The sequence below is a fragment of the Ectothiorhodospira sp. 9100 genome, assembly GCF_022227565.1.
GTDB classification, from domain to species: domain Bacteria; phylum Pseudomonadota; class Gammaproteobacteria; order Ectothiorhodospirales; family Ectothiorhodospiraceae; genus Ectothiorhodospira; species Ectothiorhodospira marina.
In genome coordinates, this window is record NZ_JAJNAN010000027.1 from 1 (window position 1) to 40722 (window position 40722).

Sequence of the window (40722 nt, forward strand, 5' to 3'; positions counted from 1 at the left end):
GACCACTAACACCCCATGCTCAGCACCTACCGCAAAGCCATCGCCCTGCTCACCCCCCCGCGAACGCCGCCGGTGCGGTCGCAGCAACGAATCGTCCACGCCCACTCGATGACGGCCATGCTATTCAACTGCACCCAAGTAGCATGAACACGGTCGTATTGATGTCTCGCAAAGCCTTCAACCGCGTATGGCGCAGCCGATTCGCGCGCAACGTGGCGGTGGTTGCCTCCGGTACGGCTGGAGCCCAGGCCATCACCATGGCCTTCGCTCCGCTCATCACACGCATCTACGGCCCGGAAGCATTCGGCCTGCTGGGCACCTTCACGGCCATCGTCGCGGTGGTCACGCCACTGGCCGCTCTGGCCTATCCCATTGCCATCGTCCTGCCCAGGGAGGACCGTGATGCCCTTGGGCTGGTAAGGCTCTGCATTATCCTGTCGTTTGCAATGGCCCTGCTGGCTACCGGACTACTCTGGCTGGGGGGGGATTGGCTCATTGCCATCCTGAACGCAGAATCAGTCGCCGGGTTTCTGTTCTTAATTCCCCTGGCCATGCTGTTTTCTGCCTGGTTGCAGATTGTTCAGCAGTGGTTGATCCGCAAAAAGGAATTTGGCGTGATTGCCCGCACCGCGGTTGCACAGTCCCTCATTCTGAATAGCGCCAAATCAGGTATCGGCTGGCTTAACCCGGTAGGTGCCATGCTGATCGTTATCGCTACAGCTGGCCATTTATTGTACGCCGCAATGCTGTTCATCGGTGCCCGTAGTCAGTACCCGCGCAGCTCGGACAAGCTTCAGGAAGGGGCAGCGGTTTCTCTTAAGGAACTAGCTCGTCGCCACCATGATTTTCCCCTCTATCGTGCGCCACAGAACTTCATCAACGCCGCTTCTCAAAGCCTGCCCATCCTGATGCTTGCGGTATTCTTCGGGCCAGCTGCGGCAGGGTTTTATACACTGGGACAAATGGTCATGGGCATGCCGAGCACGCTCATCGGAAAGGCTGTGACTGACGTCTTTTATCCACGGATTACGGAAGCTGCGCACAAAGGCGAAGACCTTATACAGCATATTATCCGGGCAACCGCCGCACTGTTCGCTATCGGTATCGTGCCCTTCGGTCTTGTCATTCTGTTCGGCCCTTGGCTTTTCAGTTTTGCGTTCGGTACGGAATGGGCGATAGCCGGGGAATATGCACGTTGGCTTGCGCTTTGGTTATTGGCTGCGTTCATGAACCGGCCATGCGTTGCGACCATGCCAGTGTTATCTCTCCAGCGCGGCTTCCTGCTTTACGAGATTTTTAGTGTGATTGGACGGACCTCGGCCATACTGCTGGGCTTTATGCTATTTCATAGTGATTTAATTGCTATAGCACTGTTTTCTGCCGTTGGTTTTGTTTTGAACTTGGTGTTGATCAGTTGGGTGCTGAATATTGCTCATAGTCGTGATGAAAAAAAACTAGCGATGAATATGGATCAATTTATTAATGACTAAATTAGATGATGATGTGGACGAGCTTAGAAAAGACCTTCGAAAGCGAGCACTCCCCTTCGGCTGGTTCGAAAGGCTTGGCTCTGGGTCAGTACGATTTACAACTGATCACTCTGGTAGCGTCCCCCTCTATTATGCGCAGGTGGAAAATAAGGTACTTGCCGGCAACACACCATTAGAAGTAGTGAGGCAGATGAAGGGATCGACATTCGACCCTGTATCGGTTGCTGATTTTATATTAAATGGAACCGTTTGCTACCCTTATACGCTGTTCAAAGATGTCTATGTTGTACCCCCTGGCGCTGTTACAGTGATTAAGGCTGATTCAATTTGCTCCAAGCGTTTTTATTTGCCAGAAGAACTTAGGGATAGCGCCAGTGTTCAGCAATGGGGTGCGAGATTGCATGAGGAAGTCGAGCGTGCTTTATTGATCGGCTTGAAAGGTAAAAGAGAAATTAAAGTTCTATTCTCAGGTGGTGAGGATTCACGTGCAGTGGTAAGTCTCATCCCAAGAAGCATCGACTGTGAGTTAATAACTTTTGCCGACAACTATAACCGTGAGGTTCGCCTTGCAGAGCGCGCCGCGAAAGCTTTAAAGCGACCTTTTAGATTTATTCAAAGGCCTGAAGGTTTCTATAGAAAAGATATAAGGGGGCGCACACTATCCATTGGCGGTAGCTTTGATGTAGCACACACGCATGTCTATGGTGAGCTGGCCAGCAATCTTGGAAATGCGGATGCTATCGTAGGCGGCTTTACTTCTGACAGCTTATTTAAAAGCCTTCTGGTTCAGGGGATTCGAAAAAGCGTTAAACGGTTAGGTCCGGAAAGAATCGAAAGTAAGTTCGTGCCAACCCCTGTTGGTATAGCCAACCCCCTTAATCATAGCTGGCTAGCCGAAGATGTAGCGAAAGAAGTTAATGAAAGGCGCTGGGCGCATCATAAAAAAATTGAAGAATTTAGGCCTTACTCTGCTAGTAATTGGCACTGGTTATGGCCGCTGGGTTGTCACCAGGGGCATTATGCTCACTACTTAGCAATAAAGAATTTAAGATGCTCCGTTGTTGAGCCGTTTCTTGCTCCCCAAGTATATAGCTTAGCCGCCTTAATGCCGGATGAGTTTCGCGCAGATCGTAAAGCGTTCCGCGAGGCATTTGCTAGATCTATGGGCTTGGCTGGTTGGTTACCAACGAGTTCCGGAAGAATACCTCGACTGGGAGGTTATACCGGGCATTGGCTCGAGTTCACTACCGTAAGTTCGCGCATGGCAAGAGATAGGTTATCAAATTTTCTTGCTAGCATTCTCGGGAGACCAAAAACTGCGCAAGGAGCATGGAATTCAGATCATGGTTCATTTCGGTACGATTTCTGCCAGCAAATCACAGCTCTCCAAGTAGAGCAATTACGGCAACTTTTGGGCAAAGTCCTAGCTCCGGTGGAAGCATCAACATTCCTTGAGCCTGGGGGTGGCAGGGCCCCTGATTGGGTGCGACATAGGCTGCTTCAAGTAGCTTACCTGATGGATGAGTAATGAAATGAATAAAAAACAGGTTGACAAGTCACATTACGAATTTAGCAGGTATGTCCACAAGCCCCGCTGGGCTAGCATGTGGCACCAGTTAGATGAAGTGATCAAGCTCAATCCAGGAAGTGTTTTGGAAGTCGGTCCCGGCCCGGGCTTATTCAAGGCCATGGCGCAAGCGATGAACGTCCACGTCGAAACCCTGGATCTGGATCCAGAGTTAAACCCGGACCATGTGGCTTCCGTATTCGAGATGCCGTTTGACGACGGACAATTTGATGTCGTTTGCGCCTTTCAGATGCTTGAGCACCTGCCGTTTGAAAAAAGTCTGGGGGCCTTCAAGGAAATGGCAAGAGTGGCCAGCAATAGCGTAGCTATATCCTTGCCTGATGCTGCTACGCGTTGGCCGTTTTCTGTCCACATACCAAAGATTGGTTCAGTTAAGTTTTCCGTACCCAGGCCACGGTTGCGCCCCTTGGTACATGAGTTCAACGGTGAGCATTACTGGGAAATCAGTAAGGCTGGTTACCCCCTGTCAAGAATAATCTCGGAATTTACGGAAAACGCACCTGTCGAGTTAACAAAGACTTTCAGGGTTCCCGAATATCCGTATCATCGCTTCCTGATATTCAAAGCCTGAATGGGAAAGCGGTCTGTCACTGGTATGCTAAAGTTCCCGGTTTTCCCTCACGCTGCGAGCTCCAATAGCCGCGCGATCAGGGAATTTTGTGGGTTTTTGGGCGAATCCAGGCAACGGATACCAAAACCCTGATCGAGGCGAATATCTCCCTGCATGGCGCCGAGGCGGACGGCTGGGAATCCGGGCCCGTTGAAAAACTCACTCGTAGTCACCCCAGGATCCGTTACCAGGAAACCGGCAACGTGGTGGAACCCATGGATCGCCCGCTCATCGAGACTGCCGTCAAGGCCCTGAACATCCGTGGGGTGTACCTGCGTGGCAGCCATATCCGCTGCAAGGAAGGCGTGCTCCCACCTTATTTTGATGGGGATCTGAATCTCACGCCCCAGTTTCGCGGCAAGCAGGATGGCAGGATCGACATCCTGAGCCTCGTGGACAATACCAGTGTGTCGGAATCGGCCCCCCTGTGGGTGAGGAGACCGTGTACCTGGAGATCACGGCGGATTTCAGCGCCGAATACGACATCCGCGACAGCATTTGAAGATGAAACGCTGCGGCCCGCGATTGAGGAATTTGCCCGCTACAACGTGGGCTATCACATCTGGCCAAGGCCCTGCTCCCGCAGCGCTTCGCCGGCAAGGCCAGCTCCCCAGGTCAGCTCCAAACACGCTTCCCCGCAGCTGAAACCCCATGCATCTTGACCACCTAAGCCTCGAACACTTCCGCGCCTGCGACCAGTTGGAGCTGGAACTGGGGAAGCGGCTCACCGTGCTGCTGGGTAACAACGGTAGCGGTAAAACCTCCGTGCTGGATGGTATCGCCATCGGCTTGGGGGCCATCCTCACGCATCTCCCAGGGGTGTCGGGCATCACCTTCAAAAGGGCTGGCGACATCCGCCAGCGGGGCGACGCTCTGGCAGCCTACACTCGAGTGGCGCTGGGCACGCCTTCGGGCGTGAAGTGGGATCGAATTCAACGGCGTGACAAGAGCAAGGCCACGGCAACCGCCACACCCATGGCCAATGGCCTCAAGGCACTGGAAGCCTACCTGGACCGCACCGTCATCGACCCCATGAATGCCGGCCATAATTATGAGCTGCCCATAATGGCCTACTACGGTGTGAGCCGCGCAGTGCTCGAGGTACCACTTCGGCGCAAGGGTTTCCCAAAAAGCCATACACGAATGGAGGCATTGAATGGCACGCTGGATGCTCAGAGCAGCTTCAAGTCAGCATTCATCTGGTTTTATAACAAGGAAAACGAAGAACACCGTCTTCAAAAGGAGAAGCGCAGTTTTGATGTCAGCTTGAAGGAACTGGACGCCGTTCGTCGCGCCATTGGGCTGGTCTTTCCCGACATCAGTAATCCTCACATCGAACTCAACCCCCTGCGGCTGGCTGTAACCCATCACGAAGAAACGTTGGATCTCATGCAACTCAGCGATGGTTACAAGACCCTGCTGGGCCTCGTGATCGATTTGAGCATGCGCATGGGCCTGGCAAACCCGCATCTTAGCGACCCCTTGAGTGCCGAGGCCGTGGTGATGATCGACGAAGTCGAGCTTCACCTGCATCCCTCATGGCAACACCGCGTACTCGCTGATCTACTACGCACCTTTCCCAATGCCCAGTTCATCCTGACCACGCATACCCCCTTTATCGTGGAGGCACTGAACAATCACCTCAAGCGCCAACAACTGGGCAACGAGCCAACGGGTGACAAGGACATTGATCGCCTACTGCCGCTCAATGGCGATGACGTGCGTGCTTACCTACTGGAAAACGGCATCAAAAAGTCCCTGATTGATGAAGCAAGCGGTCTAATGGATGACACCTTGCTGATGCACTTCAATGACATCAACCTGCTCTACGACCGAATGCGTGATATCGAATGGAATCGACGGAATGATCAACACGGGCCCGTATAGTCACTGTGAGTGCAAGCGGATGGGCAACATCTATCGGGTATGCCAATCCGAGTTGATGCTCGAAGAGAGGGGTAAAAAGATCTGCCTCACTCCGCGTGGGAGCGAGGAAGCCAAGGCACTGGTGCTCGACGGCTGCATGTTCACAGACAACGACACCAAGTGCGACGCAATGTATCTTTTCAAGGGAAGCAACAAGAAAGTCATGGCGCTGGTAGAGTTGAAGGGAACAGGCGACCTTGCCCATGCTTTTGTCCAACTCGCCTACACCCGCAATCATCGGCCCGAGTACATCGATTTGAAGAGCCTTCTCGACGAATCAGGCCCCGGCTGCTGTGTCGGGTAGCGGGGCGCCGGTAACGTCGCCTCGCTACCCGACACATATGGGCGAGAGTGCATACCATAGTGGGCTACTCGGCGCATGCGGATCAGCACAACCTGCTCGACTTCATCTAGGGCACCCCCACCCCGCCCCCGGGAAATCCGCTTGGTCCATGGCGAAACGGATACCTGGACAAATCTATTTTCAGTGTTGCCAGCCTTTGTGCTCAAGGAGAAGCTTTTGCATCACTCAATCGAGGTAAAGACGGCCCGCAGCATTGCCGAATTAATTGGCGTGGTCGAAACTTTCGAGTTAACACAAAAGGGCAACCCCGTCTACTTTCGGGGCGAAAATCAGGACCATAAAGTTGGTGCGCTCAGGCCAAGTATTTATCGCACACCGCAGCGCCTTTGCGAGGAGTACAAAACCTACCGCGAAATGCAGCGCTTCAACGACCACGAATTCACTGCAGACAAGACCGCCTTCGATAAACTCAGTCGAATGCAGCACTATAGTATGCCCACTCGGCTAATCGATCTCAGCGAAGACATCTTGAGTGCACTGTATTTCGCGCTTGATGGTAGAAAGAATAACAATCAAGCAGCGGTCTACCTCATTGAGATCGACCAAAGCCAGGTCAAGTATTATGACTCAGATGCTGTCAGCGTTGTTGCCAACTTGGTCAAATCACCACTTAGCGATGGCTGCACGCCGCGTAAGTCCAAACAAGCAATACACGAGGATGCTAACAAGTACAGGACGCACCGCGAAGCCTTTAATGGAACGGAAAGTGCGGGTTATCTATTGCATGACATCAAGGAGGAGAAAAGCTATTTCAGCCACAAGATCGACCCCATTCATCTATTTTCCATCCTATTCGTCAAGCCCAAGTTGACCAATAACAGACTCCATGGACAAAAAGGCGCTTACCTGCTGTTTGGCCTTAACGAACAGGATATCAACAACTCGATTCCGATATTCGTAGAAGATACTCCAGATCATCTTTCCTTGAATTCGACTATTCACAGTGAACAATTTCCCATTCGGAAAATCACCAAAGTCCTAATCAGTTGCGAGATCCGCATGGAACATCTGGAGAAACTCGGCATCACAACGCCCTACATTTATCCAGAACTGGATCACGTCTCTCACTATCTTTCAAAAACATTGGAGCAGTGATGCGCCTTTCGAACTTGCTTGATAATGGACCCGGTGCCTCTCAGCCTGCAACGTCGAGCGGCTTTGGTGAATACCTCTGTGGGAAGTGTCCCTCTGTGCAAGCCCTACCCTCTTGAGAGCGGTCCTTTGTGGGAGTAGGCCAACTCCCACGGGGGCTGCAAAGAACCGGTATCCCATCGAAGACAGCTCCCTGAGGCGCCCAGGTAAATGACGCTCAACCCGCTTTTTCCCGGTTCGCATTGAAGCAACGCTGGACTGCTTGAATGAGCCGATGGTCCGCGAACGAGAGCCAAAGGCATCGCGTGATCCAGAACTGGCGAAAGATCGAGGAGTCACAGACATGACCGATTTTCTGGACCGTTGGGCCGCCGAAAGCCCGGAAAACGCCCGGCTCGTCGCCCAGGAACGCCTCATTACCCAGGTTACCGAGGCGCTGTGGCAGGAAATGGAAGAGGCTGGAGTCAACAAGGCCGACCTGGCGGCGCGCATGGGCACGACCCGGGGCTACGTTTCGCAGATCCTGAGTGGGTCGCGCAACATGACCCTGCGCACCCTGTCGGACATCTGCTTTGCCCTGCGCAAGGAGGCGGATATCTCCCTGCATGGCGCCGAGGCGGACGGCTGGGAATCCGGGCCCGTTGAAAAACTCACTCGTAGTCACCCGAGGATCCGTTACCAGGAAACCGGCAACGTGGTGGAACCCATGGATCACTGGAAGACCGCGGCCTGAGCCATGGATCGCGCGCTCATCGAGACCGCCGTCAAGGCCCTGGGCATCCGTGGGGTGTACCTGCGTGGCAGCCATATCCGCTGCAAGGAAGGCGTGCTCCCACCTTATTTTGATGGGGATCTGAATCTCACGCCCCAGTTTCGCGGCAAGCCGGATGGCAGGATCGACATCCTGAGCCTCATGGAGCAGCCGGAGGGGGAGCCACACCGGGTTGTCCTGTGCCACTTCCAGGCCGGTGTCCGCCTCGTGGACAATGCCAGTGTGTCGGAAGCGGCCCCCGTGGATGAGGAGGCCGTGTACCTGGAGATCACGGCGGATTTCAGCGCCGAGTACGACATCCGTGACGGCATTGAAGACGAAACACTCCGCCCTGCGCTTGAGGAATTTGCCCGCCACAACCTGGGCCATCACATCTGGCCTTACTGGCGGGAATACGTACAGGGCACTTGTGCCCGTATGGGTATCCCTCCCATCCCCATCCCCATGTATCTGCTCAAGGACCGCGACACCGGCGAGACATCGGAACCCTGAGTCGGTGTCGTTCAGTCAGCAACGTCGATCGGCATTGGCGAATCCTTCTGTGGGAGTGGGCCCTTGTGTGGAGCTGGCCCCCGTGGGAGCGGGCCTCGCCCGCGAAAGCGGCGGGCACCCAGGCATGGCCATGGCGCTGCTGCCGCAGCGCATCGCCGGCAAGGCCAGCTCCCACAAGGCCCACGGTGGCGGATGGCCGGTCGGGGAGCGGGCCATCGAGTGGTGAAATCCAGGGCTTGCAACAGGAGTGCACATGACCGATCAAGACATCGACAGGCCCACGAACCACGACAGCCCCTGGAAGGAGGCCCTGGAGCACTACTTCCAGGAATTCACGCAGTTGCTGTTCCCGGCAATCCACGCTGAGGTGGACTGGTCCCGGGGTTACAACCCCATGGACAAGGAACTGCAGCAGATCACGGCGGATGCCAACAGTGGTCGACGCCATGCGGACAAGCTGATCCGGGTGTATGCCCGGGATGGCAGTGAGACCTGGGTGCTGATCCACGTGGAAGTCCAGGGCGAGCCGGAGGAAGGATTTGCCCAGCGGATGTACACTTACCAGTACCGCTTGCGGGATCGCTACGGGGTGGATGTGGTGAGTCTGGCGGTGCTGGCGGACACCCGCGAGAGCTTTCGGCCGTCAGCCTTCCACTACGAGCGCTGGGGGTGCAAGCTATCCTTCACGTTCCCCATGGCCAAGTTGATCGATTGGGAAGCCCGCTGGGCGGATCTGGAGGCCAGCGATAACGTCTTTGCCCTGGTGGTGATGGCGCAGATCAAGGCCAAGCGCATCAAGGATGGTGCCACGCGCAAGGACATCAAGATCGCCCTGATTCGGCTGCTGTACGAACGGGGCTATGGCCGCGAGCAGATCGTGCAGTTGTTCAGGATCATCGACTGGATGATCCAGTTACCCAGAGAGCTGGAACCGGGTTTTGTGCAGGCGGTCTTTGCCCTACAGGAGGAGAAGAAGATGCCTTACGTGAATACCATTGAGCGTGTTGAGCGTGAGAAAGCGCTTCAGCAGGGGCTCCAGCAAGGGCTTGAGCAAGGTCTTGAACAAGGTCTTGAACAAGGTCTTGAGCAAGGGCTTGAACAGGGGGTTGGTCAGGGTCGCCAGCTGGAAGCCCGGCGTATTTTGCATCGGCAGCTGAGCAAGCGCTTTGGGGAGTTGCCCGATTGGGTTTCAGAGCAGTTGGAGGCAGCGGATGTCGATCAACTGGAAGCCTGGTCTGAAGAGATTCTCGTTGCTGAAAGCCTGGATACGCTGTTCAGGCACTGATCCTGTCTTTCCTCAGGAAAAAAACAGACACCTTTTCGTTACTTGTGGGAGCGGGCCTCGCCCGCGAAGGCGGCGGGCACGTTCAACCATTTCTCAAGGACTCACCATGGCCATGCACCAACGCTGGACTCTGCATGTCGAGCAATTTGCCAGGTTCCAGCAGGCCGATATCGAACTGCGACCACTCACACTATTCGTGGGGGAGAACAACAGCGGCAAGAGCTACATGGCCACGCTACTATGGGGCGTTCTGGCTCTGGGACGAACCCTGTTCCCGTCCAGCGCACCCGCCACCAAGACCTACAAGGCTTGCCAGATACGCCTGTCACACCTGTTGGGGGCGGCGCTGAACGAGGCCCACCACGAAAACCGGCAACCGGAGATCTCACTCACCGGCGAAGACCAACAATACTTCATCGACTGGTTCAATGAGTTGCTGCAACAGCATCGCAACAAACTCGCGATGCGGCTGTTCGGGAATGACGCCATTACCATCGGGCGATTGAGCCTGCGGCACTACCAGCGCCACAAGCCATTGCGGATCAAGCTCGAAACCCTGAACCCCTCAGCACGCATCAGTGCCAGAGGCGAGCACAGCGTACAGCTGCCCCTTTGGGAGCAGGACACACTGCCCAAGGGCCAGGATCAATACCGCGCCCTATGCATGATCACCTGGAAACTGGTGGCAGGCGACATCAGCGTGCCATTGTTTGGTCCGCGCAGCACATCACGGCGTAGCGATGGGGAGCCACTGTTTCTGCCGGCCTCCCGTACCGGCTTCATGCTGACCTATCGATCACTGGTCGGCGATGCCCTTAGCCTGTTTGATCCCGGCCTTTCGGAGGAGGACGGATCCACCGCAAGCGAGTTCACACTGCCGATCGTGCGCTTCCTGCAGGCATTGGCTGAACCCGGCAACCCAAAGGGCGCCAGACACGCAAAACTGGCCCACTGGCTGGAGCGGGAACTGCTCAAGGGGCAAGTGAAACAGAGCACCCACGGGGCTCTCCCCACCTACCACTACCTGCCGGAAGGGCAAGGCAACCGGCGCCTGCCCATGTATCTCACATCGTCGCTGGTGGCAGAACTCACCCCCATCGTGCACTTCCTCAAGCACAAGCCTGGCTATCGCTCCCTCATCATCGAGGAGCCAGAAGCCCACCTTCATCCCAAAGCCCAGCGCCTGATGGCGAGAGCCCTGGTCAGGCTGGTGAACGCAGGACTGCCGGTGATGGCCACCACCCATGGCGACACGCTCTTCCAGCAACTGAACAATCTCGCCGCCCTGCACACCCACCCGCAGCGCAGCGCCCTGATGCAACAACTGGGCTATGAGAAAGCAGAGCTGCTCAAACCCGATGACGTGGCTGCCTATCAGTTCCGCCGTGAGGGCACTGCCACCCATGTGAACCCACTGGAGCAAACCGAGCTGGGTATGGTTGTGTCTACCTTCAATGAGCCGCTATCCGAACTGTTTGATGAAGTAATGCGCCTGCAGGATACGGCCTTCAAGGATGAAAGCAATGGAACCAACAGCAAGGCTTGAACAGCGCCTCACATGGATAGAGCCGGACCACTTTGAACGTGGCCAAACGGTACATGTCATCGAAAAAAGTCAGGATGGAGCGGGCACAGCAACCTTTCTGTCGCCGGCCAAAAATCAACTCCTCCGTTTCAATCTGAGCGAAGTCAATCGACTCCGGTTCATCAAGCAGCGCCGCGTGGCCGATGGCGTTCTAGTGGAACTGAGTAATGATGGCCTGCCTCTCAGACTACACTTGATTGAACTCAAAAGTGGGTTGACCTTGAGCGATTGGAACAAGGTCAAGCAGCAGCTCCTCGGCGCGCTGCACAACGCTCACGCCCTTATGGGGCTCTTGGGTCTCCCCATGCCGGACCAGATAGAGTGTCACACCTGCTACCGGAGGGACCGCATCAGCCCACAAGACAGCGCGCATCCAGTACTCTTCAAGCCGGGCGTTGGAACACGAATAGAAGATCACCCGGCATACGACTGGATCAATGGCTACTGCGAATTGAGCAGTGACTTTCCAAGATTACCTCATCATCGACATCAGCGAGATGAGCAGGGTAATGCGGAAATTGCGCTTTGAACAGCGCTCCGGACAAGGCGAAATACCATTCCCCCCATACCTCACATCACCCACCACGGCGGCGCCACCGGGCTGTCGCAGCGCATCGCCGGCAAGGCCAGCTCCCACGATGGTGGATGGCAGGTCAGGTGGCAGGCTCTTTAGCCTGGAACAACACCGCCGATGGATTACCCCGGTTTATGGGTTGCACCGGCCCTGGGCAAGCAGGCGTTTGATCACCCCGCCAACGTGGTGGCCAAGCTGGCCCGCGGCTATCTGGAAGGGGAAGATGGCCAGGGATTTGCCACAAGATTACGCCGCATGGTGGAGGGGCTGGAAGCCCATGTGAAGCCGGATGTCGTATTGATAGACAGCCGCGCCGGATTGCACGAAACGGTGGCTGCCAACCTGCTGCATTTGAGTGCCGAGGTGTTCCTGTTCGCCGTGGATTTGCCGGCCACCTGGGAGGGTTACCGATATTTGCTATCCCACCTGGCGCAGCTGGCCCAGCCAGGAGATGAGTCGGCGCCACGGGCACCTGACTGGCGGGAGCGTTTTCACATGGTACAGGCACGCTCCAGCATGCGTGAGGAGGATAAGCGTCGTTTTGCATCCCGAGCCTTTCATGTATGGATCGATACGCTCTACGACGAACTATCACCGGACGAACCGTCGGATGAACCGGTGGGCGCCACACCGGCCTTTACCTTTGATGAGTTCGATACCGATGCGCCGCACTGGCCGTTATCCGTTCTCAGAAGCGATCACTTCGAGGCGCTCGATCCCATGGTGGAACTGGCCAGTATCGGCGAGAACGCCATACGGGAATCCTTCGGTGAACTCTTTGAAGGGTTAAGCCGTTGCCTTGCCATGCTTGAGGAAGGCACGTCATGACCCACCACCAATCCTTGTTTCAGGCACTCTCTCCGGCCTTTGAGGCCATTCCGGAAGAAGTGGCCCACCACGGCACGGCACCACCGGAGCCCGCCACTGTGTACGTGGTGCCAGGCCATGAGAGCGCATTGAACCCGGATACTGCGGTGGTGGTGGGCGACAGAGGCACCGGCAAGAGTTTCTGGAGCTCGGCACTCAATAGCGAAGCCACCCGGCTGGTCATTGGCCAGCAGCTAAAACGCCTGCGCCTGGAAAACACCCGGGTGGGCTGGGGCTACTCATCGGAAACCAGCAACCGCAACCACCCTTCACGGCGGGTTTTGCAGTGGTTGCTGGAGCGGCACTCCAATCCTGAAGATATCTGGCGCACGGCAATCCTGCACCGGCTGCTGGAAAACTCCGGTAACGCGTTCTTTCAGGGCGCCGAAGACTGGCCGGCGCGCATACAGCGCGTGGCAGACAATCCGGAAATGGGAGAACGCCTGTTTGCGTCGTTCAACGACGACCTGGAAGCCCGAGGGGAGCGGTATCTACTGGTGTTCGATGCCCTTGACCGCCTGGGGAGTGATTGGGCTCAGATCCGCACCTTATTGCGTGGCTTGCTGCGTGTGGGCCTGGATTTACGGGAATATCGCGCCATCCGCACCAAGTTCTTCCTGCGCCAGGACATGTGGGAAGACTCATCCCTATGGGCCTTTCCCGATGCATCCAAACTGACCCATGGCCGCGTGTTATTGCAGTGGCACCGGGCCGATCTGTATGCCCTGCTATGGCATCACCTGGCCAATCATGCGGGGGCCGGCCCGGCATTCCGTGAGTGGGTTGAGCGCGAATACGCCGACGCATTTGCCCGGATCACCACCCACGGCACCACCGTTTACGTGGTGCCCGAGTCCCTACGCACCCAGGAAACCCACCAGGCCACCTTGCTGCAGGTGATCGCCAGCCGGTTCATGGGCCCGAACCGTCGCCGTGGCAACACCTTCACCTGGCTGCCCACCCATCTGGCCGATGCCAAGGGCCAGGTCAGCCCCCGAAGTTTCCTGGTGGCACTGAAACAGGCCCATGCCGTCACCCAGCGGCACTACCCGCAAGCCGATGTGCTTCTGCACTACGAAGGCATCAAAAAAGGCGTTCAGGAAGCATCCCGTCTGCGCCTGAGAGAATTGCAGGAGGACTACCCATGGATCCAGCAGGTGCTGGAGCCCCTGCGAGGCATGACCGTGCCCGCCCATGCGGACGAACTGCACGACCGCTGGCGCGACAGCGGCGTGGTCAACAACCTGCTGCAAGCCGCTGCAGACAACAGCCAAAGCCAGGAAGACAGCGAAAGGCCCTACCTGCCACCCCATGGCCTTGAACAGCAGGCACAAGAGGAAACGCTCACCCAGGTGCTGATCGGCATCGGCGTGATCAACCGCACCGCAGACGCACGCCTGAACATGCCGGACCTGTTCCGCGTGGCTGCGGGCATTGGTCGGCGCGGTGGGGTGCGGCCGATACGATGAGCAGTGCGCCCATGCCTCACATCACCCCCCCACGGCGGCATGACCGGCAGCTGCAACCGGATCCGGAGCCTACTTCAGGACAGCTGGCGCACCCCCGGCCGCGCATCCCGCTGAGCCAGGCATGGCCGGCACCCCGTAGCAGGTTCTTTGTGGGAGCGGGCCTCGCCCGCGAAGGCGGCGGGCACCCAGGTATGCCCAGGGCGCTGCTGTCGCAGCGCATCGCCGGCAAGGCCAGCTCCCACGGTGCCAGGCCAGCTCCCCAGGTCAGTTCCAAACACGTTCTCCCGCAGCTGAAACCCCATGCATCTTGACCACTTAAGCCTCGAACACTTCCGCGCCTGCGACCTGTTGGAGCTGGAACTGGGGAAGCGACCCACCGTGCTGCTGGGCAACTGCGAAAAGGGGTCTGTCACCTTTTCCCCTTTTCCCCTTTTCCATGCGATCATTTAAAGCCGAGTAACGCGGCTCGGGTTTAAGCAGCCAACAGAATCAAATACACGTGTTAAAGTCTTTCTGACGTTCGTGGCCGAGAAGGGCAAGATACCGATGCTGAGCAAACTCTATTTTCACCAATACCGCTGCCTTCAGAATTTTGAAGTAATTCTCAAAGAAGAACAATCAGCTTTATTGCTAGGCAGAAACGGTGCGGGCAAATCCAGCTTCTTTGATGCGGTAGAAGTCTTGCAGCAGATCGGGCGTGGCGTAACGCTGCTGAAAGATTTGGTCAGCGAAAGCGACTTCGCCTTCGGGGAGACCCATAAACCCATCCATCTGGAGATTACCGCGACACTTGAAAAGCAAGTCTACGAATATATCCTGGAGGTGGAACTGCCCGAGCATTTCAGCCAGCCCCGCATCCGCCAGGAATCATTGAAAGTAAATGGCAAAACCCATTTTTCCCGTGAAGAAGGAAGAACATACCTAGGGAAAAGTGCAGAGTTTACCCTGGATTGGCACCACGTGGGCTTGCCTCTCATCTCTACTCGAAATAACGATGAACCGATTGCCCGTTTTCGCGAGTGGTTGGCGCGAATCATTGTGTTAGCCCCAGTGCCCGGCGATTTCAGGCGAGCCAGCAAGCAAGAAACGCCTTACCTGGAACGCAATGCGAGCAATACCTTGGACTGGGTTCGCCACCAACTGGCTGTTTATCCCGCACTGTATTCCAAAATCGAAGACTTCATAAAGCTGCGCATGCCAGACTTTGCCAACTTCAAATTTGAAAGCACCGGAAAAAATGAAAAGGAATTAGTTTTCAAGTTCAGCGGGGAGAACTCCAAAAGTCTGGAACTGAATTTTCATCAGTTATCGGATGGCGAAAAAATATACTTCCTGACCGCAACAGTCCTGGCCGCCATTATCAATGAAGAATCCATTCTGTGCCTGTGGGATGAGCCTGACAACTACATTTCTCTTCCTGAGCTAAGCCACTTTATAATGGCCTGCAGGAAAGCCTTCGAGAACAGCACCGTTGAGTCGCAATTGGTCATTTCCAGCCACAATCCCCGAGCCATCAACGAATACTCGGAGCACAATACTTTCCTCATAACCCGGCAATCGCACCTGCACCCTTCCCGACTGGAACGCGCAGCAGATAAAGAATACTTGAGCGCGACCTTCATTGATGCCTATGAGAATGGAGAGCTCGATTAATGGCGGTGAACCGATACAGAAAGCATTTGGTTATTTATCTTGAAGACAAGCCATACCGGGGCATTGTGAATGGCCTGAAAACCATACCTTCAGTGAATGACTGCGTAATTGATGCTAGGCCACCCAGTGGCGGCTGGGGAAGAGTATTTGCGGATCTTGAGGATAACCTGAACCTGCTGAATAACCGCCCCGCAATGCATGCCCTGTTACTGATGGATTTCGACAACGATTTTATTTCAAGAAAGAAAAAATTTGATGAAATATTAAAGGGCCAGTCCTGCAGGGAACGCGTTTTTCTTTTGGGTATCGATGAGAAGGAAAGCGAAGACCTCAAGGCAACACTTCAAGAAAGCAACAACGAAGCGGTAGGCAAGCGCCTCGTGGGTACCTGCCCAGATGAAACATCCGTTGATTGGCAAAACCCGCACCTAAGGTGTAATAAACACGAGATTGCTCGAATGCGCAATGCCGGGGTATTGGCATGGCTGTTCTCTTGAGCTTGCTACCCCACATGCCTCACATCACCCACCACGGCGGCGCCACCGGCGTGACCGGCAGCTGCCACCGCCTGCAACTGGACCCCGACCGGGCCCTGCTGGTCGACTGCGGCCTTTTCCAGGGCCACGACGCCCAAGGCGACAACAGCCTGGAACAACACCGCGTGACCTTCCCGGTGGCCGACATCCTCGCCCTGGTGGTCACCCACGTACACATCGACCACATCGGCCGACTGCCCCACCTGCTGGCCGCCGGCTACACCGGGCCCATCCTTTGCTCCATCCCCTCGGCCCGCCTGCTGCCCTTGGTGATCGAAGACGCCCTCAAGGTCGGCTTCACCCGCGATGCCCAACTCATCGAACGCTTCCTCGCCGAAGTGGACAGCCGCCTCGTCCCCCTGGACTACCGCACCTGGCACACCCTCATCCAGGACGACCGACACCACCTGCGCATCCGCCTGCAACGCGCCGGACACATCCTCGGCTCCGCCTACGTGGAAGTGGACATCCAGACCCCGAACAACTACACCCGCGTCGTCTTCTCCGGCGACCTGGGCGCCCCCAACAGCCCCCTACTCCCGGCCCCCGAGCCACCCGAGCGCGCCGACATTCTCGTACTGGAAAGCACCTACGGCAACCGCCAGCACGAAGACCGCAGCACCCGCCAGCAGTGCCTGCGAGCCGCCATCGACCACGCCCTGCAAAACGGCGGCACCGTGATCATCCCCGCCTTCAGCATCGGCCGCACCCAGGAACTGCTCTACGAACTGGAAGACATCCTCCACCACCAGACATACCAGCGACAAATGCGGGAGCAGCCCCCACCCACAAAAAACGAAAGCTCCCCGTGGGAGCGGGCCTCGCCCGCGAAAGGCGGCGGCCCCTTCCCCGTCATCGTCGACTCCCCCCTCGCCGCCCGCTTCACCCAGGCCTACCGCGACCTCAAACCCTACTGGGACGCCGAAGCCCACCAGCGCCTCCACGCCGGCCGCCACCCCCTGGCCTTCGACAACCTTTATACTGTGGACAGCCACGAAGACCACCTGAAAACCGTAGACCACCTGGCCCGCACCCACCGCCCAGCCGTGGTGATCGCCGCCAGCGGCATGGCCGCCGGAGGCCGAGTGGTCAACTACCTCAAACGCATGCTCGGCGACGACCGCCACGATGTCCTGTTCATCGGCTACCAGGCCGCCGGCACCCCCGGCCACGCCATCCAGAAATATGGGCCACGCAGCGGATGGGTGGAACTGGAAGGAGAGCGCGTGACCATACGGGCGGGAGTGCATACCATAGGCGGTTACTCGGCGCATGCGGATCAGAACGATTTGCTGGACTTTATCCAGGGCATCCCTACCTCGCCCAAGGAAATCCGCCTGGTCCATGGCGAAGCGGATGCCCGGGCCTCGCTCAAAGCCCGGGTTGAGCGCTGGGCGGCAGAACAGGACTGCAAGGTCCAGGTCATCCAAAGCCCACCCGAGCACAAGGCAGGATGATAATCGTTATCCGTCCTTTTCAATACCGGGACAGATCTATTTTCAATACTGGCGTATACCGAAGTCAAAGTAATATGCGAATTGATCATACAAAATGAAAGTACTTCACATCATAGGTGGTGATTTAACAAAAGGCGCATTCCTTGGTGCGTATTGGTTGCATACGGGGCTGCAAAATCATGACATTGAATCCAGTATATTAGGTTTTATTCCTGGAAATCAGCTTTCTGATAACATCAGGAGCTATTCGGAGGGTTGGATTGGAAAAAGTTCCGACTGGTTTCTGATGAGGCAAGATGCCATATGGAAAAAAATCTTTAGGAGAGGGTCGTCAAAATCATTTCATGTCGGCTTTTTTGGTCGTGATATATCGCGTCACTGGTCTTATCAGAATGCAGATATTGTGCATCTGCATTGGATGTCTAATGGTGTTGTGAATTGGAGGAATCTCGATTCTATTGAAAAACCGGTGGTGTTAACGTTGAGAGATATGTGGGCATTTACAGGGGGCTGTCATTACTCGCTGGACTGCAGTAGATATCAATCGGGTTGTGGGCTTTGCCCACAAATAGATAGTACCACTCTTAAAGATTTGTCATATTGGTCTGCTCGAATAAAAAAAAAGCATCTAGGGCGTGGTATCAATGCGGTAGTGGGAATAAGCAGTTGGATTGCCGATTGCTCAAAAAAAAGCCAGATCCTCTCTGGCGTGGAAACACGCGTAATACCTAACGGAATCGATACTGACGAGTTTTGGCCTGAAAAACCTAGGTGCGCTAGAACTACCTTAGGAATTGCGAATGATAGCAATATTATTCTCGTTGGCGCTTCTAATGTTAACAGTTTCTATAAAGGTTGGTCGCAATTTATAGAGTGTTTGCAATACGTGAAAAGCCCAAACGTATTGGTGGTCACCTTTGGCAAGCCCCCTGACACCATACCCGCGCATGTGTGCCTTCCCTTCAAGCATCTTGGGTATATTGAAGACAGGCATTCTTTGCGCCTCGCATATAGCGCTGCCGATGTTTTTGTCGCTCCATCCATCCAAGAAGCGTTCGGTAAGACTCTTGTCGAGTCTATGGCTTGTGGTACACCGGTAGTTGGTTTTGATGCTACCGGCCCTGCCGATATTGTTGAGCATATGGTGACTGGGTACAAAAGTAAGCCTTTTGAGGCAAAAGGCTTGGCAGAAGGGATCGATTGGGTTTTAGAGAGAAGGCATGATAAGGAAATGGCGTCTTCATGTGTTTCTCGAGCCAAGAATCTTTTTTCTAACGAAGCTGTGGCAAAGAAATATATTGAATTATATCGCGATTTATTAAGGGGGTAGTTGTGCCAGTAAAAGGTATCGCAAAAAGAATAATAAATTTATCAGGGTTTAACTTGACGCGTATAGCAGCAAATAGCAACTCTTCATACCAACGTATGATTGCCTTAAATCACTTTGATGTAGATCTTATTTTTGATGTCGGAGCGAATGCTGGTCAGTATGCTTTGGAAATGCGTTCTATCGGATATAAAGGTAAAATAGTTAGTTTCGAACCCTTGACAGATGCTCACTCACGTCTTTTAGGGAACGCATCAAAAGATCGACTTTGGGACGTACATGAACGAACTGCTATTGGGGATAAGGAAGGTAAAGTCGAGATTAACTCTTCACAAAACTCTGTCTCCTCTTCTATCCTCCACATGCTCGAATCACATAAAGAGGCCGCATCCACCTCGGGCTATATTGGCAAAGAAACCGTTGATCTGAATACACTTGATAGCATTGGCCGTAAATATATAAAACCTAATAGCCGCTACTATATCAAGATAGACACCCAGGGGTTCGAATCACAAGTTCTTGATGGCGCCAAGGACATACTTCGAGATGCAGTTGGCGTTCAATTGGAGCTTTCCCTTGCCCCACTTTATGAAGGGCAAACCTTGTGGCGAGATCTTATTGATCGCCTGGAACGTGAAGGTTTTACATTGTGGGCGCTTCAACAAGGTTTCACAAATAAAGAAAATGGGCGAACATTGCAAACCGACGGTATATTCTTTCGTGAGGCTTGATTTTCGATGAAAAAAGCACTCATCACCGGCATCACCGGCCAGGACGGCTCCTACCTCGCCGAATTCCTGCTGGAAAAGGGCTACGAAGTCCACGGCATCAAACGCCGCGCTTCCTCCTTCAACACACAGCGCATCGACCACGTCTACCAGGACCCTCATGTGGAGCACCAACGCTTCGTGCTCCATTATGGCGACCTTTCGGACAGCTCCAACCTAACCCGGATACTCCAGGAGGTTCAGCCCCACGAGGTCTACAACCTGGCGGCGCAGAGCCATGTGGCGGTGAGTTTCGAGTCCCCCGAGTACACCGCCGATGTGGACGCCCTTGGCACCCTCCGGTTGCTGGAGGCCATCCGCCTGCTGGGCATGGAAAAGAAGGTGCGCTTCTACCAGGCCAGCACCTCGGAACTCTACGGACTCGTGCAGGAAACACCGCAAAGCGAGACCACCCCCTTCTATCCGCGGAGTCCTTATGCCGTGGCCAAGCTCTATTCCTACTGGATCACCGTGAACTACCGCGAGGCGTATGGCATGTACGCTTGCAACGGCATCCTCTTCAATCACGAATCCCCCCGGCGGGGCGAGACCTTCGTCACCCGCAAGATCACCCGTGGCCTGGCGAACATCGCCCAGGGGCTGGAGTCGTGCCTCTTCCTCGGCAACCTGAATGCCCTGCGGGACTGGGGCCATGCCCGCGACTACGTGCGCATGCAGTGGATGATGCTCCAGCAAGATCATCCCGAAGACTTCGTCATTGCCACCGGCCGACAGGTGTCGGTACGCGACTTCCTCACGATGAGCGCGGCAGCGCTGGGCATTCACCTGAGTTACGAGGGTGAAGGCATCAATGAAATCGCCGTGGTGGAGTCGGTCACCGATCAAGAGGCCGCGCCCGCCGTGAAGCCGAGTGACGTCATTGCCCGTGTCGACTCACGCTACTTCCGCCCGGCCGAAGTAGAAACGCTCCTTGGCGATCCGACGAAGGCGCGCGAAAAGCTCGGCTGGGTTCCCGAAACCACCCTGGAAACCCTGTGTGCCGAGATGATCGCTGAAGACCTCAATGCCGCCCGACGCAGCGCCCTACTGAAAACCCATGGCCTGGAAATCCCCGTAGCGGTGGAGAACCATCATGGCTGACCCGCAACCCAGAATCTTCGTAGCAGGCCATCGCGGCATGGTGGGCCGAGCGATCATTCGTCGGCTGGAGGCGCTGGGGCATACCGCGATCATCATCCGCACCCGCGATGAACTGGATCTCCTGGACCAGCAGGCCGTGCACGCCTTCTTCCAGGAGCAGCGCATCGACCAAGTCTACCTCGCCGCTGCCAAAGTGGGCGGTATCCACGCCAACAACACCTACCCGGCCGACTTCATCCACGACAACCTGGTCATCGAGAGCAACGCCATCCACGCCGCCTTCCAGGCCGGGGTGGAGAGGCTGCTCTTCCTCGGCTCGTCGTGCATCTACCCCCGCGACGCGGCACAGCCCATGGCCGAGGAGGCGCTGCTGACCGGCCCTCTGGAGCCGACCAACGAGCCCTACGCCATCGCCAAGATCGCCGGAATCAAACTGTGCGAGAGCTACAATCGCCAGCACGGCACCGACTACCGCAGCGTGATGCCCACCAACCTCTACGGCCCCCACGACAACTTCCACCCCGAGAACAGCCATGTGATCCCGGCGCTGATCCGGCGCTTCCATGAGGCGAAGGAACGCGGTGACGAGGTGGTGGTGATCTGGGGCAGCGGGACACCACGGCGGGAATTCCTGCATGTGGACGACATGGCGGCGGCCTCGGTGCACGTGATGACCCTGCCCCGGGAGACCTGGCAGGCGCAGGTGAAGCCCATGTGCTCGCATATCAACGTGGGGACGGGGGGGGACTGCACCATTCGGGAGCTGGCGGAGACCATCCAGCGGGTGGTGGGGTTTGAGGGGCGGTTGACCTTTGATGCCAGTCGGCCGGATGGGGCGCCGAGGAAGTTGTTGGATGTGGGGCGGCTTGAAGGAATGGACTGGGGGGCTAAAGTTGGGTTGGAGCAGGGATTGAGTGAGACGTACGATTGGTACAAGACACAAAAGGCTCAAAAGGCTGAAACGAGGCAGTAAACCCATGCGCATAGAAACCCTGGCGACATGCCATAACCGACGTGAGAAGACCTTACAGGCGCTGGCGGACCTCCATGCTCAGGAGTTGCCGGAGGGTGTGACTATTGGGCACACCATCGTGGAAGATGGCAGCACTGATGGCACCAGCGAGGCGGTCAGAGAAGCGTTCCCGGAAGTGGAGATCATTCATGGTGACGGCGGCCTGTTCTGGGCAGGGGGTATGCGTTACGGGTGGAATGAGTCGGTGAACGGTAAGTCGTTCGACTATTTATTGGTCTATAACGACGACGTGAAGCTGAATTTTGACACCATAGCCCGCTTACTGAAGGCCAGCAATACATATTTGGGTGATGGTGGCAGCGGGGCGCATGTGGTGGTGGGAAGTTTCATGGATAACAAAGGGGATATAAGTTACGGTGGCGTGATCCGGAGTTCACGCTTGCATCCGCTTCGGTTTAAACAAGCAAAACCACCGGCCGAGAGGTATGCACTGGCGGATACTACGAACATGAATGCATGTTTGATATCAAAAGAAGCACTAGATTGCGTTGGGTTTCTGTCAGAATATTTTATCCATACTGGTGCAGATTATGATTACGGGTTGAAGCTCCGTGCTCATGGTGGCTCTGTGGTGATGGCCCCTGGATGTATCGGAGTTTGCAATAGGAATGAAGTTGAAGCTAGCTCAAGTGAGCAAGGAATATCGATTGGTGAAAGATATAGACGGCTGCTAGGGGTAAAAGAACAGCCGCTAGCGCAAAGAAAAGAATATTTCAAAAGATACGGGGGCAGGCTGTGGCCAGTATTTTTCTTGTTGCCATATTTTAGCCTACCCTTCAAGCATTATATGTGGCGAAGAAAGAGCGTGCAAAAAACCACGGACAGCATCTGAATATATAATGAAAACTGCAGCAGAAAAACAAAAGTCAAACGGCCTACAAATCCGCCACGTCAGACCCAAAGACGTATTCAAGATATTTTTCACAACGGGCACCGCTTTGGCTGCGTTTGAGCTTTTGGTTTCTCCCCACCCCCACCATGCCAAAACCCTTGGCGTGTTCCCAGCTGTTCAGGCTGGGGGGTTGACCACAACACCGGCAGAAATTTACTTCATCTCCGGATTGGTTTTGTTTGGGGTGTTTTTTTTGGGCAGCCTTTCTCAATTCCCCAAAAAAGGAATTTACTTTGGGGTGGCGCCGAGTAGAGGCATGAATGCCCTTGCCTTTATATTTATAGTGGGCATAGTGTCTTCCGCTTTCGTGGGGTTATTTTTAGGTAACGACAACATTCTTGTTTTCGTTAGAGTTAACTTTTTTCTCCTGCTTGCATTATTGTTTTATTCATATCGGAGAGAAGTTTACAGCTGTCGGCAGTATGTTATTTTATTTGCGAGCCTGGTAGGGGTGTTTTACGCGTCAATTGTTGTGTTAGAATTTTTCAAATATTTGCCTTGGCTGCCGAGTTTTTTAGTTTACAGCAATAATTCATCAGACCTTTGGTTTGGGTTGTACTTTACGGCATTTGCGTTGATTTATTCGCTAAGTAGATTATTGACCGGAAAAGCTTCTCTTTTTTATATTATTGTTTTTTTGTTGTCTCTAACTGCGCTCGCTATCAGAATCACTAACAAGCCTGTGATTCTTTCAGCTTTTGTTGGTGTATTAGTGGTAGTGTTGGTTGCTGTGTCGATAAGCAAGAAAAGCGTCTTGCGATTTATGGTCGCGGCTTCACTGTTTTCTTTTTTGTCTGTTGCCTTGTTTAGCTATGGTGATTTTAAAGCCAACTTCTACAGTACATTCGCTGAGCGATTTTATAAAATAGAATTATCTAATGAACAGGCCTCCGAGATCAGTTTTTTGCAACTTATTGGTTTGGCCGAACAAATCGAATTTGGAACTGGAGCAGATGTGTCTGCTGGGCGCTTCGCGATATGGTCTGCTTATTTCCTAGGCGGGCTAGAATATCCACTAATTAGCCCTAATTTTGGTGGGGATGAACCCGTAGCTCAATCAAGAGGTAGAGAATTTCAGCGAGCGGCTCATAACTCGATTGCCCATTATGCGTACCATGTTGGATACCCGGCCGCAATTGCACTTCTTCTTTTGATTTTTTGGTTTCTTGTGTTCGGCTGGAAAAAAATTAAAACGATGAAGCGAGGGCGTGATGATTCAGAGATAGTGGCATTTTATGCTTATACTGTTTCGATTATTGCAGTTGAGATGGTAGGAGGGCCAATCTTGTCAAGTCCTACATTTACTTGGTTTTTCTTTTCGGTTTTGGTTGTTTTTTTATTTAGCGCGGAGAATCTGGGAGCCAATGCTGTATTCGAAAGCAAAATTCGTCAGTCTGTTGCTCCCTCGCTGTGAGAAAAGCTGTCGGGGCATCATGAATTTGATGATTACTGGAAGCCTCGTATATATTGGGTCTATTATGAGTCTTTTTGGATTTAGGCGAGGTGCGGAGTCAATATTAACGCGGCAATCAAACAAATCACTTGATTTCGTGTCTACTTTTCGCAAAATCAGCAACTTACCGGAATGCGACGGATATGAATGGTCGCCGGGTTAATAGCATGAAGTATTCGTTGGTTATTCCGCACTTTGGCGATCCATGGCGGCTGGAGCGGTTATTGCGGACAGTGCCCATTAGCCGAGATGACGTCGAAGTCATTGTGGTCGATGATTGTAGCCCGGACCAATCGACGCTTGCCTTAGCAAAGGCGCGTTGGCCTGGGGTAAGCTGGTTATTCACACCCCAAAACAGTGGAGCCGGAGCTGCACGCAATGTAGGCCTCGCTCACGCCCAGGGAGAGTACCTCGTGTTCGCTGATTCCGACGACGAGTTTCTTCCAGGGGCGTTTGATTTTTTCGATGAGCATGTTCGAGCCGGTGACGAAGTCGTTTACTTTCTTGCTGATGCGGTACAAGAAGTCGACGGCTCACCGTCGAACCGAGCGGTTCGGATGAACGAGCTTTGTCAGGCCTATTTCGTCGAACCGACCGAGGAAAGACTTGAAAGGCTGAAGCTTGGCCATGTGAACCCCATAGCAAAAGTCTACTCACATTTTTTTATTAAAAAAATTGCTGTGAAATTCGAGGAAATACCGTTAAGCAATGATGTGGCATTCAATGTGTTGGCGGCAGTGCAGGCAACGAATGTACGTGTGGCACCAAAGAAGGTTTACCGGATCTTTCGGCGTGAGGGAAGCCTAACCGTTAGTGAGGATGTCGACGTATTGTTGAAAAGAATGGAAACTCTAGGCCGGCTTAACCGCAACCTTGACGCTCTAGCTATTTCTAGCCGTATGCACGCCGGCGGTTTTCTCTACCGTGCTTTACAGCAAGGACCTTCGGTTTTCCTCCGCGTGGTTCGTGAAGCTCACTTAAACGGTTTGTTATGGCCGATATATCAACGGGTAACGGTACAGGAAGTCGTTGGCTTTGTCCGCAGACACGGGATTTCACGCAAAGAGCGTAACAACTTTTAGAAGTTGAGAATGAATATTTGTGGGCTCCACAGACGGCCGGGTGGCCGTGGATGATTGCCCACCCGGGGCTCCCACAGATCCGGACTTGCCCAATTAAGGCATCTAAAGGGAACCTCAATTAATTGCTTGCCGCCGCCAGTAAGCCATTGATTTTATTTGGTGAAAATTCCGGAAAATCGAATTAATAGAGGTTCCCTAAAGTGGACCCCATTGTCAAGGCAGAAAGGGCACGAGTTTAAGCAATAGCTTGGGGGGCGCTCGCAGCGGAACAGCGCTGCCCTGGTACTGCGGTTTCACTTGGTGGCGTCACAGCCGATGGGCGGGCCCCCTGTCGGTTTGTTGGCGCTTACTGGCGCTGCGCGATGAGACGGAGTGGGTGGAGTTGGTGGAGATGGGGTGGACCACGCTCGCTCCACCGAGTGTAGCAGATATTGCGCTTGAGATCCGCAGCGCATTGGGCCGCGTCGGGGGCAGGGGCAACCTTATGGCGATGGCAGTGCGGCCACGTGTATTGTTCAGCAATTGAGTAATCCGACCAAGGGAAATTGAGGCCATCGTGCGCATCACCTATCTACACCAGTACTTCAACACTCCCGAAATGTCCGGCGGCACCCGCTCCTACGAAATGGCGCGGCGCTTGGTTTCCATGGGCCATGAAGCCAACATAATCACCTCGTGGCGTGAGGAAGATGGCAGAAAGGGCTGGTTCGAGACAGATGAGTCCGGCATCCGGGTGCATTGGTTGCCAGTGCCCTACTCCAACCACATGTCCTATGGTGATCGCATCCGTGCATTTTCCCGCTTTGCGCTTGGTAGTGCCCGAAAAGCCGCCTCTATCCCTTCGGACGTCATCTTCGCCACGAGCACGCCATTGACGATTGCTCTGCCCGGCGTCTACGCGTCACGTCGTCGCAAAGTGCCCATGGTGTTCGAGGTGCGCGATCTCTGGCCTGAGTTGCCCATCGCCATGGGGGCGCTGCGAAACCCCGTCCTTCGTTGGGGTGCTCAATGGCTCGAAAGGTATGCCTACCGTAACGCACGCTCCATTGTGGCGCTCTCTCCGGGCATGCAGGAGGGGGTGGAGCGAGCGGGCTTCCCAGCTGAGCGAATCGCGATGATCCCGAACAGTTGTGATTTGGCGCATTTCCGGCCGGATCCTTCACGTGGCAGGGCCTTTCGCGAGCAACATGGCATCCCTCAGGATTCGATCCTGGTAACTTACGGGGGGACGTTCGGGCGCATTAACGGTGTGGACTACCTGGCGCGGGTGGCTCACGAACTACTGGATGACGAGCGTTTCCACTTCCTGCTGGTCGGCGCTGGGCAGGAGAGGCAAAAGGTGGAGGTGCTGGCTTCCGAAATGAGATTACTAGGCCGCAGACTGACGCTCTTACCCAAGGTAACGAAGCTGGAAATGGCGGAAGTCCTTGCGGCCACGGATATCGCCACGTCATTGTTCATTCCGTTGCCCGAAATGGAGGCGAACTCGGCCAACAAGTTCTTCGATGGTTTGGCGGCTGGGTGCAGTATGGCCGTGAACTACGGAGGCTGGCACCAGGAGCTACTCGAGTCATCCGGCGCCGGCATCCGTCTCGACAGAGACCCAAAGCTCGCAGCCAGAACTTTGCAGGAGTATGCCGGTGACAGAGAGCGCATTGCTCAAGCGGGCGAAAGGGCGAGAGTCTTGGCCGAGGAGCGGTTCTCTCGTGACCTGCTGGCCCAGGAGCTGGAGCAGGTTTTGGTCTCGGCGGTGAAGGAGCCTCGGTCATGATCGCCCGAGGACCAGGATATCGCGGCAGAGCGCCCTTTCCATGTGCGGACGTCCTATCGGCCGCCCGGTTTGTATCCAGTCGGCTGCGTGGATGCTCTGGTAGGGTACATCGGGATGTGGGAGGAGATTAAATGGAACGCCTCGCCTATCTGATCAAGCAGCGTTTCCCCAGCGTGTTCCGCGGTGTCGAGGCGCTGGCCCGGGCGGTGACTGGCACACGGTTTGGGCGGAGTCGGTCACGGGCGCTGGCAGTTGCGCGTGTCGATGGGTCTGTGGGTGATCAGGTTGCTCTTATGCGACCATTGGGAGAAGGGGATGCGGCATCTCTGGCGGATTTTCTGGGGCGGATGCCTGAGTCGCATCTGCGTTTTTTTCGGCCTCATGGGTTCGATCTTTCCGAGCTGGAGCGAGTGCTGCGCTCCCGGGCCTTCATGACCTATGGGCTGTTTATTGATGATGACTTAGTGGCTTATGCCTTGTTGAAGCTTTCGCCAACGGGGTCTGCCTTCATTGGACTGATGGTGGTACCTGGTCACACAGGTCGAGGCTTGGGGCGTTTCCTTGTAGGTTTCCTGTATTGGCAGGCTTCGATGGCCGGTTTGCGTGCCCGGTCCACCATCAGCCGTCACAATGCCGCCTCATTGAAGTCCCATGAGGCGGTGAGCCCGTATCGCGTGGTTGGCGAACTTCCCAACGACTATCTCATGATCGAATTCCCGCCCGGCAGTCTGGAACCACCCAGACTGGATGTTTGAGCGCGCGCTCTCCGAATACATGGGGCCGTGTTGGCCCTGTAACTGGACCACTGAGTGGCCGATCACTGCAACTGAACATTCAATGACACACCTACAAACTGCCCCCGGGGGCCTCTCCCCCACCCAGGCCGCGCTCAAGCGCGGCTTTGACGTTTTGGGCGCGGCATTGGGCCTCGCCCTCACCTTTTGGCTGATCGCCCTGGCGTGGCTGGCGGCCACGCTGGACACCCGCGCCAATGGCTTTTTCACCCAGCAGCGGGTGGGTCGGGATGGGCGGCTGTTCCGGGTGATCAAGTTGCGGACCATGCGAGTGGATCCCTCTCTGAGCACCACCGTGACCACGGCGGGCGATGCCCGCATCACACGGCTGGGGCGGGTGCTGCGACGCTTGAAGCTGGATGAGTTGCCCCAGTTGATCAATGTGCTGCTCGGTCACATGAGCTTTGTGGGGCCACGGCCGGATGTGCCGGGGTTTGCCGATGCCCTGGTGGGGGATGATCGGCTGGTTCTGAGCGTACGCCCTGGTATCACCGGGCCGGCCACGCTCAAGTATCGGGATGAGGAAACCTTGCTGGCCGGGGTGGATGATCCCGAGCGCTATAACCGGGAGGTGATCTTCCCCGATAAAGTACGATTGAACCGGGAATATGTGCAGCAGTGGTCCTTCTTCAAGGATCTTCAGTACATCTGGCAAACAGTAATGGGAACGAGGGGCGCTTGAGTGTCTGCCTGGCCACGATTTGAACAGGATGAGAGGGATGCCGTGCAGCAGGTGCTGCAGTCGGGTCGCGTGAATTACTGGAACGGTGAGGAAGGCCGTGCCTTTGAGCGGGAGTTCGCCGCCTTCCACGGGGCACCCTACGGCGTGGCCCTGGCCAATGGCACGCTGGCGCTGGAACTGGCGCTCCATGCCCTGGGCGTGGGGCCTGGGGATGAAGTGGTGGTGAGTCCGCGCAGTTTCATGGCGTCGGCTTCGAGCATCGTGATGCGCGGCGCACGCCCCGTGTTTGCGGATGTGGATCGTGCGTCGGGCAATATCACGCCCGAATCGGTGCAGGCGGTGCTTTCGCCCCGCACCCGCGCGATCCTGGCCGTTCACCTGGCCGGCTGGCCCTGTGACATGGATGGCCTGCGGGCATTGGCCGATGCCCATGGGCTGTGGCTGATCGAGGATTGCGCTCAGGCGCATGGGGCCACTTGGCGGGGGCGTCCTGTGGGGAGCCTGGGGGATGCGGCGGCCTTTTCCTTTTGTACCGACAAGATCATGTCCACCGGTGGTGAGGGGGGCATGTTGTTGCTGCAGGATGAAAAGGCCTGGCGTCGGGCCTGGAGTTACAAGGATCACGGCAAGGACTGGGATGCGGTGTACCACACCGATCACCCGCCGGGGTTTCGTTGGCTGCACCATTCGTTTGGCACCAATTGGCGGCTCACGGAGATGCAGTCGGCCATTGGTCGGGTGCAGTTGAAAAAGCTGCCGGACTGGTTGGCGCGACGGCGGGCCAATGTGGCTATCCTGCAGGAGGGGTTACGGGACATCCCCTGGCTTCGGGTGCCGGTACCACCGCCCGAGGTGGGGCATGCCTGCTACAAGTTCTATGCCTTTGTGCGCCCTGAGGCCTTGCCATCGGGCTGGGACCGGGATCGTGTGGTGAGTGAGTGCCAGGCGCAGGGCGTGAGTTGTCTGCAGGGTGGGTGCAGCGAGATGTATCGGGAAAAGGCTTTCGACGGCTATGACGCCAGGCCCCCCGAGCGATTGCCGGTGGCCCGGGAACTGGGAGAGACCAGCCTGATGTTTCTGGTGGATCACACCCTGGGGGATCGGGATATGGCGGCGGTGGTGAGGGTGATGAAAGGGATTTGAGGTAAAGAAGGTAAAGGGGACGGACACCTTTTCCCCTGCCCTCACCACGAACCGCTGCCTCGCAAGCAGGACGGCGGGCTGGACTGGCCAGGGGTGACTGCGATTCTTGTGCTTGCGGTGGAGGATACTCATGGTTGAAGTGCAAGAGGTGAATTTCATGCCCGATTACTCGGTCCCCCCCGGCGAGATCCTGGAGGAGTACCTGGAATCCGCAAGCATGACTCAGGCAGAACTGGCTCAGCGGACAGGATTGGCTGCGAAAACCGTCAACCAGATCATTCAGGGAAAGGCCGCTTTGACTCAGGATACCGCTCTGAGACTGGAACCTGTACTGGGGCGACCTGCCCATTTCTGGAACCAGCTGGAAGCTGAACATCAGGAGTTCCTGGCCAGGGCGCGCGCAGCTGAGAGGGAGCGTGAACAACTGGAGTGGCTGAAGCGCTTTCCTATAAAAAGGATGCAAGAGCTTGGCTGGGTATCGCGCCAAAAGGACAGACGGGCCCAGTTGCATGCGCTGCTGCAGTTCTTTGGGGTGCATTCTTCCTGCCAGTGGGCCGAGGTGTGGGAACACCATCAGGTGGCATATCGGCAATCACAGCGATTCAAAGCCGAGGCCGAAGCGGTTTCGGCCTGGTTAAGGCAGGGGGAGCGGCAAGGGCACGCCAAGGCTTGCGCTCTTTATGATGCGACGGCATTTCGTAACCTTTTGAAGGATATCCGCGGGCTCACTCGGGAATCCCCGGAGGTCTTTCAACCACAGCTTGAGGAACGCTGCGCAGCGGTGGGGGTGGCCGTGGAGTTTGTCCCCTCGCTCCCCGGAACGCGGATAAGCGGGGCCACCCGCTGGTTAACTCCAGCCAAAGCCCTGATCCAACTCTCATTGCGGTATCGCAGTGACGATCAACTCTGGTTTTCCTTCTTCCACGAGGCTGGCCATGTCCTTTTGCACGGCAAGCGTGCGGTGTTCGTCGAGGGCGGCAACGGGCTGGATGAGCAAAAGGAGAATGAGGCTAACCGCTTCGCGGCCGATATGCTCATTCCGCCCCGTGAGTGGCAGAGCTTTGTGGATTCGGGCCAACCTGCATTGGCGCAAGTACGTGGCTTTGCGGATCAGTTGGGTGTCGCCCCTGGCATTGTCGTGGGCCGCTTACAGCACGAGGGAGTCGTGGGCTGGGAGTGGGGGAATGGCCTGAAGCAGCGTTTCCAGTGGGATCACGAATGAGCCCGGCATAAAGGGGACAGACACCTTTTTCCTGTCTTGACGATGGGGTCTACTTCACCGCAGTCTGGCCCCGTGGGAGGCGAGCTCCTTGAAGAAGGCTGGGTTGTCCTGGATCGTTGCCAGTACCTTGGCAGCCAGACCGGTGGGGTTACGGCATTTGGCTTCCCAGCTCTTGATTGTGTCAACACTGGTGCCCATGGCCTCGGCAAATTCTATCTGAGAAACGTGCAGCTTGGCCCGGATCGCCTTCACGTCCGCCACCTCATGGCCTGTTACACGGCTGGCTTTGGCCTTGCCCTGCTTGATATCAACCGCTTCCTGCAGTGATTCCTGGAGTTCGTCGAAGATGCTCATTCGGAGACTTCTCCCATGAACTACCATCCCTAAACCGCTTGAGCGGTTGTAGGCATGGTTTCCGGTTTCGCTGATCTGTGCGCGGAAGGGTTTAAAGGGGACAGACACCTTTTCTCACTGACGAGACGAGTCGTCCCCGAAAACTTGGCCCACGTTTTCGGCGGTCAGAATCCGATCTAGCCACTGCTCCAGCTCGGCCTCGCTGGCCTGCTCCACTTGCTTTTCATGATGGGCCTTGGCCTGGGCGCCAAACTTCCGTTCAATCAGGCGCAGCAGCGTATTGGCCTCACCCTTCAGGAAACCTTGCTCAATGCCTTGCTGCATACCCTGCTGAATACCCTGCTGAATACCCTGCTGAATGCCTTGCTGAATACCTTTTTGGAGCCCCTTGGCTTCGCCACGATCCATCCATTCTTGCGCCAGTGACATGGTCAACGCCTCCACGAGGTGGGGTTTGGCTTCGCCCACCCCTTGTTTGAATTCACTTTCGGTGATTTTGTGCACCCGCACGATGTAAAGCAAGATCTGCTGGGTGAGCGGGTGGTTGTCGGGGAGGTCCCGTAGCAGTTGGGCCAGTTTTTCCGGCTTCAGGCCCTCGACAAAGGCCCAGGCCAGCGCAGCCAGCCCCGCTCGGAGCAGGGGATGACTGGGCATATAAAGGGGACGGACACCTTTTTCCATGGATATGATCAAACCTCTCATCGCTGCCTTCATCATGCTTTGCCCCTGGCGGCCTTGCTGGGTCTGCTGGGTGGGTTGTTATGGTGGACGGGTCGGTATCTGGCGGGCCGCATCCTTGTCATCGGCGCGCTGGTGGGGCTGCTGGTTGCATCCTGGGGGCCGGTGGCTGAGGGGCTGCTGTCACCTCTGGAATCCCGCTATCCACCGATAACCGATCCGGCTTCGCTGGAGGCGGTGGCGGCTGTGGTGGTGCTGGGGGGTGGATGGAATCCGGATGGCCGGGGGCCGGCATCCATACGATTGAACGAGAGTTCGGCGCAGCGTCTGCTGGAGGGGGTGCGCCTGGTGCAGGCCTTGCCGGATGCCCGGTTGCTGGTGAGCGGGGCCAGTCGGGATCCTACCCAGGCGCCGGTGGCGTGGGGGTATGCTCAGGCGGCCAGGGAGTTGGGGGTGGCGGCGTCTCGTGTCGTGATGCTGGATACGCCGGTGGATACCGCCCAGGAGGCGTATGCCGTGCGGGATGTGCTGGCGCCGGGGGAGCGTTTTCTGCTGGTGACTTCAGCTTCGCACATGCCCCGATCGGTGCGGCATTTTCAGCGGGCGGGGCTGGAGCCGATTCCGGCCCCTACCCGTTTCAAGACCGGCAACCGTTCCGGTTCGATGCTGGCCTTCTGGCTGCCTTCCGCCCAGCATTTGCGCAAGACGGAGCGGGCGTTGTACGAATACATGGGCCTGGTGGCCCTGGAATGGGATCATTAAGGGGACAGACACCTTTTGGCCTGGACAAGCAGTCGCGCGTGGGTGGATAGTATGGCTTGGAGAAAAAACAGACTGAGTTAGCAGGGGGAGCCCGCCATGCATATTCAGAAGACAAAAACCCTGATCGACAAGCTTCAGCAACTTCCCCCGGAGCGTATTGGGGAAGTGGAGGACTTCATTGATTTTTTACGCAGTCGTGGTTATGGCAGACGCCAAACAACAGAGACGCTGCAGGATTTCCCGGTGGACCACATTGATCACTGGCCGGAGGATTTAGGTCTGAGCCGCGACGATCTCTACGGCGACGATGGACGATAACGCGCTTTTTATTGATACCAATGTGCTGGTCTATGCCAATATTGCAGAAGCACCAATTCACTCGCAGGCACTGGCCAAGCTGGGAAATGCTCATCATCAGGGACGGCCCCTATGGATAAGCCGACAAGTATTGAGGGAGTTCGCCGCCGTGCGATCACGCTCCCAGCCTTTCGCTCAAGCCGCTACTCCTGAAATTATCGTGCAGCGATTGCGCTACTTCATGGATCACTTTGAAGTCGCCGACGATACAAGCTTGGTATCAGAGCATCTGCTAACCCTCATGGCCGAATTGCCCATAGGTGGCAAACAGATTCACGATGCCAACATTGTTGCCACCATGATGGCCGCTGGAATCCCTGCCTTGCTCACGCATAACGTGAAAGATTTCAAGCGGTTTGAAAAGTACATCAGGATAGAAACTCTGGTTTAAAGGGGACAGACACCTTTTCTCACTGTCGAGACGAGTCGTCCCCGAAGACTTGACCCACGTTTTCGGCCGTCAGAATCCGGTCTAGCCACTGCTCCAGCTCGGCCTCGCTGGCCTGCTCCACTTGCTTTTCATGATGGGCCTTGGCCTGGGCGCCAAACTTCCGTTCAATCTGGCGCAGCAGCGTATTGGCCTCGCCCTTCAGGAAACCTTGCTGAATGCCTTGCTGAATACCTTTTTGGAGCCCCTTGGCTTCGCCACGATCCATCCATTCTTGCGCCAGTGACATGGTTAACGCCTCCACGAGGTGGGGTTTGGCTTCGCCCACCCCTTGTTTGAATTCACTCCTATCTCCCAACCGCTCACCGCACTGACGTAAATCTGATTGCCACCCTCTGCCAGGTGAGCGCGTGTGTGGGGCCCTAAACGAGGATGATCCGCCAGCCACCACAGCAGAACATGTGTGTCCAGCAGTAAACGTTTCATCCCCCGCCCTCGAATGCGCTGATCACCTCTGCCGGCGTATCCTCGAAATCATCGCTCATCCTGATTGATCCGGCCAGGCGGCCTGGTTTACGCACCGTCACTGCCTGATGATAGGGTCGCAATTCCACGCAGGGCTTGCCCGCCTTCGCTATGATGACCGTCTCCCCCTTCTGAGCAAGGTCGGCCAGTTGCGATAGCCTCGATTTTGCTTCGTGCATGTTGACCTGCATGGCTTCACCTGATTACCCGAAAGACAATGTTAGCTAAGTCTAGCTTGGCAGCATGGGCGGTAAAAGGGGACAGACACCTTTTCCTTGGGGAAAAGGTGTCTGTCCCCTTTTACCGCCCTTTAACCCGCTTATACTGACCCCATGCCACGATTCTTCAACAACGCCGGTCCCACTGTTCCGACTGATCACTATGCCATTGATCCGCTCAGTCGCATTGACTGGGAGGAGTTGCAGGCGCTGATCGAGCAAAAGCGCTATTTCGTGCTGCATGCCCCGCGTCAGACGGGCAAGACCACCACCTTGCTCACCATGATGGCGGCCCTGAATGCCCAGGGCCGTTACGCCTGTGCCTATGCCAATATCGAGGCGGCTCAGGCGGCGCGGGGGGATTCCACGATGGGCATCCGGGCCGCTTGCAGTGCCATCGGTCGCTCCATTGCGCTTTATCTGGGCAATGAGGGGCCGGATCGATGGCTGACTGCGCACCGGGATACCAGTGCCCAGGACCTGCTTGCCCGGTTGCTGGAGGCCTGGGCTGTGGACAGTGATCTGCCCACGGTGTTGTTCCTGGACGAGGTGGATGCCCTGGTGGGCGATACGCTGATCTCCCTGCTGCGGCAGATCCGTGCCGGTTACCCCCAGCGCCCGGGGGCCTTTCCGCAGAGCATCGTGCTGTGCGGGGTGCGTGATGTGCGGGACTATCGCATGCATCAGGAGGGGGCCCAGGTGATCACCGGGGGCAGTGCCTTCAACATCAAGGCCGAATCCCTGCGCATGGGCAACTTCACTGAGGCGGAATGTCGCACCCTCTGGCAGCAGCATACGGATGAGACGGGGCAGGTGTTCGATCCGGCCATTTTCCCGGAGCTATGGGAGGACACCCGCGGCCAGCCCTGGCTGGTGAATGCCCTGGGGTATGAGCTCACCTGGCGCTTCAGACCGGCCCGGGACCGCAGTCGTGCCCTGTCGCTGGAGGATTACCGGGCGGCCCGGGAGGCGTTGATCCAGTCGCGGGCCACGCATCTGGATCAGCTCACGGACAAGCTGCGTGAGCCGAGGGTGCATGCGGTGATGAATGCCCTGCTCTCCGGGCAGGAGGAGGATCTCCACGGCATTCAGCCGGATGATCAGCAGTATGTGGCGGATCTGGGCCTGATCGAAACCCACCCGCAGGTGCGCATCAGTAATCGGATCTACCGGGAGGTGATCCCGCGGGACCTGACCTGGATCATGCAGACTCGCATCCCCAACCAGGAGCAGCAGTGGTACATCACGCCGGATGGGCGGCTGGATACGCCCAAATTACTGCGCGCCTTCCAGCAATTCTTCCGTGAGCAGGCGGATAGCTGGATCGAGCGGTTCGACTACAAGGAGGCCGGCCCGCAGTTGCTGATGCAGGCGTTCTTGCAGCGAATCGTGAATGGTGGCGGCCGCATCAGCCGGGAATACGGGCTGGGCCGCAAGCGCACGGATCTGTTCATCGAATGGCCAACGGACTCGGCCCTGGGCTTTAACGGGCCGATGCAGCGGATCGTGGTTGAGTTGAAGCTGCAGCGAGGCACCCTGGAGACAGTCGTGGAAACCGGCCTTGCCCAAACAGCAGCCTATGCCGATCAAGTGGGTGCCGATGAGGCCCACCTGGTCATCTTCAACCGCGACCCCGCCGCAAGCTGGGATGCGCGGATCTGGGAGATGGAGCGAATCGAAGTCGGGCGGTTGATCAGGGTGTGGGGGGCCTAAAAAAGGGGACAGACCCCTTTTGTTATCGATCTTCCCTGCAGTGCCACAGGCGCAGCACGTAGATGATCGAACCTTGAATCTCGTAGCGGACCTCGTACTCTCCAACCCTGATCCGCCGCACCTCACGCGGATCGAACTGAAACAGCTGCTCGCCCATACGCGGGTTGGTGAGCAGGATGGTCGGGGCCTTGGTAAGCCCCTGCACCACCCGTGCGGCAGCCAGTGTGTTCACCGGGGCCAAGAATTCATACAACCGCGCCAGGTCGGAAAGCGCCTTGCTGGTCCATTTCAATTCCATCAGCGCGGCACTGGCAACTGCTCTTCAGTGCTCAGGCTGTCCGCCCACGCCTGCACGGCCTGGTGGTCAATGACCCGCCCGGCATCCACATCGGCCAACGCCTCCTGCGTCAGCCGGTCGCGTTCTTCCTCCTGAGTGACCCAGTTCGACAGCGCCTGTTTGATAATCCAGCCGCGCGAACGTTCAAGGCGGTCGGCCAACAGGTCAACCTTCTCAGCGAGGGCTACAGGCACGTGCGCCGTCAGCACGCGAGTTTCCGCTTTAGGCATGGTGTTTCCCATTGTGGAGGCAGTGATCTGTTTTGAATCTTAACGATTAATTATGATTTACTCAAGCGGCTGTAAAAAGGGGTCCTGAAAAGGGGACAGACCCCTTTTCCGACTCCTTTTCCCGCTAATCGCCAAGACCTGGAAACGCTCTGGGATTGAAAATATCTGTTCTCGTTTCAACAAGCTTTATCTGCCTGGCCGACTCATGGCGCGGATTGACCACCATGATTTCACCGAGGCCTGCAGGCACAGCGCAGCTCGGGACGATCAAGCCGAAGCCTGTTCCCTCTGCCAGCCAGTCATCGCCGAGCCTCTGCGTGGATTCGGGATGAGGAAACCGGGCCCAATCTTCAGGCCAGTGTTCCTGCTCCAAATAATCGATGGGTGCATCGTCCGGAATCTCGTACACACCAAGGCGATAAGATGGAGGCACCATTCTCGGGGTGACGGTGTAATTCGCCATCTCCAGCATGGCGACCGGCGCCGACAATGCAAAATACAGCACCGGCGTACCCGGGCGATTCCAGCGGGCTCCGTCTTTGTAGCTGCCACCCAGCCCGGTGTAGACCTCCAGGTATTTTTCCTTCGTGATGCGGAAAATCCGCATCAGCTGAAATCCCCGTGCTCGATCTTGTTCAGCACCTGCGAGATCCAGCGACGCCCCTCGAAGGTGTCGATCAGATTAATTGGGCGCTCGTCGCCCAGAGCCGGTACCGAACTTTTGAACCACTGCATCGCGAGGTCATACGACTCCCAGACCCCTGCTGCCTGGCGAAGCAACCGGACGGCATCCAGCACTTCCTCAGATGCTTCTTTGGATAGGGCTTTTCTTCGGTATACGCGGCTAAGGTTGCCTGAGTCGATGTTCAGAATTCCCAGAAAGGCTTCTCGCAGGCCCGTGGCCTCCACCACACTTTTAACCCAATCACCGGGAATGCCCTTGCGAGAGACATCGATAAACATTTTGCGACTGGAGAATACCTCTTCCGGAATTTTCCCCAGATTGTTTCTGACCACCTCACAAGGGGCAGCCAATGATGGGCGGTAGGCCCTCACCTTCCGGCCAGCGACGCTGACGCAACCTTCTTCTTTCTCTGTCTGAGTGACCATGGCTCACCTCACATCAATATGAGGTAAGCTTAGCATCACTTTGAGGTTTTCGGTTAAAGGGCGGTAAAAGGGGACAGACACCTTTTCCCAAAGGAAAAGGTGTCTGTCCCCTTTTACCAAAGGAAAAGGTGTCTGTCCCCTTTTACCGCCCTTTAACCCGCTTATACTGACCCCATGCCACGATTCTTCAACAACGCCGGCCCCACAGTTCCCGCTGATCACTATGCCATTGATCCGCTCAGTCGCATCGACTGGGAGGAGTTGCAGGCGCTGATCGAGCAAAAGCGCTATTTCGTGCTGCATGCCCCGCGTCAGACGGGCAAGACCACCACCTTGCTCACCATGATGGAAGCCTTGAATGCCCAGGGCCGTTACGCCTGTGCCTATGCCAATATTGAGGCGGCTCAGGCGGCGCGGGGGGAGGTTGAAAAGGGAGTACGCACGGTCTGCGATGTGTTGGTGGATGCTCTGGAACGGCAGCTTGGGAATGACCAGATCAAGGCCTGGTATCAGGCCAATCGTCGTGAGATCTCGTCGGAGCATTCGCTGACCAGTCTGTTGTCGCGCTGGGCTTCCCAGAGCACCCTTCCCACGGTGTTGTTCCTGGACGAGGTGGATGCCCTGGTGGGCGATACGTTGATCTCCCTGCTGCGGCAGATCCGTTCCGGTTACCCCCAGCGCCCGGGGGCCTTTCCGCAGAGCATCGTGCTGTGCGGGGTGCGTGATGTGCGGGACTATCGCATGCATCAGGAGGGGGCCCAGGTGATCACCGGGGGCAGTGCCTTCAACATCAAGGCTGAATCCCTGCGCATGGGCAACTTCACTGAGGCGGAGTGTCGCACCCTCTGGCAGCAGCACACGGATGAGACGGGCCAGGTGTTTGATCCGGCCATCTTTCCCGAGCTATGGGAAGACACCCGCGGCCAGCCCTGGCTGGTGAATGCCCTGGGCTATGAGCTCACCTGGCGCTTCAGACCGGCCCGGGATCGCCGTCGTGCCCTGTCGCTGGAGGATTACCGGGCGGCCCGGGAGGCGTTGATCCAGTCGCGGGCCACCCATCTGGATCAACTCACGGATAAGCTGCGTGAGCCAAGGGTGTGTCGTGTGGTCAGTGCCCTGCTGGCCAGCGAGGAGAGTGCGCTGCACTTGCCGATGGATGATCTTCAGTATGTGGAGGATCTAGGCCTGATCGAGCGCCGGCCGGTGCTGCGCATCAGTAATCAGATCTACCGGGAGGTGATCCCCCGCGAGCTGACCTGGGTGACCCAGGAGACCATGGTGGAACAGCAGGCGTGGTATCTCACCGAGGACCATCGCCTGGACATGCCGCGCCTTCTCAGGGGCTTTCAGCAATTCTTTCGGGAACATGCCGACAGCTGGATGGAGCGGTTCGACTACAAGGAGGCCGGCCCGCAGTTGCTGATGCAGGCGTTCTTGCAGCGGATCGTGAATGGTGGCGGCCGCATCAGCCGGGAATACGGGCTGGGCCGCAAGCGCACGGATCTGTTCATCGAATGGCCAACGGACTCGGCCCTGGGCTTTAACGGGCCGATGCAGCGGATCGTGGTTGAGTTGAAGCTGCAGCGGGGCGCCCTGGAGACAGTCGTGGAAACCGGCCTTGCCCAGACGGTAGCCTATGCGGATCAGGTGGGTGCGGATGAGGCCCACCTGGTGATCTTCAACCGCGACCCCACCGTGAGCTGGGAGGCGCGGATCTGGGAGATGGAGCGCGCCGATGCCGGCAGGGTGCTCGGGGTCTGGGGCGCATAAGGCGTAAAGGGGACAGACACCTTTTTCCGGGTGCAGGCCTGGCCATACACGCCGACGAGCATGCTACCGATGTCATTGCCGGCTACCCAGTGCGGTGCGCAGTCAACTTTCGGTTCGGGATAGCTCTGCCAAGGCGCTGACCACGATCTGGCAACGGTGTTTGCTGTTCATGACGCATGCCCTGGCCGTACAGAAGTGCAGTTCGTGGCTGCTGATGAGCACAAGCGTCAGGAGCACCATCAGAATGTCCACATCCTGCTCTTTTTCGATCCAGTCCCAGGCAGTGTCCGTCAATGCGAGATGTCGGGAGGCGCATTCACTGAACAAGAGGCGCCGAGTAACCGAGACCACAGCCCCCCCCAGGGAACAGGCCTTCTCATTGGTCAATTCTTTGACCGAAGTCCATGCGCGGTAAAGACTCTGGGCAAAGACGGGAAGGATGCTCTCATCCCCTTCGGATTCTTCTTCATCAGTACCCCCCTTCACCTCGTCGGCCTCTTCAGTGATGGAGGCCATGGTATCCTTGAGAGCGTTCAGTGAATCCAGGGAAGTGCGCTTTTGCTCTTCGAACCGGGCCAGCAGGCGCTCACCCTCATCGCTACCAAAAACCATTATCAGGGCCTGTTGAAGGGCCCCAGGCTCCAAGGCTCGCCGCTTGCTATGGTCACGGGATGATCCCTCCAGAAGTGTTCTGACCAAGAGGGCCTTGAGTGAGTGTGCCCCCTCCAGGTTCTGGATCACTTGCGTACCCCAGTAAGCCCCCTCACGAGTGCTGTCTACCGCTGCATCGGCTAGGGATTTCAGGATGTCTTCGGGCTCCAATTGCGGGCCTGATGGGGATGTGCAGGCCATTGCAAACATGTCCTTCAGGTCTGCTGTCGCCTCGAACCATTCGATGCAGGCTTCCGTAGCCCGCGCGGACCCAGGGGGGAATTCCTGGAGGTGCGCCAGGAACCACTCCCGGGCCAACTCCCATTGGTTATGAGCCACGAGCCCCTTCAGTAATTGCGATGTGGCATCTCCGGAGGGCCTGTACACACGGGTGAATTTCTCCAGCCTCTCGATACCTCCCTGTTTACGCATGATTTTTTCGAGGAGGCGCTGGGCGTCGGTCAAGATGGGGAGAGGGACTTTTTCACCTAGATGTTCCCGGATATAATCCTGGGCTCGACGACCCTGCGATGCATCAATGTCTCCATATGCAATGGCGAAATCAGGGAAGCGGTGCTCGGCAAGCATGGCAACCGACTGCG

At 56.4% G+C, this 40722-nt stretch carries 45 protein-coding genes; 36 read left to right on the plus strand and 9 right to left on the minus strand.

Annotated elements, in window-relative coordinates:
• The first annotated feature begins 143 nt into the window (after nt 1-143).
• The 31 genes from LPW29_RS09585 to LPW29_RS09730 all read left to right on the plus strand — a co-directional run bounded on the left by LPW29_RS09585 (nt 144) and on the right by LPW29_RS09730 (nt 31027).
• Nucleotides 144-1490, plus strand: a complete 1347-nt coding sequence (locus LPW29_RS09585; RefSeq protein ID WP_238627811.1) for a lipopolysaccharide biosynthesis protein — start codon at nt 144-146, stop codon at nt 1488-1490.
• Nucleotides 1483-3018 carry an asparagine synthase-related protein gene (locus LPW29_RS09590; RefSeq protein WP_238627812.1) on the plus strand — a complete coding sequence of 512 codons (1536 nt, stop codon included), beginning with the start codon at nt 1483-1485 and terminating at the stop codon, nt 3016-3018. Before LPW29_RS09585 ends, LPW29_RS09590 begins: the two co-directional genes overlap by 8 nt.
• 4 nt (nt 3019-3022) lie before the next feature.
• Nucleotides 3023-3649 carry a class I SAM-dependent methyltransferase gene (locus LPW29_RS09595; protein ID WP_238627813.1) on the plus strand — a complete coding sequence of 209 codons (627 nt, stop codon included), beginning with the start codon at nt 3023-3025 and terminating at the stop codon, nt 3647-3649.
• An 86-nt stretch (nt 3650-3735) separates the two neighbouring features.
• On the plus strand, nt 3736-4350 hold the full coding sequence (locus LPW29_RS09600) for a hypothetical protein (RefSeq protein ID WP_238627814.1): 615 nt from the start codon (nt 3736-3738) through the stop codon (nt 4348-4350).
• Nucleotides 4340-5575 (plus strand): AAA family ATPase, encoded by a 1236-nt coding sequence (locus LPW29_RS09605; RefSeq protein WP_238627815.1) that lies wholly within the window; start codon nt 4340-4342, stop codon nt 5573-5575. The genes LPW29_RS09600 and LPW29_RS09605 overlap by 11 nt, the downstream gene beginning before the upstream one ends.
• Before the next feature lie 19 nt (nt 5576-5594).
• Nucleotides 5595-5918 carry a hypothetical protein gene (locus LPW29_RS09610; protein WP_238627816.1) on the plus strand — a complete coding sequence of 108 codons (324 nt, stop codon included), beginning with the start codon at nt 5595-5597 and terminating at the stop codon, nt 5916-5918.
• A gap of 59 nt (nt 5919-5977) precedes the next feature.
• Complete coding sequence (locus tag LPW29_RS15645) at nt 5978-6028, plus strand: hypothetical protein (RefSeq protein WP_338018689.1); 51 nt, start codon at nt 5978-5980, stop codon at nt 6026-6028.
• Nucleotides 6029-6059: 31 nt separating this feature from the next.
• On the plus strand, nt 6060-7073 hold the full coding sequence (locus tag LPW29_RS09615) for an FRG domain-containing protein (protein WP_238627817.1): 1014 nt from the start codon (nt 6060-6062) through the stop codon (nt 7071-7073).
• A gap of 340 nt (nt 7074-7413) precedes the next feature.
• Nucleotides 7414-7803: a helix-turn-helix domain-containing protein gene (locus tag LPW29_RS09620; RefSeq protein WP_238627818.1), complete on the plus strand. Its 390-nt coding sequence runs from the start codon at nt 7414-7416 to the stop codon at nt 7801-7803.
• A 3-nt stretch (nt 7804-7806) separates the two neighbouring features.
• Complete coding sequence (locus LPW29_RS09625) at nt 7807-8334, plus strand: hypothetical protein (RefSeq protein ID WP_238627819.1); 528 nt, start codon at nt 7807-7809, stop codon at nt 8332-8334.
• An 82-nt stretch (nt 8335-8416) separates the two neighbouring features.
• On the plus strand, nt 8417-8560 hold the full coding sequence (locus LPW29_RS09630) for a hypothetical protein (RefSeq protein WP_238627820.1): 144 nt from the start codon (nt 8417-8419) through the stop codon (nt 8558-8560).
• 27 nt (nt 8561-8587) lie between these two features.
• Nucleotides 8588-9619, plus strand: a complete 1032-nt coding sequence (locus tag LPW29_RS09635) for a DUF4351 domain-containing protein (protein ID WP_238627821.1) — start codon at nt 8588-8590, stop codon at nt 9617-9619.
• A gap of 106 nt (nt 9620-9725) precedes the next feature.
• Nucleotides 9726-11165: an AAA family ATPase gene (locus LPW29_RS09640; protein WP_238627822.1), complete on the plus strand. Its 1440-nt coding sequence runs from the start codon at nt 9726-9728 to the stop codon at nt 11163-11165.
• On the plus strand, nt 11143-11733 hold the full coding sequence (locus LPW29_RS09645; RefSeq protein WP_238627823.1) for a hypothetical protein: 591 nt from the start codon (nt 11143-11145) through the stop codon (nt 11731-11733). Before LPW29_RS09640 ends, LPW29_RS09645 begins: the two co-directional genes overlap by 23 nt.
• Before the next feature lie 162 nt (nt 11734-11895).
• A complete protein-coding gene (locus tag LPW29_RS09650) occupies nt 11896-12606 on the plus strand; it encodes a hypothetical protein (RefSeq protein ID WP_238627824.1) in 711 nt (236 codons plus the stop codon).
• Entirely contained in the window at nt 12603-14114 is a 1512-nt protein-coding gene (locus LPW29_RS09655) for a hypothetical protein (RefSeq protein ID WP_238627825.1), read from the plus strand. Before LPW29_RS09650 ends, LPW29_RS09655 begins: the two co-directional genes overlap by 4 nt.
• Before the next feature lie 522 nt (nt 14115-14636).
• Nucleotides 14637-15767, plus strand: a complete 1131-nt coding sequence (locus tag LPW29_RS09660; protein ID WP_238627826.1) for an AAA family ATPase — start codon at nt 14637-14639, stop codon at nt 15765-15767.
• A complete protein-coding gene (locus LPW29_RS09665; RefSeq protein ID WP_238627827.1) occupies nt 15767-16264 on the plus strand; it encodes a hypothetical protein in 498 nt (165 codons plus the stop codon). Before LPW29_RS09660 ends, LPW29_RS09665 begins: the two co-directional genes overlap by 1 nt.
• A 14-nt stretch (nt 16265-16278) precedes the next feature.
• On the plus strand, nt 16279-17760 hold the full coding sequence (locus LPW29_RS09670; RefSeq protein ID WP_238627828.1) for an MBL fold metallo-hydrolase RNA specificity domain-containing protein: 1482 nt from the start codon (nt 16279-16281) through the stop codon (nt 17758-17760).
• Between the two features lie 94 nt (nt 17761-17854).
• Nucleotides 17855-19090 carry a glycosyltransferase gene (locus LPW29_RS09675; protein WP_238627829.1) on the plus strand — a complete coding sequence of 412 codons (1236 nt, stop codon included), beginning with the start codon at nt 17855-17857 and terminating at the stop codon, nt 19088-19090.
• 2 nt (nt 19091-19092) lie between these two features.
• Nucleotides 19093-19818, plus strand: coding sequence for an FkbM family methyltransferase (locus LPW29_RS09680; protein ID WP_238627830.1), 726 nt, complete (start codon nt 19093-19095; stop codon nt 19816-19818).
• A 6-nt stretch (nt 19819-19824) separates the two neighbouring features.
• A complete protein-coding gene (gene gmd / locus LPW29_RS09685) occupies nt 19825-20955 on the plus strand; it encodes a GDP-mannose 4,6-dehydratase (protein WP_238627831.1) in 1131 nt (376 codons plus the stop codon).
• Nucleotides 20948-21928 carry a GDP-L-fucose synthase gene (fcl, locus tag LPW29_RS09690; RefSeq protein ID WP_238627832.1) on the plus strand — a complete coding sequence of 327 codons (981 nt, stop codon included), beginning with the start codon at nt 20948-20950 and terminating at the stop codon, nt 21926-21928. Before gmd ends, fcl begins: the two co-directional genes overlap by 8 nt.
• A gap of 4 nt (nt 21929-21932) precedes the next feature.
• Complete coding sequence (locus tag LPW29_RS09695) at nt 21933-22820, plus strand: glycosyltransferase family 2 protein (RefSeq protein ID WP_238627833.1); 888 nt, start codon at nt 21933-21935, stop codon at nt 22818-22820.
• Between the two features lie 7 nt (nt 22821-22827).
• Entirely contained in the window at nt 22828-24294 is a 1467-nt protein-coding gene (locus tag LPW29_RS09700; RefSeq protein WP_238627834.1) for a hypothetical protein, read from the plus strand.
• 206 nt (nt 24295-24500) lie between these two features.
• Nucleotides 24501-25415, plus strand: coding sequence for a glycosyltransferase family 2 protein (locus LPW29_RS09705; RefSeq protein WP_238627835.1), 915 nt, complete (start codon nt 24501-24503; stop codon nt 25413-25415).
• Nucleotides 25416-25971: 556 nt separating this feature from the next.
• Nucleotides 25972-27186, plus strand: coding sequence for a glycosyltransferase family 4 protein (locus tag LPW29_RS09710; protein WP_238627836.1), 1215 nt, complete (start codon nt 25972-25974; stop codon nt 27184-27186).
• Between the two features lie 131 nt (nt 27187-27317).
• Nucleotides 27318-27941, plus strand: a complete 624-nt coding sequence (locus tag LPW29_RS09715) for a GNAT family N-acetyltransferase (protein ID WP_238627837.1) — start codon at nt 27318-27320, stop codon at nt 27939-27941.
• An 82-nt stretch (nt 27942-28023) separates the two neighbouring features.
• The gene (locus LPW29_RS09720) at nt 28024-28662 is read left to right on the plus strand and encodes a sugar transferase (RefSeq protein WP_238627838.1); all 639 of its coding nucleotides are present in this window, start codon (nt 28024-28026) and stop codon (nt 28660-28662) included.
• Complete coding sequence (locus LPW29_RS09725; RefSeq protein WP_238627839.1) at nt 28663-29805, plus strand: DegT/DnrJ/EryC1/StrS family aminotransferase; 1143 nt, start codon at nt 28663-28665, stop codon at nt 29803-29805. It abuts the gene before it with no gap.
• Between the two features lie 130 nt (nt 29806-29935).
• Nucleotides 29936-31027 carry a HigA family addiction module antitoxin gene (locus LPW29_RS09730; protein WP_238627840.1) on the plus strand — a complete coding sequence of 364 codons (1092 nt, stop codon included), beginning with the start codon at nt 29936-29938 and terminating at the stop codon, nt 31025-31027.
• Nucleotides 31028-31081: 54 nt separating this feature from the next.
• Here the strand turns inward: LPW29_RS09730 and nadS are convergent, their stop codons facing one another.
• Both nadS and LPW29_RS09740 read right to left on the minus strand, forming a co-directional pair.
• Nucleotides 31082-31381, minus strand: coding sequence for a NadS family protein (nadS, locus tag LPW29_RS09735; protein ID WP_238627841.1), 300 nt, complete (start codon nt 31379-31381; stop codon nt 31082-31084).
• Between the two features lie 114 nt (nt 31382-31495).
• Nucleotides 31496-32098 (minus strand): hypothetical protein, encoded by a 603-nt coding sequence (locus LPW29_RS09740; RefSeq protein ID WP_238627842.1) that lies wholly within the window; start codon nt 32096-32098, stop codon nt 31496-31498.
• Between the two features lie 3 nt (nt 32099-32101).
• Between LPW29_RS09740 and LPW29_RS09745 the strand changes: the two genes are divergently transcribed.
• The 3 genes from LPW29_RS09745 to LPW29_RS09755 all read left to right on the plus strand — a co-directional run bounded on the left by LPW29_RS09745 (nt 32102) and on the right by LPW29_RS09755 (nt 33569).
• Nucleotides 32102-32821 (plus strand): ElyC/SanA/YdcF family protein, encoded by a 720-nt coding sequence (locus LPW29_RS09745; RefSeq protein ID WP_274520324.1) that lies wholly within the window; start codon nt 32102-32104, stop codon nt 32819-32821.
• A gap of 96 nt (nt 32822-32917) precedes the next feature.
• On the plus strand, nt 32918-33139 hold the full coding sequence (locus tag LPW29_RS09750; protein WP_238627843.1) for a DUF2281 domain-containing protein: 222 nt from the start codon (nt 32918-32920) through the stop codon (nt 33137-33139).
• Nucleotides 33129-33569 carry a type II toxin-antitoxin system VapC family toxin gene (locus tag LPW29_RS09755; RefSeq protein ID WP_238627844.1) on the plus strand — a complete coding sequence of 147 codons (441 nt, stop codon included), beginning with the start codon at nt 33129-33131 and terminating at the stop codon, nt 33567-33569. The genes LPW29_RS09750 and LPW29_RS09755 overlap by 11 nt, the downstream gene beginning before the upstream one ends.
• Nucleotides 33570-33588: 19 nt before the next feature.
• Here the strand turns inward: LPW29_RS09755 and LPW29_RS09760 are convergent, their stop codons facing one another.
• Together LPW29_RS09760 and LPW29_RS09765 are read right to left on the minus strand one after the other, a co-directional pair.
• Nucleotides 33589-33855: a hypothetical protein gene (locus tag LPW29_RS09760; RefSeq protein WP_238627845.1), complete on the minus strand. Its 267-nt coding sequence runs from the start codon at nt 33853-33855 to the stop codon at nt 33589-33591.
• A 193-nt stretch (nt 33856-34048) separates the two neighbouring features.
• The gene (locus LPW29_RS09765; protein ID WP_238627846.1) at nt 34049-34282 is read right to left on the minus strand and encodes a type II toxin-antitoxin system Phd/YefM family antitoxin; all 234 of its coding nucleotides are present in this window, start codon (nt 34280-34282) and stop codon (nt 34049-34051) included.
• Nucleotides 34283-34423: 141 nt separating this feature from the next.
• Between LPW29_RS09765 and LPW29_RS09770 the strand changes: the two genes are divergently transcribed.
• Complete coding sequence (locus LPW29_RS09770) at nt 34424-36022, plus strand: ATP-binding protein (protein ID WP_238627847.1); 1599 nt, start codon at nt 34424-34426, stop codon at nt 36020-36022.
• 22 nt (nt 36023-36044) lie between these two features.
• Here LPW29_RS09770 and LPW29_RS09775 read toward each other — a convergent pair whose 3' ends face one another.
• From LPW29_RS09775 to LPW29_RS09790, 4 genes are all read right to left on the minus strand, one after another.
• Nucleotides 36045-36320 (minus strand): type II toxin-antitoxin system RelE/ParE family toxin, encoded by a 276-nt coding sequence (locus LPW29_RS09775; protein WP_238627848.1) that lies wholly within the window; start codon nt 36318-36320, stop codon nt 36045-36047.
• A complete protein-coding gene (locus LPW29_RS09780; RefSeq protein ID WP_238627849.1) occupies nt 36320-36589 on the minus strand; it encodes a CopG family ribbon-helix-helix protein in 270 nt (89 codons plus the stop codon). The genes LPW29_RS09775 and LPW29_RS09780 overlap by 1 nt, the downstream gene beginning before the upstream one ends.
• A gap of 124 nt (nt 36590-36713) precedes the next feature.
• Nucleotides 36714-37196, minus strand: coding sequence for an RES family NAD+ phosphorylase (locus LPW29_RS09785; RefSeq protein WP_238627850.1), 483 nt, complete (start codon nt 37194-37196; stop codon nt 36714-36716).
• Nucleotides 37196-37699, minus strand: a complete 504-nt coding sequence (locus LPW29_RS09790; RefSeq protein WP_238627851.1) for an antitoxin Xre/MbcA/ParS toxin-binding domain-containing protein — start codon at nt 37697-37699, stop codon at nt 37196-37198. Before LPW29_RS09790 ends, LPW29_RS09785 begins: the two co-directional genes overlap by 1 nt.
• Before the next feature lie 174 nt (nt 37700-37873).
• On the opposite strand from LPW29_RS09790, the gene LPW29_RS09795 reads away from it, so the two are divergent.
• Nucleotides 37874-39469 (plus strand): AAA family ATPase, encoded by a 1596-nt coding sequence (locus LPW29_RS09795; RefSeq protein WP_238627852.1) that lies wholly within the window; start codon nt 37874-37876, stop codon nt 39467-39469.
• Nucleotides 39470-39571: 102 nt separating this feature from the next.
• Here LPW29_RS09795 and LPW29_RS09800 read toward each other — a convergent pair whose 3' ends face one another.
• Entirely contained in the window at nt 39572-40552 is a 981-nt protein-coding gene (locus tag LPW29_RS09800; protein WP_238627853.1) for a hypothetical protein, read from the minus strand.
• Nucleotides 40553-40722 lie beyond the last annotated feature (170 nt).

Bases quoted from the DNA above. Each gene is read 5' to 3' on its own strand.
- LPW29_RS09585 (WP_238627811.1), top strand. From the start codon at position 144: ATGAACACGGTCGTATTGATGTCTCGCAAAGCCTTCAACCGCGTATGG.
- LPW29_RS09590 (WP_238627812.1), top strand. From the start codon at position 1,483: ATGACTAAATTAGATGATGATGTGGACGAGCTTAGAAAAGACCTTCGA.
- LPW29_RS09595 (WP_238627813.1), top strand. From the start codon at position 3,023: ATGAATAAAAAACAGGTTGACAAGTCACATTACGAATTTAGCAGGTAT.
- LPW29_RS09605 (WP_238627815.1), top strand. From the start codon at position 4,340: ATGCATCTTGACCACCTAAGCCTCGAACACTTCCGCGCCTGCGACCAG.
- LPW29_RS09610 (WP_238627816.1), top strand. From the start codon at position 5,595: ATGGGCAACATCTATCGGGTATGCCAATCCGAGTTGATGCTCGAAGAG.
- LPW29_RS09620 (WP_238627818.1), top strand. From the start codon at position 7,414: ATGACCGATTTTCTGGACCGTTGGGCCGCCGAAAGCCCGGAAAACGCC.
- LPW29_RS09625 (WP_238627819.1), top strand. From the start codon at position 7,807: ATGGATCGCGCGCTCATCGAGACCGCCGTCAAGGCCCTGGGCATCCGT.
- LPW29_RS09635 (WP_238627821.1), top strand. From the start codon at position 8,588: ATGACCGATCAAGACATCGACAGGCCCACGAACCACGACAGCCCCTGG.
- LPW29_RS09640 (WP_238627822.1), top strand. From the start codon at position 9,726: ATGGCCATGCACCAACGCTGGACTCTGCATGTCGAGCAATTTGCCAGG.
- LPW29_RS09645 (WP_238627823.1), top strand. From the start codon at position 11,143: ATGGAACCAACAGCAAGGCTTGAACAGCGCCTCACATGGATAGAGCCG.
- LPW29_RS09650 (WP_238627824.1), top strand. From the start codon at position 11,896: ATGGATTACCCCGGTTTATGGGTTGCACCGGCCCTGGGCAAGCAGGCG.
- LPW29_RS09655 (WP_238627825.1), top strand. From the start codon at position 12,603: ATGACCCACCACCAATCCTTGTTTCAGGCACTCTCTCCGGCCTTTGAG.
- LPW29_RS09665 (WP_238627827.1), top strand. From the start codon at position 15,767: ATGGCGGTGAACCGATACAGAAAGCATTTGGTTATTTATCTTGAAGAC.
- LPW29_RS09670 (WP_238627828.1), top strand. From the start codon at position 16,279: ATGCCTCACATCACCCACCACGGCGGCGCCACCGGCGTGACCGGCAGC.
- LPW29_RS09675 (WP_238627829.1), top strand. From the start codon at position 17,855: ATGAAAGTACTTCACATCATAGGTGGTGATTTAACAAAAGGCGCATTC.
- gmd (WP_238627831.1), top strand. From the start codon at position 19,825: ATGAAAAAAGCACTCATCACCGGCATCACCGGCCAGGACGGCTCCTAC.
- fcl (WP_238627832.1), top strand. From the start codon at position 20,948: ATGGCTGACCCGCAACCCAGAATCTTCGTAGCAGGCCATCGCGGCATG.
- LPW29_RS09695 (WP_238627833.1), top strand. From the start codon at position 21,933: ATGCGCATAGAAACCCTGGCGACATGCCATAACCGACGTGAGAAGACC.
- LPW29_RS09700 (WP_238627834.1), top strand. From the start codon at position 22,828: ATGAAAACTGCAGCAGAAAAACAAAAGTCAAACGGCCTACAAATCCGC.
- LPW29_RS09705 (WP_238627835.1), top strand. From the start codon at position 24,501: ATGAAGTATTCGTTGGTTATTCCGCACTTTGGCGATCCATGGCGGCTG.
- LPW29_RS09715 (WP_238627837.1), top strand. From the start codon at position 27,318: ATGGAACGCCTCGCCTATCTGATCAAGCAGCGTTTCCCCAGCGTGTTC.
- LPW29_RS09720 (WP_238627838.1), top strand. From the start codon at position 28,024: ATGACACACCTACAAACTGCCCCCGGGGGCCTCTCCCCCACCCAGGCC.
- LPW29_RS09730 (WP_238627840.1), top strand. From the start codon at position 29,936: ATGGTTGAAGTGCAAGAGGTGAATTTCATGCCCGATTACTCGGTCCCC.
- nadS (WP_238627841.1), bottom strand. From the start codon at position 31,381: ATGAGCATCTTCGACGAACTCCAGGAATCACTGCAGGAAGCGGTTGAT.
- LPW29_RS09740 (WP_238627842.1), bottom strand. From the start codon at position 32,098: ATGATGAAGGCAGCGATGAGAGGTTTGATCATATCCATGGAAAAAGGT.
- LPW29_RS09750 (WP_238627843.1), top strand. From the start codon at position 32,918: ATGCATATTCAGAAGACAAAAACCCTGATCGACAAGCTTCAGCAACTT.
- LPW29_RS09755 (WP_238627844.1), top strand. From the start codon at position 33,129: ATGGACGATAACGCGCTTTTTATTGATACCAATGTGCTGGTCTATGCC.
- LPW29_RS09760 (WP_238627845.1), bottom strand. From the start codon at position 33,855: ATGTCACTGGCGCAAGAATGGATGGATCGTGGCGAAGCCAAGGGGCTC.
- LPW29_RS09765 (WP_238627846.1), bottom strand. From the start codon at position 34,282: ATGCAGGTCAACATGCACGAAGCAAAATCGAGGCTATCGCAACTGGCC.
- LPW29_RS09770 (WP_238627847.1), top strand. From the start codon at position 34,424: ATGCCACGATTCTTCAACAACGCCGGTCCCACTGTTCCGACTGATCAC.
- LPW29_RS09775 (WP_238627848.1), bottom strand. From the start codon at position 36,320: ATGGAATTGAAATGGACCAGCAAGGCGCTTTCCGACCTGGCGCGGTTG.
- LPW29_RS09780 (WP_238627849.1), bottom strand. From the start codon at position 36,589: ATGCCTAAAGCGGAAACTCGCGTGCTGACGGCGCACGTGCCTGTAGCC.
- LPW29_RS09785 (WP_238627850.1), bottom strand. From the start codon at position 37,196: ATGCGGATTTTCCGCATCACGAAGGAAAAATACCTGGAGGTCTACACC.
- LPW29_RS09790 (WP_238627851.1), bottom strand. From the start codon at position 37,699: ATGGTCACTCAGACAGAGAAAGAAGAAGGTTGCGTCAGCGTCGCTGGC.
- LPW29_RS09795 (WP_238627852.1), top strand. From the start codon at position 37,874: ATGCCACGATTCTTCAACAACGCCGGCCCCACAGTTCCCGCTGATCAC.
- LPW29_RS09800 (WP_238627853.1), bottom strand. From the start codon at position 40,552: ATGCGTAAACAGGGAGGTATCGAGAGGCTGGAGAAATTCACCCGTGTG.